Source organism: Flavobacteriales bacterium (assembly GCA_030584065.1).
GTDB lineage: Bacteria > Bacteroidota > Bacteroidia > Flavobacteriales_F > PHOS-HE28 > PHOS-HE28.
The window spans coordinates 2180110-2237780 of record CP129489.1; the positions used below are offsets into that span (position 1 = coordinate 2180110).

A 57671-nucleotide genomic window follows, 5' to 3' on the forward strand; every position below is an offset into this window, starting at 1 on the left:
CCATCGTGTTCAACGGCAGCCCGCTCTTCACGGGCGATGCGGGCAGCGGCGAAAGCGAGATCCGCCGCTGGATCATTGAGAACGACTGGCTGGAAGGCATCGTGGCGCTGCCGGACCAGCTCTTCTACAACACCGGCATCAGCACCTACATCTGGGTGCTCACCAACCGCAAGGCGAAGGAGCGCAAGGGCCGGGTGCAGCTGCTGGACGCGCGGCCCTTCTTTGTAAAAATGCGCAAAAGCCTTGGCAACAAGCGCAACCGCATCGGCGACGGCACCGAGAACACGCCGGACCAGATCGCCACCATCACCAAGCTCTACGGGGAGTTCCGCGATGGGGCCACGCACTCCTTCACGGTGGATGGCCAAGCGCTGGAGCGGGTGGTGAGCAAGGTGTTCCCCAACGCACACTTCGGCTACCGCAAGATCGCCGTGGAGCGGCCGCTGCAACTGAACTTCCAGGCCAGCCCCGAGCGCATCGCACGGCTGGACGAGGTGAAGGCCTTCGCGAACCTGGCCACGAGCAAGAAGGTGAAGAACGATGCCGCCCGCCTGCAGGAGATCGAGGCCGGGCGCCAGCGCCAGCAGGCTATCAAGGCGATGCTGGAGGGCATGGGCGATGCGCACTACAAGGACCGCAAGGCCTTCCTTGCCGATCTGAAGAAGGCGGCCAAAGCAGCGGGCCTCACCTTGGATGCTGCGGAAACGAAGGCCATCCTCACCGCCCTGGGCGAGCGCGACCCCCGGGCCGCCGTGTGCACCGATGCGAAGGGACGCCCTGAGCCCGACAGCGAGCTGCGCGATACCGAGAGCGTGCCGCTGAGCGAGCCCATTGAGGCCTACTTCCAGCGCGAGGTGCTGCCCCATGTGCCCACGGCCTGGGTGGATGCCGACAAGACCAAGGTGGGCTACGAGATCCCGCTGACGCGTGAGTTCTATGTGTACACGCCGCCCCGCCCGCTGGAGGCCATCGAGGCCGAGATCGAGGGGCTGGAGAAGGAGATCGTGGAGATGCTGAAAGGGATCACCGCGTGAACGAACTTTGAGGCATGTTGACCGACGAGCAACTGGTCGAGCTCTGGAAGGGTGGCGAATCGGAATTCGTGGAGTTCAAACCCTCCACCTCCGACAAGGCCGACATCTACCACGATATCTGTGCGTTCAGCAACGACGTGAACGACAGCGGAAGGACCGGAGTGATCTTCATCGGGCTGAATGATGACGGAACGGTAACCGGCATCAACATCACTGACCGGCTGATCAGGGAACTTGCGCTGATCCGTATGCAGCCGCATGTGCAACCCATGCCCGACATGGCGGTGAACAAGCATGTGCTGAACGGAGCTGAATTGGCGGTGATCCAAGTGCGCCCATCTGATCTGGCACCGGTGAAGTATGCCGGGAGAACGTGCATACGGGTGGGTACGGTGCGCCATACCGCCAGTCCGGAACAAGATGATCGCTTGAGCGAACGCAGACGGGCCAAGAACCTGCCGTTCGATGTGCAGCCCGCATCGGGGGTCACACTGGCGGATCTGGACCTGCAGTACTTTGAACAGGTCTATCTGCCCATGGCTTTCGCGCCTGACGTGATAGAAGCGAACAAGCGAACGATCGAGCAGAAGCTGGCATCGCTCCGGTTCGTTGTTGGCCCTTCGGATCCACAGCCTACTGTGCTGGGCGCCTTGGTGCTCGGGCTGGACCCCACCTTTGCTGTGCCCGGGGCCCGCATCGAGCTGTTGCGCATCGATGGGTCCAGGCTTTCCGACCCGGTCGTGGCCTCGCTGAAGATCACCGGCCGGTTGCAAGATCTGTTGCAACGCCTGGATGAAGTGCTCAAATTGAATATCCGTACGAGCGTGGACATCCGTTCCGGTGCGCGCGAAGTGAGCAAGCCGGACTATCCGCTGGTCGCCTTGCAGCAGCTTACGCGTAATGCGGTCATGCACCGCAACTACCGGGGCACACACGCACCGATCCGGATCCTCTGGTTCGCTGACCGGGTGGAGATCCACAGCCCGGGTGGCCCGTTCGGTCGGGTGAACGTGGCGAACTATGGCCAACCCGGCGTAACCGACTACCGCAACCCGAGCCTGGCGGATGCCATGGTCACTTTGGGCTTTGCACGGGCCTACGGGCTCGGCCTGGAAACTGCCCGTGATGCGTTGGCCCAGAACGGGAATGCCCCCATGGAAGTGACCGCTACGCCGGACAACATCCTCACCATTCTTCAACCAGCATGAGCGTACCCGTCATCACCTTCTTCAACAACAAGGGCGGTGTGGGCAAAACCTCGCTGGTGTACCATGTGGCCTGGATGCTCAACAACCTGGGCGTGCGCACACTGGCCGTGGACCTGGATCCGCAGGCCAACCTCACGGCTGCGTTCATGACGGATGAGGTGTTGGAGGAGATGTGGGCCGACCCACCATCCAACAGTACCATTTACGGGTGCATTGAACCACTCTCCAGCGGTACGGCCGATGTGCAGACACCCGAATTGACAGAGATCGCCGAGAACCTCTGGCTGCTCAATGGCGATATGCGGTTGAGTGCTTTGGAGGATGAGCTCAGCAGCCAATGGCCCGATTGCATGGACAGGAAGGTGCGTGCCTTTCGGGTGGTCAGCGCGATCTCGCGCGTGATCCAAGCCGGCGCCAAGGATGTCCGCGCAGAGGTCATCGTGGCTGATGTCGGCCCTTACCTGGGTGCCTTGAACCGGGCCGCCATGGTGGCCACCGACCATGTAGTGGTGCCGCTGGCGGCCGACCTGTTCAGCATGAAAGGGCTCGAGAACCTGGGACGCACCCTTCGTGCGTGGCGCGAGCAATGGCAGGAGCGCTTGCCACGCAATCCGGAGGCGAGCATCCCCTTGCCACAAGGGAACATGCAGCCCGCAGGCTATGTGTTGATGCAGCACGCCGTACGCTTGGACAGGCCCGTGCAAGCCTACCAGAAGTGGGTGGACAAGGCGCCGGGGATCTATGCACGGTATGTGCTGGGTACTCCGGAACCCGTTCCGGGAAACGACCCGAACCGGATCGACATGATCAAGCATTACCGCAGCTTGATGCCCATGGCACAGGAAGCGCGCAAGCCCATGTTCCACCTGAAGCCTGCGGATGGGGCCATCGGGGGCCATGTGGCCGCTGTGCAAGCCTGCTACCGGGACTTCGATCGGCTTACCCGGGAGATCCTGAAACGCACCGGGCTTCCGGAGCCGGCCATCCCCGCCTTGTGAACCATGCTCAACGCATCTGCACCCCGCCCGCTGGAAGCCATCGAGGCCGAGATCGAGGGGCTGGAGAAGGAGATCGTGGAGATGCTTAAAGGGATCACGACATGAGCATGGACGTGGGGGCGAGCCTCACCTGGCTTGACGAGTTCGCTCAAGCATTGCCGGCACTGCCTGCCCGCCGGAAGACCTTGTTCGACATCATGGGGAATGGCGCCAGTGAGCTCACCATGAGCGCACTGCTCGCCTTCTACCTGGACCAGCATGAAGAGCATGGATTCGGCGACCTGTTCCTGCGCAGCCTGCTGGACGCGCTGGAGGAGAAGGGCTTGCTGGCGGACGAGGTGTGGCGCAGCGTTCGGGCGGATGCGATGGACTTTGAGGTGGTGCAGGAGTGGGCCACCAAAGGGCGCAACAAGAAGTACATCGATCTGGTGATCACCGGACCCGCGCGTGAAGGGGGCGATGGCTATGCTTGGGCCATCCTCATCGAGCACAAGATCAACGCGGCGGTATACAATCGTCTGGACATCTATGCCGAAGCCGTTACGGCCGATCCGAAAGTGTGCGTGGTGCTCGCACCCGTGGCGCATGTGGTGAATGAGCCGGGCTGGCACCCCTTGACGCATGCTGAACTGCTGCACCACGTGAAGCGGAACCTGGCAACCGCCCTGCCAGGGGCCGATGACCGGCACCTGCTCTTTCTGCGCGACTTCCTTTCCAACCTGGACACCACCATGAAGCAGAACGAGGACTTGGCGCACCGGCACCGCATGACCGTGTTGAACAGCTATGCGGACCGGGTGGAGGAACTGACCCGGCTGCGCGACCAGCTGCAACGGCACTTCATCGCCGCGCTCGATGCCGCCATGCTCCAACGCGGCTTCAAGCAGGAGCAATCCACCGCGAACACCATCACACGGATGTACTATGCGGTGCCGAAGAAGTACCATGCACAGGATGCCGTGGCCTGGGCGTTCCGCATCTGGGTGCCCGTGCACCAGATCGTGGACAAAGGCACCTTCGTCCTCAACTTCGAGCTGAACGAGCCGAAGAACACCGTGCACGGTGGGGCCGTGAAAAATGCTTTGCGCCTGGCGGGCTGGTTCGCAACGCCACAGATGACCGAGGGGGTGGGTGGCGCCGAGGGACAGGCCTTCTGCCACATCGCCGTGGTGAAGGCACCGTTGGACAAGGCCTTGACCATTCGCCAGGGGATAGAGGCTGTACTGGACACCACGCTCTTCCGCGACCAGGGGCGGTTGATCCACGAGGCCATTACAGCCTTGGTAACAGCCCAAGCAGCCAAGCAGGAATGAGCGCCACCAAACCCTCCGGCATCCCCTGGCTCGGCGAGGTGCCCGCCCATTGGGAGGTGAAGCGTATCAAATCCGTTGTGGTCAGATCGGAGAATGGCGCTTGGGGTGAGGATGAGGCAGGTGACGAGAATGATGTGTTCTGCTACAGAGCGGCTGACTTCGATACTGATCGAATGTTGGTCACCGCAGAGAAGCTTGTTCGCCGCAATGTGCCTCCGGAGGTATTTCGACGGAAGGCGGTCCGGCCAGAACACCTCTTGATCGAGAAGTCCGGTGGCGGAGAGAATGTGCCCGTAGGGCGGGTCGTTCGTTCATTGCTGCATGAGCCCGCGGTTTTCTCCAACTTCCTTGGGCTGATCGAAGTTGATGAGGCACAGGCGGACAGCAACTACATGCGGTACACCTTCTGGCACCTGTACAGTGGGAAGGTGCCTTGGCGCTCGATCAAGCAGACGACCGGCCTCCAGAACCTGGACACTTCATCGTACTTCGACGAGAGGATCGCCCTCCCCCCCCTCCCCGAGCAACGCGCCATCGCGGCCTTTTTGGACGAGCGCACGGCGCGGATCGATGCCCTGGTGGCGCGCAAGCGGCGGCTGGTGCAGCTGCTGAAGGAGAAGCGCCAGGCTTTGATCACCCGCGCGGTAACGCGGGGGCTGGACCCCAAGGTGAAGATGAAGGAGAGCGGGGTGCCGTGGCTGGGGGAGGTGCCGGAACATTGGTCCCTTCCAGCGTTGAACAGCCGATACGAGATCCTTCTCGGGAAGATGCTAGACGAAAAGCGTCTGACCAAAACAGACCTTGTACCCTACTTGCGGAACATCGACGTGCAATGGGATCGGGTGAACACCGAGGATCTGCATGAGATGGACATAGCGCCGAGTGAGTATGAGCGGTTCACACTCAGGCCAGGCGATCTGCTTGTATGCGAGGGCGGTGACATCGGCCGTACGGCAACATGGAGAGGTGAATTGGCCCTATGTGCATTCCAGAAGGCTGTGCATCGTGTTCGGCCTCGTAGTGCATCTGAGCATCCGCGATATCTTTTCTATACGATGGTGGCTGTCCATGGTCGTGGAGTTTTCCTTGCTGAAGGGAACCCGAACACGATACCACACCTTACCGGAGAGAAGTTCCGTCGTTATCGCTTCCCACAGCCACCTCATGAAGAGCAAGTGGCAATAGCTGAACACTTAGACCAGATGACCACCCGCATCGACGCGCTGGTGACGAAGGTGGAGGCTGCGGTGGAGCGGTTGCAGGAGTACCGTACGGCGCTGATCAGCGCGGCGGTGACGGGGAAGGTTCAGATACCGATCAGATGATCGGGCGATCAGAAGATCAGACCATTCGAGTGCCCTAACTTTGGGTCATGTTCACCGGCGGCCCCAGCATCGAAAGCCCCATTCTGCCCTACCGGGAGTGGGCCGTGGAGCGGGGTAACCCGTTGCAGCGGGCCAGCAAGGCCTACATGGAGCACTTGCTCGCCGTGCTGCAAAGCCGCAAGCAGTTGCCCAAGGCGGTGGCCGCCTTAAGGAACGAGCAGTTCGCGTTGCGGATCAAGGCCTTGGAATGGCTGGCCCAGGATGGCTTCGACCTGGAGGAGTGGCAGCAACGCAAGGAGCGGGAATTGAAGGCGCATGAGCACGCACCCGGCCTGGAGCTGTTGGTGCTGAACATGCGGTTCGCCTTGCAAGCCGGTGCGGATGTGTTTCGCGGTCTGAAGGCGAAGGGCGTGGATCTGGAGAACATGGACAAGGGCCAGGTGGCGGCCATGGACGGCATCACGTTCGAGCAGTTCGAGGCGGTGATCAATCTGGCCGTGCCGCACGGTGAGGCCGCGCACATGATCCTCACTTGGTTGTATGCCAGCATGGATATGGAAGCCGGTCTGCTGATGGGGGAGGCCGTGCTGGAGGAGGATGTGCGCGTGAGCGCCGCCCGCGTGGAGGACCTGAACGCCTTTCTGGTACCCGCCGCGCAGACCTACGCGGCCTGCGCCCGCCTGATGCGCCTGGTGCCGGTGAACGAGGTGCCTGCGGCCAGCTTGGTGCAGCAGCCAGCGCCCAAGGGCTACATCCGCCAGCAACAGCAGTTGGCGGAGCTGGGCATTGCGGACTGGTTCAAGCAGTGGGCCTGATGGCGGACCTGGCACCGGGCACCATTGTGGATGTGGATCTGGGCGAGCCCCCGGCCACCAAAGGACACGAGCAGCAGAAGCGCAGGCCCTGCGTAGTGGTGGTGCACCTGACGAAACTGGGCCTGTTGGTAGTGATCCCGATCAGCGGCAACCGGCCAACGCACGTCGCCTTCACCTCGCTGGCGCTTGCAGCCAGTGCGGCCAATGGGCTCGCAAAGGATTCTTACGCGCTATGCCACCAGGTACGGTCCGTTTCGCCCGAGCGCATGAAAAAGGTGCGCGGCCAACTGGGTGCGCTTGACCTGGAGCGGGTGCGTGGGGTGCTGAAGGGGATGATGCAGTTGTGAGGTGGGCGATCATGCCGTGCATGTGGCTGGCGTTGGCCCGGTCTACCACGCTCTGGGGGTCAACGATTTAACACGGGGTCGCATCGCCAGCGGTCGCGTGATCCTAACTTGGCGCTCGGTGAGCACCTTGGTTAAACCCGGTCTTGGTCTCGGCGCCTTCTCGGTTCCGGACATTGCCGTTATCCTGCAACTGCCGCAGGGTAAGGTGAGGCGGTTATTGAACCAGGTCTGGGACCACCGACTGGGCCAGGAGCTGTTCGGCGACACCTTTTCCACGAGCATCGGCGCCCACAAGTACGTGAACTTCCATGTGCTCATTGAGTTCTACGTCTATTTTGAGCTGAGGCAGCTCGGTGTTACCGCACAGCAGATCGTGAAGGCACGCAATGCCATGCGCAAGGACCTGGGCACCGAACACCCATTCGCCACGGCACACGTGCTGAGCCATGGCAAGAAGATCTGGTACAACTACATGGACAGTGTGGTGAACGCGGATGGCAGCCGCCAGACCAACTTCGTGAACATGGTGCAGGACTACGCCAGGAAGATCGACTTCAACCTGGACTTCATGGCGGAACGGTTCTGGCCCTTGGGCAAGCAACGGAGCGTGGTGGTGGACCCGAAGCATCAGTTCGGTGCGCCTACCGTGCCCGGCACCAACATCAACGCGCAAGTGCTCTTTCAGATGAGCAAGAGCGGCGAACGGGTCGAGTCGCTCGCGGCGTTGTACGACCTGGATGTGAAGGACGTGCGGGACGCGATCCTGCTCTACGAACGAGCAGCGTGAACCGCATGAAGATCTATTTCGACGAGAACCTCTCGCCCCATCTTGCCCGCGGGTTGCACCACCTGAGCCAAGGACACCTGAGGGGTGCGGACATCATTTCCGCGTTCGATGACCCAGGCAAGGGAACCAAGGACGAGGACCTCCTGAAGTTTCTGGCATCGAAGAAGGCCATCCTGATCACGAAGGATATCAATATCCATCGTGACCGGATGGTCGCGGAGGAGTGCAGGAAACTCGGCTTGGGCATGTTCTTCTTGAAGCTTCCCCAGAATGAGGGCAAGTACTGGGATATTGTACGAGCGGTGATCAAGCATTGGGAGCCCATCGTGGAGATCATCAACACGAAGAAGGCGCCCTTTGCCTACGAGGTGACTCCGAAGGCGGGCCCGCGTCCGTTGAAGTAGGGCCTGGAGGCTTTTTCTGTTCGCGTTCTAACTTGCTCGCATGTCCAAGGTGACGAGCGAAGCCACCTTCGAGGCCTACCTCGAAGAGATCCTGCACGAAAAGAGCGGTTGGCACTCCCTGCCCAAGAGCGGCTGGGACAAGGCCAATGCCTATTTCTCGGCGGAGGTGCTGGGCTTCATCCAGCGGACGCAGGAGAAGCTGTGGCAGCAGATGGCCAAGCTGCACGGCGCCGACCTGGAACCCAAGTTGCTGGACGCCCTGCTGAAGGAACTGGAGCTGAAGGGCACGCTGCATGTGCTGCGCCACGGCTTCAAGTTCTATGGCAAGCTGTTCCGCATGGCCTACTTCAAGCCCGCCCACGGCCTGAACCCGGAGGTGCTGGCGCTGTATGCCGAGAACCGCCTTGGCGTGAGCCGCCAGATCCCCTGCCACCCGAACGACGGCAGCGAGATGGACCTGACCTTCTGCCTGAACGGCCTGCCCGTGGCCACCTGCGAGCTGAAGAACCCCGCCACGCATCAGACCTGGCGCGATGCGGTGAAGCAGTACCAGCACGACCGCGACCCCAACGCCCCGCTGTTCCGTTACCAGAAGCGCGCCTTGGTCCACTTCGCCGCCGATGTTGAAGAGGTACACATGTGTACCCGGCTGGCTCGGGAGAAGAGCGTGTTCCTGCCCTTCAACCGGGGCAGCCACCCCGGCGAGGTGCAATGCGGCGCAGGCAATCCGCAGCACCCCAGCGGCTACCGCACCGGCTATTTCTGGGAGGAAGTGCTGCAACGCGACAGCTTCCTGGACATCCTGGGGCACTTCATCTTCACCGAGCACAAGGAGGAGCAGGTGAACGAGGCGGGCGGGGCCAGCCGCATGGTGAAGATGGAGACCACGGTGTTCCCCCGCTACCACCAGCTGGACGCGGTGCGCAAGCTGATCGCGGCAGCGCGGGAGGGCGGACCGGGCAGCAACTACCTGATCCAGCACAGCGCGGGCAGCGGCAAGACCAACAGCATCAGCTGGCTGGCGCACCGGCTGGCCAGCTTGCACGATGCGCAGGACCGCAAGGTGTACGACTGCGTGGTGGTGATCACCGACCGGCGTGTGCTGGACCAGCAGTTGCAGGACGCCATCTACCAAATAGAGCACGCGCAGGGCGTGGTGAAGGCCATCGACGACAACAGCCGTCAATTAGCGGAGGCACTGGTGGACGGCACCAGCATTGTGATCACCACGCTGCAGAAGTTCCCGCATGTGCTGCGCGGCCTGCTGAACATCGCCGCCGGGGGCAGCTACGAGGAGCTGAGCGAGGTGGAGCGGCAGATGGCCGCGGAACAGGCCGCGCTGTATGAAAGCAAGATCGGGGGCAGGCGCTACGCCATCATCGTGGACGAGGCCCACAGCAGCCAGACCGGTGAGGCGGCCAAGGACCTGAAGGCGATACTTGGTGCCGGACAGGAAGGCGAAGAGGACGAGGAACTGAGCAGCGAGGACATGCTGACGCGCGTGATGAGCGCGCGGGGCAAGCAGAAGAACCTGAGCTTCTTCGCCTTCACGGCCACGCCCAAGCCCAAGACGCTGCAGCTCTTTGGTGCGCCCTTCCACCTGTACAGCATGCGGCAGGCGATCGAGGAGCGCTTCATCCTGGACGTGGTGCAGCACTACACCACCTACGCCACCTACTACAAGCTGGTGAAGGCCGTGGAGGACGACCCGAACCTGCCCAAGAAGAAAGCCACGCGGCAGCTGGCCAAGTTCATGAGCCTGCACCCGCACAACATCGAGCAGAAGACCGAGGTGATGGTGGAGCACTTCCGCCTGCACGTGCGGCACCTGCTGGACGGCAAGGCCAAGGCCATGGTGGTGTGCAGCAGCCGCCTGCATGCCGTGCGCTATTTCCAGGCCTTCCAGCGCTACATCAAGGCCCATGGCTATGCGGACGTGAACCCGCTGGTGGCCTTCAGCGGCAAGGTGAAGGACGAGGACATGACCTTCACGGAGCCCTCGCTGAACATCGATGTGGCGAACGGCCGGCCCATCAGCGAAGCCCAGTTACCGGAGCGCTTCGACAGTCCGGATCACAACGTGCTGCTGGTGGCCAACAAATACCAGACAGGCTTCGACCAGCCCAAGCTCCACACCATGTACGTGGACAAGCGCTTGGACGGCGTGCAGGCCGTGCAGACGCTGAGCCGCCTGAACCGTCGCTACACCGGCAAGGAAAAGCCCTTCGTGCTGGACTTCGTGAACAGTGCGGAGGACATCTACACGGCCTTCAAGCCCTACTACGATGCCACCAGCCTGAAGGAGCCCGCGGACCCGGCCCAACTGGAAGCGCTGAAGCATGAGCTGGATGCCATGCAGGTGTACCACAGCCATGAAGTGGAGGCCTTCGCTGCCATCTTCTACCAGCCCGCCACCAAGCACAAGAAGGCCGATCACGGCCGCCTGGAGAAGCACGTGCAACCCGCCGTGGACCGCTTCAAGGCCTTGGAGAACGAGGATGCGCGTCAGGCTTTCCGTGACAAGCTGAAGGCCTACGTGAACCTCTACGCCTTCCTGAGCCAGATCCGCCCCTGGGCCGATGCCGACCAGGAGAAGCTGTACAGCTACGCCCGCTTCCTGTTGCCGCACCTGCCCAGCAGCCGCGAGGCCCGCGTGGTGGACCCCAGCGATGATGTGGCCCTCCGCTACTACCGCCTGGAACGCGTGGGCACCGGCACCATCGACCTGAAGACCGGGGATGTGGTGCCGATCGGTGGCCCGGTGGCCGTGGGCACCGGCAAGCCCGAGGATCCCGAGGTGCCGCTATCCACCATCGTAGGCGTGCTGAACGAGCGCTTCAGCACGGAGTTCACCGAAGCGGACCAGCTCTTCTTCGATCAGATCCAGGCCGAAGCTGCCGAGGATCAGCGCGTGATCGATACGGCGCTTGCGAACCCGGAGGATAAGTTCATCCTCGGCATCCGCGAGCTGGTGGACCACCTGATGGTGCAGCGCATGGGCAAGAACGACAAGCTGGTGACGCGCTACCTGGATGACGGTGCGTTCAAGGAGATCGCACTGGCGCTGATGGGGAGGGCGTTGTACAAGCGGATCACCGCAGGTGAGGATCGAGCAGTGTGAGCGCGGTCCTGAATAGGAATTGTCGATAGGCTACCACTTCTCGCCCTGCGGCGGATGGATGGTGTAGATCACCGATGGGTCCCCGGGAAGTGGCCCACCCCGACGGTCCGCGATCAGTTCTACGAATTCATCGAGTCCCGGCTCGTAGAAGGCTTGGATGCCATAGGGTCCATACTCGTACAGGACGGCAGTAGTGCCATTGAGCCCTTCCGCCAGGGCCTTTTCCTTTAGCTGGGCACGGCGGTGCTTGAAGTCGGTTATGATGGCGTGAATGAGTTCCATGGCTGGAAGGTACAGGTTACCCCATCCGCAGGGTCTCCGTCTTCGGGACCCTGCGGCGCTGCACAAGGCCGCAGGGTCCCTTCGTTCCTCAGGAGACCCTGCGGAGGTGGAAAGCTCCGCAGCCTGCGTCTACCCAGCCCTGAAGTCCCCGCAGGCTCTCCTCCTCCGTTAGCCGCTGCCTTGCCTTGGATGGATGAAGAGCCCCGCGCTTCAGCACCCCCACCTTGGCGCAAGCGTCCACGCGCTTCCCGTGCAGCAGCGTGGTCCGAGGCACCCGTGCGAAGCCCGCTTGTTCACGTTCGGGGGCCTTGCCCGATGTAGGGCATGGCGCTCCCGATGAGGAAGTGCCTCCGCAGCAGGCGCGGATCATGCCTGCTACCCGATCAGCGCACGAAGCCCCCTTGCACATGACGAAGCATACTGCCCTCCTCCTCACCAGCATGGCCACGGCCTGCTGTGCCCAGGCCCAGCAATGGGAAGTGCTGCCCACGGGCGTTAGCACCGCGTTGCGCGATGTGTTCTTCATCTCCACCGCCAAGGGTTGGGCGGTGGGCGACGGGAACGTGATCCTCACCACGAATGATGGTGGCGACAGCTGGACGCCCCAGGTATCCGGCATGGGCGGCAGCACCAACCTGCGCGCGGTGTACTTCACCTCAGCCACGAAGGGCTGGGTGGTGGGCAGCAACGAGACGCTGCTGACCACCGATGACGGGGGCGCCACCTGGACCGGCACCTCCTCCACGCCCGGCACGGACTACAACGACCTGATCTTCACATCGCCCGACACGGGCTACATCGTGGGCGGTGGGGGCCTTACCGGCGTGATCAAGCGGACCACCAACGGCGGTCAGACCTGGAGCAGCACCACGGTGGACCGCATCCTGAACGCGGTCCACTTCATATCGGGCACGAAAGGCTGGGCCTGCGGATCGCGCGGGGTGATCCACCATACCGCCGATGGCATCAACTGGACGCAACAGGTGGCCGCCGGTTCCAGCCAGACCTTGAACCTCGTCGCGATCCACATGCTCTCGGAGCAGGAGGGCTGGGCTGGCGGCAATCCGGCCAACCTGAAGCGGACGGTGGATGGCGGGGCCACGTGGACCAACGCGCCATCGGGCACCAATGCGGGGAAGACCGGCATCTACTTCAGCGACAGCCAGAACGGCTGGGCCAGCACCACCACCCCCTTGGGCGGCGGTCCGTGCCCCAGCGGATGCCCCTTGCGCTACACCACGGACGGTGGCCTCACTTGGTCGTCGGACTCCCTGCAGGTGGTCACCATCAACAGGCTGCGCTTCCGCGACCCCGCGCTGGGCGCTGCCGCTGCGAACAACGGGCTGGTGCTGCGCTTCTTCTCGCCCAGCACCGGAGTGGAAGCGCCGGCGGAGGCGGCGAACAACATCCTGCTGAGCCCGAACCCGGTCCCCGAATGGCTCACCATCACCAGTGCGGAGCCGCTGCGCACGGTGGAGGTCTTCGATGCCCTGGGTGCCCTGGTGCTGCGCGCGCAAGGCGATGTGAAGAGCATCGATGTGCGTGCCATGCCGCCGGGCAGCTATGCCCTCCGCTCCACTTCCGTGGCGGGGCAGCAGGTGCAGCGCTTCGTGAAGGAGTAGCAGCCAGCACCGGCACGGGGGGCACGGCTTCCGCTTGGCGATTACCCCCCCGCAGGGTCTCCGTCTTCGGGACCCTTGAACCGCCGCAGGGTCCTTTGCCGCCGCAGGGTCTCCGCCACGGGACCCTGCGCTCTGGTTGAGAACTACTCCGTAGGCCCACCATCCACCACACCTCGACCGTCGCCTAAACCTCGGTCGGCGCCAGCGAAAGGAAGTCCATCCAGCTATGGCATATCTTCGGTTCAATGCCCGATCGTCAAGAACCGCAAGCACCGGCGAACAGGAGCACTGGCTGGTGGCTCTTACGAGCACGAACCGTTCTAAGAGTTCTTGCTGTCAAGTGCATTGAGACCATGCGCAAGCGCCGACGCTTCTTCGTCCAAGCAGCAAGCCTGGCCTGCGTTGCTCTCTTGCTCTTCGGCTATGTAGCGCTCATCGCGGTCGCCTTGGGCAGGGTGGCGCATTTCGTGGAACCGCATACCAACCTTGACGAGAATTTCGACCTGTATGACTACTACTTCAGGGCACGCACAGAAAGGATCAGGATGCTCCACGGTGACATCCTCATCGTGAACGTTGACTCCTCGACCCGCACCATGCGTGCAGATGCGATCGAACGCATACTCGCGGGCGCACCGGAATGTGTAGTGCTGGACTTTTACATGCGGCCCAGTGATACCACGGACCTCAAGGGTATGCAGCGCATCAATTCCCAAATACGAACGAACCCGAACGTGGTAGCGGCCTACCCCTTGGATACGGTCAATGGCCGGCTACAGCCCGCGCCGGGTTATTTGGCCCAGTACCCCCACCCGGAACGCTTCGGGTTCTGGGATCTGCAGTACCAGCCTGCTCGCTATACCATCAGAAAGGTCCTGATGTGGGTGGAGCACGGCAATGCCGATACTGCATTCAGCCTCACCGCTCAGGTACTGCGTGCTGTGGATCGCTCCGTGTTCAAGGAAGTAACCCAAAGGTCTTCGGCGGTGCGCGTGAACTACCGCCAAATGCACGAAGGGCATCCCTTTGTGACCGTTCCGATCGGCGAACTGCTGAGCTTGGAGCCTTTGGAATTCAATAAGCGCACGCATGGGAAGATCGTTTTTCTCGCGAAGATGGGCGAGAGAGGTGGGAATGACTGGCACTACACTCCGTTGAACGAGAATTCGTTCGGTCATGCTGAACGAGATATGCCAGGTGTGCTGGTGCATGCCCAAACGCTCGCCATGTTCCTGAACCACGACACCCTGCATGAATTAGCGCTGGTGCCATCTCTGATCTTGGCCTGGCTCATTGCTTTCCTTGTAGGAATGCTATTGATGGAAATACATCGTCGATCGATCGTGGCCTATGCGGTTCTAAAGATCCCTATCTTCATCGTGTCGTCATTGGTCGTGCTATTCGCAGGAATGTGGCTTTTCGAGCGCTCCATCATGCTACCCTTCAGCGTCCTCTTGGTCCCCATGTGGCTGAGCGGTGAAGCGCGAGAGATCATCGACGACCTTGGTAAACGAAAAACCAAAGGACCATGAACATCAAAAACCTATTGGCTTCTGATGGTGCCCTCATCGCTTTTGTGCTAGTGCCATCTATCGCAACAGCTCAAATGTCTTTCACTGCGTACGATGTGTACGGCGAAGTGACCGAGCTGGAGTTGGGTGGTGCCACCATAACCGTGAGTAGTGGTTCCATTATCGAGTCGACCTCCCGCCTGTACGTCAGCCAGCACAGTTGGGTGAGGTTGAAATCGAAGTCCATGACCGAGGATTGTCTCATAGTGGGGCCTGATATCATCGATGTTGGCAAGAACATGGAGTCGCTCCTGGAACCTGGAATGAAGAGGTTCGAGCGCGGACTCTTCCACAAGGAAGAACCGAAGCATGCAATTGGTGGGGCTTACTTGCATTTAAAGGACCAACGGTTAAATCCCTTCTCCGATGAGTCGTCAAAGCCAGAGAAGATCCGCAGGCCTTGAAGGGAACGTAGGCCTGAGGACTCAGGTCTAGCCCCCCCGCAGGGTCTCCGTCTTCGGGACCCTGCGGCGCTTAACCCCCCGCAGGGTCTCCGCTTCGGGACCCTGCGGTTCTGCACAAGGCCGCAGGGTCCCTTCGTTCCTCAGGAGACCCTGCGGAGGTTGAGGGTCTCCGTCTTCGGGACCCTGCGGCGCTACCCCCCGCAGGGTCTTTGCTGCGCTGGCGTTCAGCGAGTGATGCATCATTGCGTGCCACCACCCGGTGCGCACCCCTTGCCGGGCAACCGCCGGTCACCCGAACGCACGTTCTGTCCTGGCCGGGGCAGCGAACGCAGTATGGCCGGCGTCACGGTAGCGGATGATGTCGGTCCGGAGTATCGCCACGCTCATGGGCGTGTGCCTGGCGGTGACGCTGAGCGCACAGCCGCAGCACCGCAACTGGTTCTTCGGCCACCATGCCGGGCTGGACATGTCCGCTGGCATGCCCCAGGCCATCGGCGGATCGCCCATGCAGACCGATGAGGGGGTGGCCAGCATCTCCGATGCGAACGGCCAGCTGCTGTTCTACACCAATGGCGAAACGGTGTGGAATGCGCAGCACCAGGCGATGCCCAACGGTACCGGGCTGGCCGGGCACTTCAGTTCGTCGCAGAGCGCGTTGATCGTGCCGGATCCCGCGAACGGCAGCCGCTACTACGTCTTCACCACGCCCGCCCAGGTGCTCATCTCCGGGGGGGTGTACGATGGGCTCTCCTGGTCCATGGTGGACATGACCTTGGATGGTGGCTGGGGGGATGTGAGCGTGAAGAACGTGGAGCTCGCGGGGCCCGTGGTGGAGAAGTTGAGCGCCACGCGCCATGCGAACGGGGTGGATGCCTGGGTGGTGGCGCACGGCTGGCAGAACGCCACCTACTACGCCTACCTGGTCACCTGCACCGGTGTGGAGGGGCCGGTGATCAGCGAGGCGGGACGGGCCATGATGAACGACCCGGGTGATGGGCGCAGCTCCGCCATGGGCTGCATGCAATTCTCCGCGCAGGGCGATCGCCTGGCCAGTGTATGGGTGCATTACGCTGCGGACCTCACGCACGAGGTCCGCATGGATGTGCTGGATTTCGACAAGGCCACGGGAACGCTCACGGATGCCTTCGCGGACACACGCGTACCGGGCCCGCAGGATGTGATCCGTCCTTATGGGGTCTGCTTCTCGCCCAACGGGCGGCTGCTCTATCGATCGGACCATGGGCTGCTGGGCGGCATCGCCTACAGCGCGATCCTGCAATACGACCTGGGCGCGGCGGACCCCATGGCCAGCGAACAGGAGGTGGCCACGGTGAACAGCCCCGCCATCGGCACGCTGCAGCGCCACGAGGGAAGGATCTATGCGGCGCGGCTGGATGGCGCCCAGTACATCACGCGCATCGCGCAGCCGGACGTGGTGGGCACCGGTTGCACGGTGGAGCATGCCTTCGCCTCGATCGCACCGGGCATCGGCACCTGGGGCCTGCCGAACCACTGGGACAACTACCCGGCACCCGCCCCCCTGGACCCGATCGCGCTCACCGACACCATGCTGTGCGGTGCGGCCTCCATGACCCTCCAAGCCGTATGGCAGCATCCGTTCCATGCGGCGCAATACCTGTGGAGCACCGGCGCCACCGGCCCCTCCATCGTGGTCGATACCAGCGGCCTGTACGCGGTGCAGGTGATCCTGCCCTGCACCACCTTGTTCGATACGGTGCGGGTGACGATCGATGCGCGCACCATCGAACTCGGTCCGGACCTGGCGCTCTGTGAGGGCGACAGCGTGCGGCTGCGGATCGACGCCGCGGATGCCGTTTCCGTCCGCTGGCAGGATGGCTCACAGGACAGCAGCCATACCGCCAGCCGGGATGGGCTCGTCCGCGTGGATGTGCAATGGACCAACGGCTGCCTGGCGAGCGATTCACTCCTGGTCCAGACGCGCGATTGCCGGTGCCCCTTCTTCATCCCCAACGCCTTCACCCCGAATGACGACGGCATCAACGACCAGTGGGGACCGGCCTTTGAATGCGCGCTGCTGGACTACCAGCTCGTGGTGTACGACCGCTGGGGAAGCCCCCTGCTTCACCTTGCCGATCCCGACTCGGTCTGGGACGGCACCGTGCAGGGAGTGCCCCTGCCATCCACGGTGCTGGCCTACGACCTCAACTACGCGTGGCATGATGGCAAGGCTGTGCAGCATCGCGCACGCACCGGGCACGTGACCCTGGTGCGTTGAGCGCGGACGGAGCGGTGCACCGCGTGGCGATGGACCCCACAAGGATCTTCCTCAAGCCTCGGCAGGGGCTCTCGAGGCGGCCCCTCCCCTCCCACCCTGCAGGTCTTGGACTTCTAGACTTCCGCAGGGTCTCCGTCTTCGGGACCCTGTGGCGCCGCACAAGGCCGCAGGGTCCCATCGTTCCTCAGGAGACCCTGCGGAGGTTTAGGGGTTGAACAGGCCTACCGGAACCGCAGGGGCGTGAACCCCTGCCCATCGCTGCGGCTGATGGCGGTGCCATCGGTGATGACCCAATGGCCGCCGCCCTGTGCCTTGGCCATCATCCAGATGGAATTGCCGGGCAGGCCATGCGCGGTGGTGTGCTGCACCAGCTCCTCACCGGCCAGCGTCCACAGGCCGGCATCGATGGTGCCGACCCAGAGCTGGCCTGCGGCATCGTCGCTCAGGGTCCACACCCGCGCCAGGGAGACGGGATCGTCCGCCACCCGGTGCTCCTTCAGGAAGGCGGGGTTGCCCAGGCCGCGGGCCTCGGTGAGGTTGGTGAGGGTGTGCCCATCGTAGCGGAAGAGCCCCGCGCCGTTGTTGCCGAACCAGAGGTGGCCCGCGCGGTCCTGGAAGATGCAGCGCACCGCGGCATCGCTGAGGCCTGCTTCGGTGAACCAGGTGGTGCTGCGCCCATCGAAGCGGCACACCCCTTTCTGTTCGGTGCCGAACCACACGTTGCCCGCGCGGTCCTGCAGCCAGCAGTACACGCTGTAGGGCCGTGAGGCGTTGTTGGCCTCGGGCCGATAGTCCGGCGGGGTGATGGTGAAGTTGACGAAGGAGCGGCCGTTGTACTGGCAGATGCCGCCCTCATGCGCGAAGTACAGGTCGCCCGGGGCGGGGCGCACCGGCACCCGCGGCGCGTTGCGGATGATGGGGGTGAGGTCCGCGAAGCCCCGTTCGTCCAGGCGGCAGAAGCCCTTGGGCGTGGTGAACCACAGGGCCCCGTTCGCATCCTGCTCGATCTTCCACACGTGATCGCTGCACAGGCCGTGCTTGGTGGTGATGTGCCGGAGGCTGCTGTCGGTGCAGTGGTACACGCCCTGCCCGTTGCTGGCGATCCAGAGGTCGCCGCGGCTGTCCTGGAAGACCCAGTCCAGCTTGGTGCCCAGGGTCCTTGCGGGTTCGCCCAGGGGCGCGGCGGCCGCTGGTGCCATGGTGCCGGCCGCAGGCGGGGCCTCCTGCGCGTTGCAGGCGGCGAGCAGCCCCAGGAGGGCAAAGGGTGGAAGGGTGCGAGGGAACATGGGCAGCGATGCGGAGCGCGCAGGGAAAGTACGCTCGCCCCGCAGGGTCCTCTTCAAGAGACCAAAAACCTCCCCCGCAGATTACTCCTTCCGCAGGGTCTCCGTCTTCGGCCCCCTGCGGCGCTGCGCCGCCCGGCTGCATCCGTCATCGGAATCCCTGTCCGTCACCATCGGCGGAAGGCCCATGCCCCACCGGCCTAGCTTTGAGTGGAGGCCATGGCACGCTGCCCCTATTGCGAAAGCACGCGCTCGCTGCTGGTGGGCCAGGTGTTCTGCTCGCGCCACGCCGATGCCGACATGCGGGCGCTGCAGAGCGGCACGCTCTACATCCGCACGCGGCGGCTGGAGGAATGCGCCGACCATGTGTCGCGCCTCTCGGTGCGGCTGATGCTGAACGGACGGCAGTGGTACAGGGTGGGCGGCGCCGACCGCGTGGTGCATGCGGAGAATTTCCTGGTGCTCGACCAGGGCCAGCACTACCGCACGGCCTTCAGCGGCGAGCACGAGCAGGAGATGCTGATGGTGGGCTTCAAGCCCGGCCTGGCCGCCGAGGCGCTGCGCACCCGCACCGCCACGGCCGAGCAACTCCTCGACGACCCCTGGCAGTGCGGCCCCGACCCCCTGTTCGGCGACGCGCTGCACCGGATGAACGACACCGTGAGCCGGCTGTTCGCGCGGCTGCACGCCCTGGTGCATGCGCCGGCACAGGCGGTGGAGCCCACCGAAGCGGAGGAGCTGCACGACCGCCTGCTCGAGCACCTGCTGGACCTGCGGGCCGGTGAGCGCGCCGCAGCGGACCGGCTGCCGGCCTTGCGCGCCGCCACGCGCCGCGAGCTGTGGAGGCGCCTCACCATCGCGCGCGACCATGCCCATGCGCACGTACACGATCCGCTCACCGTTGCGCAGCTGGCCCGCGTAGCCTGCCTCAGCGAGCACCACTTCAAGCGCCTCTTCCGGCAGGCCTTCGGGCGGCCGCCGCACGCCTACCTGCATGCGCTGCGGATGGACCGGGCGCGCCAGCTGCTGCTCGGCACCGACCTGCCCGTGCATGCCGTGACGGCGGCCGTGGGCCTGGTGGACACCAGTTCCTTCGTGCGAAGCTACCGGCAGTACCACGGGCGCACCCCGGGCATGGAACGCCACGGCGCCCACCACCTTGATCGGCATGAAGCAGGGCGGGAATAGCCCGACCCGCACACGGGCTGCGCAGCACCGGCGCAGACCTTGCCGCAGCCAACCGATGGGACGATGAACCACCGAACGATCCGCCTTCCCCAATTCGCCGCCGCGGGGCTGCTCGCGCTGGCAACCGGCTCCGCAACGGCGCAATCGCCCGTGATCGGAACGGACGCCTTCTTCCAGGTCGGGGCCGCCTACCTCCGCGATGTGCACGACGTGACCCCGGCCCTGGAACAGGCCCTGCAAGCCGCCGTAGGCCCCGACTACCTGCTGGACCTTGCGCCCTTGAGCAGTGCCTTCCTGTACACGACCGATTCGCTCTCCTGCATCAGCGCACCCGGCAACTACATCTTCTTCCCGGACTACTTCGACACGGCCAACGTGGCGCTGCAGCTCTTCGACGCGCTGGGCAATGATGCCCTCTACCTCTTCCTGCACCAGGCCGACCGCATCCAGTACGTGGGTGGCGCGCCGAACGGCTCCTTCAACGAGATCGTGTGGCAGCAATTCCCCGACCTGCGCTTCACGCTCGAACTGGAGGAGGGCATCGCCTATGGCCATGCCCATACCGACACGGTGCAGGGCTACTTCCTGGACGCCTCGGGCAGTGACGGCCATTACGTGCGCGGATACCGCAGCACGGTGGCGGACGGCTATGGCAGCATCCTCATGCCCGATGGAACGGTTGTGCCCCAAACGCTCCGCATGCGCAGCGTGATCACCGCCACGGACTCCAACGGCTTCTTCGGGGTCAACCCCATCCAGGACACCTTGTACACCTGGTATGCCGAAGGGGTGGACGGACCCTTGATGACCTGGGGCCACAACAGCGCACTCTATGCCGGCTACATCGGTTCCGCGCGGGAACTGCTCGCCGTGTACCGGCGATCGCCCGGCACCGGGCTGTCCGTTCCCGTCGCGGGCATGGCTGCCGCGTCCGTCGTTCCCGACCCCACCACCGGGCCGGTGCTCATCCGCATGGGCGCCGCCGACCGGCCGTGCACCGTGCGCCTGCTGGACGCTTCGGGCCGCGAACTGCAGCGGTGGACCGGGGCCACCGGATCCGTGCAGGCCGACCTGTCCGGACACGCGCCGGGCCTGTACGTGGTGCTGATCGAGCGGGACGGCTACCGCTGGCTGCGCACCGTGCGGATCATCCCCTGAGGGCATGCGCGGCCATCAGGCAGGGGCCGGCCATTGCCCCGAACAACCGTTGCCCGTTCCATCATTGCGGATAGCACGTTCTGCACATGCCGCGCCCTGCGGCCCACGGCACATTGGCCCCGCGTCGCCCACAAGCGCCGCACCAACGCCATGAAGAATGCATACGCGCTGCTCCTCTCGGCCTGCCTCTCGCCCGTGCTCCGCGCACAGGTGCTCACCTACCAGGACCTGATGCCTGCCGTGGGCGACACCTTCTACCTGCACGGCGTGGAGGGCGATGAAGACTTCGACCCCGGGCCGGCCGGCTTCGGCGTGGTGTGGGACCACAGCGCCCTGGCCATCGTCACAACCGCTTACACCGCCATCGCCAGCATCGCGCCCGAAGACGCGCCGCACCAAAGCCTCTTCCCCGAATCGGACCATGTGCGCAAGCAATGGCTGAGCTTCGACCCCGCCTGGATCACCTACCGCTACTACGACCGGCGCGAGGAGGGCCTCTATGAACTGAGTTCCATGGGTCCGGTGATCGAGTACGTGTACGACAACGACGAGCTCGTGCAGTCCATCCCGCACCTCTATCCGGACACCATCGCCGACAACTACTGCTACGAATCCACGGGGCTCGGCGCCACCTACCACACCTGCGGCACCACCACGCAATGGATCGATGGCAGCGGCACCCTGCTGATGCCCTACGGCACCTTCACCGATGTGGTGCGCAGCCAGGTGCTCACCACCGGCATCGCCGACGGCTCGCCCGAGGACACCACCCTTGCCCGCTTCACGCGCTGGTGGGCGCCGGGCCTCGGGGCGCCGCTGATGGAGCTCTATGCCTTCACCGGATCGAACGGCTCGGTGCTGCGCACGGTAACGGTGCTCGACCCCTCCACCGCACTGGCCATCCCCTTCCGTGGGCAGGCCCCGGCGCGGGTGGCACCCAACCCGGCCCGGGGCTGGGCCACCCTCAGCACCCCGGCCCTCGCCACCGGCGGCACCCTGCGCATCCATGCCGCCGACGGCCGCCTGCTGCAGGAGCAAGCGATTCCCCGCGGCGCCGACACCCACCGCATCGACCTTTCCGCCCTGCCGCACGGCACGCTCTTCCTCGTGCTCAGCACCCCCGCGGGCAGCACCACCCACCGCATCGTGCACACCCCTTGAATCATGCGCCACCGCTCCCTGCCCTTCCTCCTGCCGGCCCTGCTCATGCTACTCGGCGCCAACGCCTGCACCGGGCAGCAGCTGCCGCGCCGCGTCTTCCTCGGCATCCGCATGGAGCGGGTGACGGACGACCTGCGCCGCATCATGGGCGTAGGCGCCACGCCCGGCGTGCTGGTGGCCGAGGTGCTGCCCGGCGGTTCGGGCGAGGCCGCCGGCTGGCAGCGCGGCGACCTGCTGACGGAGCTGGGCGGACAGCCGGTGGCCAGTCCCGATGAAGTGCTCGTGGCCCTGGCGCAGCACCAGAGCGGCAGCACCCTCGCCTACCGCCTGCTGCGGGACCGGAAGCCCCTCGCCGGCAGCATGACGCTGCGCGGATGGCCCGAGGAGCGCTACCCCGACCTGCGCGTGGAATACACCGCGCACGCCACCGTGAACGGCGTGCAGCGCGCCATCCTCACCCGGCCGCGCACGCGCCAGCCGGACAAGGCCCCGCTGGTGGCCTTCATCGGCGGCATCGGGTGCTATTCCCTCGACTCCCCGCTGGATACCGCACGGAGCGAGGTGCAGCTGCTCAACGCGCTCAGCCGCATGGGCTACGCCTGCGCCCGGCTGGAGAAGCCCGGCATGGGCGATGCCGCGCGCTCCAGCACCGCCTGCGGCGAGGTGAGCTTCATGCATGAGATGACGGGCTACGCCGAGATGATCGCCCAGCTGAAGCGGCGCGCCGACATCGACAGCAGCAGCGTCACCATCATCGGCCACAGCATGGGCGGGGTCTTCGCACCGCTGGTGGCGCAGCGCACGCCGGTGCAGCGCATCGTGGCCTACGGCACCATCGGCAGCAACTTCCTGGAGCACCTGCTGAAGACGCGGCGCACCATCGGCGAGGCCTACGGATGGGATGCCGAGCGCACCGATGCCTTCATCAAGGACTTCGGCGAATGCGCCGCCTGGTACTTCGCCGACCGCCTCAGCTCCGCGCAGGCCGCCGCCCGGAAGCCGGTATGCGCCGAATACGCCGGCATCTTCGATGTCCGTGCCCGCGCTTACAACGACGAGCTCTATGCGCTGAGCATCCCGGCGGCATGGAAGGGCTTCCGGGGCAGGACCCTGCTCCTCTGGGGCGAGGCCGACTACATCGCCGCCCGGCACGACCACGAACTGCTGCGCGGCCTCATCGAGGCCGCGCACCCCGGCAGCGTCACCTTCCAGGTGGTGCCCGATGCCGACCACGGCATGCACCAGGCCGACGACTTCAAGGCCGCCGTGGCGGGCAGCGGGCCGTACCAGCAGCTGGTGGGCCGCGCGGTAACGGAATGGATGCCGCGCGTGCGATGAGAGCGATGCTCGCCCTGGCGATCGGAGTGTGCGCGGCGCAGGTGGGCCGTGCCCAAGGCGGCACCGCGCTGCACGCGCTGCTGCAGGACTTCACCGCCGGCTATGCCGCATGGGCGCCCGAGCCCTTCGCGCTCGATCTGCGGGAGCGCCTGGCATCCGTGCCGCCCGATAGCGTGCTGGCGGCACAGCAACGCTTCTTCAGCGAGCAACAGCGCCTGCTGCTCGGTGCGCACGCGGAAGGGGCCACCGCCGAGGAGCGCCTGCTGCTCGCCACGGCGCGCTTCGAGGTGGCGCACCAGCTGCACCGCATCACCGTGGAGCGCCGCTGGCTGCAGGCCGGGCGGCCCATGCCCGCGCACGGCGTGCACGGCCTCCCCGACCACCAGGAGTGGTACCGGCTGCTGGTGCGGCGCTTCACCGGCTATGAGCGCACGCCGCAGGAGCTGGTGGCCTTCGGCGCGGCGGAGGCGGAGCGCTGCCACCAGGCGATCGGGCGCCTGCGCGCGCTGCTCGGTGCCGCGCCCCAAGGCGGCTGGATCACGGACAAGGCCGAGGTGCTGCAGCGCTTCGCCGCGCTGGACAGCACGGTGCGCACGCGGCTTTCCGGATTCGTGGGCGCCGTGGAGCTGCCGCCCATCCACCCCATGGAATGGCCCGACGCCGGCCCGCACACCCCGCCCGGCATCTACCTCTCGCGCGCGCACAACGCCTATGGCGCGGATGTGTTCCAATTCAACTTCCACAACGGCCGCTTCGATGCCCGCGCGCTGGACTGGCTCTACCTGCACGAGGCCATCCCCGGCCATCACCTGCAAGCAAGCCTGCGCCAGGCCGCCGCGGCGACCGACCTGCGCGCCCACCTGCTCTATCCGGGCAACTTCGAGGGCTGGGCCTGTTATGTGGAGGACTACGGCCAGGAACTCGGCGCCTACGCAGACCCCTTGCAGGAGCTCGGCAAATGGGAGTGGGACCTGGTGCGCTCGGTGCGCGTGGCGCTCGATGCGGGCATCCACGGCCTCGGCTGGTCGCGCCAGGAGGCGCTGACCTATTGGGAGGAGCACATCCCCGGGGTGCCCGAACTGGCCGACCGCGAGGTGACGCGCGTGACCAACTGGGCCGCCCAAGCGCTGAGCTACAAGGTGGGCGCCGACGCCATCCAGCGGCTGCGCGAGCGGCTTGCCGCCGAGCTCGGTCCGCGCTTCGATGCGGCACGCTTCCACCGCGCCTTCCTGGAGATGGGGATGCTGCCCCTGCCCGTGATCGAGGAGCAGCTGGCGGCGCACCTGCACAAAGGACCATGAAGCGCCAGACGATCACCGCCGGCCTCTGCCTGATCCTGCAAGCGCTGCACGCGCAGCACGCGCGGATCGATTCCCTGATGCGCGTGATCGCGGACCGCACCGAATTCAGCGGCACCGTGCTCGTGGCCGACCGGGGCGAGGTCATCTACCACAAGGCCTTCGGCCTGGCCAGCCGCGAGTGGAACGTGCCCAATACCGTCGAATCCCGGTACAAGCTCGCCTCGCTCAGCAAGCAGTTCACCGCGCTGCTCATCCTGCAGCTCGCGCATGAAGGCAAGCTCTCGCTCGATGATCCGCTGGTGAAGCACATCCCCGCGTACCGGGTGCAGCACGCGGAGAGGATCACCCTCCGCCATGTGCTGTCGCACACCTCCGGCATCCCCAATTACCATGTGATCCCCGGTTTCGACAGCGTGGTGGCCAAACAGCCGCGCACCCTGGAACGCTTCGTGGACCTCTTCCTGGACAAGCCCCTGCTGTTCGAGCCCGGGAGCGCATCGCACTACTCCAACCTCGGGTACTCCGCGCTCGCGCTGGTCGTGGAGCGCGTGACCGGGAAGCCCTTCAGCGAGCAGCTGCGGACCCGGGTCTTCGAGCCAGCGGGCATGGTGGACAGCTTCACGGAGGACGATCCGCGTGTGATGCCGCGCATGGCGCAGGGCTACGTGAACACCTGGACCAGCTACGACCGTGAAGCCTACCGCGATCCCTCCTCCGTGATCGGTTCCGGCCATGTGTCCAGCACGACGATGGACCTCTTCCGGTACGACCGTGCCTTGCGCAACGGCACCTTGCTGCCCACCCACCTGCAGGCCGCGTGGATCAGGCCGGTGCGCGGCGACTTCGGCCTTGGCTGGATGGTGATGCGCTACTTCGTGCCCGGCCGGGACAGCGTCACGGTGGCCTACCACGATGGCGGCAACCGGGGCTTCACCACGGTGATGTACCGATTCATCGAGAACGACCGCTGCATCGTGGTGCTGTCCAATACGAGCATGTACGACATCTACGGCGTGGCCGGGCGCATCGCGCGGATCCTCCACGGACGGGAGGTCCCTCCCGTGAAGCGGCCCTTGGTACAGGCGATCGCGCGGATCCTGAAGAACGAGGGCCGCGAACAGGCCTTGGCATTCTTCCGGCGGCACCGCAGCGACCCGGAGTACACCTTGGACGGTGCAGCGGCCAACTCGCTCGGCTACCTGCTGATGGGCCAGGGACGGCTGGAGGATGCCGTGTGCGTGTTCGAATTGAACGTGGAGGCATTCCCGGAGGTGGCCGATCCGTATGACAGCCTTGCCGAGGGCTACATGAAACAAGGTCGGCGCGAACTGGCGATCGCGAACTACAAGCATTCGCTGGAGCTCGATCCGCATAACGAGAACGCCAAGGTGATGCTGAAGAAACTCGGTGCCCCATGATGAACACCCCGCTTCCGCTCGTCTTCTGCCTGCTCGGCGCAGCGTGCCAGAGCGTGCCGCCGCCGCCGGAACCCTCCATCGCGCAGCACGCGATGGCAACGGACACCCTGCTGCTCCACGAGCCCGGCGTGGAGAACGCCTATCCCCGGCTCTCCGCCGATGGGAGGCGCATCCTGTACCAGAGCAACCGCACGGGCACCTGGCAGCTCTTCATCATGGACCTCGCCACCGGTGCGCAGCAGCGCGTCACGCACGACGCCCACAACAACAACTTCGTGGACTGGAGCGCGGACAACGAATGGATCGCCTTCGTCAGCGACCGCGACGGCAACGAGGAGGTCTACCGCATGCGCACGGACGGCTCCGGGCTCGAGCGGCTGACCAGTGATCCCGCACGCGACATCCACCCCTACTTCAGCCCCGATGGCCGCTACCTGCTCTTCAACAGCACGCGCGGCAACGGCTCGCTGGATGTGTACCGCCTCGACCTGGGCACCCGCCAGGTGATGCGCCTCACCGACACGCCGATGGAGGAGACCTGCGCCCGCTATGCGCCCGGCATGGAGCGCATCGTGCTGCTGCGCAACGACGCGACCAGCGACGACGTCGTGATCCTCGACCTCAGCACCGGGCTGGTGGACAACCTCACACGCACCCCCACGGTGATCGATGGCTGGCCCATGTACAGCGTCGATGGGCGCTGGATCTACTACAGCACCATGGCCAGCGGGCAGCACAGCATCCACCGCGTGCATCCCGATGGCTCCGGCGATGAGACGATCACGCAGGCCGGGCCGGGCGAGGAGGACGGCCGCGCCTTCATCGGCCGCGATGGGCGAACGCTGATCTACAACAAGCGGCACCACGGCGCGATCGACATCCGCCGCCTGGCACTGCCATGAATCCACGCACCATGACCGCACGCACATCCTCCGGCTGCTTCCTCGGCGGCATCGCCAACCTCCTCATGCCCATCGCCCTGCACGCCCAGCCGCTGCACTTCAACGACAGCTCCGCCTGGTCGGAGGAGCACTGGCGCTTCGAGGGCCTGGAGGCGCAGCACTTGCTCTTCACCATCACCGTGCAAGGCGATACCGCCATCCAGGGGCAGCTGTACAAGCGGTTGCGGCGGCAGGGCACGGCCACCATCGCACCGCTGCTCGGCGACCCGCCGCCGCCGCCGGTCACCCTGGCGATCGATGCCTATGCCGGTGCCCTCCGGGCCGACAGCGCTGAAGGCCGTTGGTGGGTGGTGCTGCCCGGCGAGGGTGATCCCCGCCTGCTCTACGACTTCAACCTCGCGGTTGGCGATACGTTATCCGGCACGTATGGCGACTGCGCTGCCGCGCCCATCGTCACGAGCATCGATGCCAGCTGGTTCAACGGCCGCGCGCACCGGCGCTTCGTGCTCTCGGGCGGGCGCTACCTCATCGAAGGCATCGGTGCAAGCTCCGGCCTTTTCGGCTACCTCTGCCAGCTATTCGAAGAGTACGGCTGTCTGCAAGCCTACACCCAAGGGGATGCGCATTGGGCGGTGCTCGGCTGCGGGCCGCTCACCACGGCGATGCCGGATGATCCCCGTGATGGGAAGGCCGCACGCGCATTCCCCAACCCCACCGCGGGCAGCGTCACCGTACCTGGGCTGCGACCCGGCCAACGGGCCGCGGTGCACGACATCGCAGGGCGCTGCCTGGCCACGGTCCGCGTCGATGGCCACGGCTCCATCGATCTCGGCATGCTGCCCGCCGGCACCTACTTGCTCTTGCCGCTCACCGCATCGGGCCGGCAGGCTCCGCTTCGGGTGGTGAAGCAATAGCCGCGCGCGGGCCGGCCGAAGGGCTCGACCGCAGCGCCCTCACCGCAAGGGCGCCATCGCAGTAGCGTTCCCCCGGCCCTGGGCGACGGCTCACTCGTAGCGCAGGGCCTTCACGGGATCGGCCATCGCGGCCTTGTAAGCCTGCACCGATACCGTGAGCACCGTGACGAGCAGGGTGATGAGCAAGGCCGCCGCGTAGAGCAGCGGCGAGATGCGGGTGTGGTAGGCAAAGGTCTCCAGCCAACGGCCGATGGCGTAGAAGGCCAGCGGGAAGGCCACCAGGAGCGCCAGGCCCAGCAGCACCACGAACTCGGTGTTGAGGCGCCGGACGATATCGAACAGCGGTGCGCCCATCACGCGCCGGATGCCGATCTCGCGCGTGCGCTGCCGCGCGGTGAAGTAGGCCAGGCCGTAAAGGCCCATCACCGTGAGCAGGATGGTGAGCACGGCGAAGGCGGCGAAGACGCGGTAGAGCCTGTCCTCGGCCTGGTAGAGCTGCGCGATGCTGTCGGTGAGGAAGGTGGCCTCCCACTCGGCATCGGGGAAGAGCCGCTTCCACTCCCCTTGCAGCGTGGCGAGCTGCTGCCCCACATCGCCGGGCTGCAGGCGCAGCACCAGGTGCTGCGCGCCGTACCGCTGGCTGCTCTGGAAGAGCACGAGCGGCTCGATCGGCGTGTGCAAGCTGGTGTAGTGGAAATCCTTGAGCACCCCGATGACGGTGAGCTCCTGGTCGGCGCTGTCGCCCGGTATGAAGATCTTCTCAGCCAGCGGATCACGCCAGCCGAAGGCCTTCACGGCGCTCTCGTTCACCATCACGGCGTTGTCGCGGTCGCTGGGGATGGCAGGGTCGAAGTAGCGCCCGGCCACCAGCTCCACGCCGAGCAGCGCGGGGAGATCGGCATCGGTGCTCATGGTGGGCATGGGCTTGTCGATGCGACCTTCTGGCGTGTTGGCCTTCAGCACCCAGCGGCCGCTGCCCTGGCCGGGCAGGTGCTGCGTGAAGGAGGCGGCCGTGACGAAGCTCTGCCGCAGGTGCTCGTCCTTCACCGGCCGCAGCCTGTCCCACGCCAGCGTATCCGGCCCGGGCGGCAGCGGCATGGCGATGCTGAGCAGGTTCTCCTTGCGGAAGCCCATGTCCGTGCTGCGCAGCCAGTGCAACTGGGCGAACACGGCCAGGGTGCCCACCACCATGAAGAGGGCGATGGCGAACTGCGCGCCCATGAGCACCTTGCGCACGCGGTTGCGGCCGGCCCCGCCGGCCACGCCCTCTTTCAGCAGGAGCTGCGGCGCGAAGCGCGAGAGGAAGAAGGCCGGGTAGCTGCCCGCCACCACGCCGATGGCGATGAGGATGAGCGCCAGCGCGCCCACGAAGCTCCCGCGCAGCACCACCTCCATGCCGATGGCCTTCCCAGTGATGCTGTTGAACGCCGGCAGCGCCAGCCAGAGCAGCCCCAGGGCCACCGCGATGCCGATGAGCGCGATCAGCACGCTGCCGCCGATGAACTGGGCCACGAGCTGGCCGCGCTGCGCGCCGCACACCTTGCGCAACGCCACCTCCTTGGCGCGCCGGGTGGCGTCAGCGGTGCTCATGTTGATGTAATTGATGCAGGCGATGGCAAGGATGAGCACGGCCACGATGGCGAAGAGGGTGACGTAGGCCTTGTTGCCCTTCTTCGGCGTGTCATAGATGAGCGCGTTGTTGAAGTGCACCTCGCGCAGTGGCTCCAGGTTGAAGCGGATGCTGCCCTGGAACTCCTCGCCGCCCCATTGCGGGATGATGTACTTGTCGACGAAGGCGTCCATCTTGGCCTGGAACGCGTGCTCGTCCACACCGGGTGCGAGCACGAGGTAGTTGAAGCAACTGTTGTTGCCCCAGCTCTGCGCCAGCTGCTCCTTCGCCTGCGGCGGCATGCCGAGCCGGCTCATGAACACGCCCATGGGGATGTGGGTGTTCTCCGCCTGCCCGTCGATGACGCCGGCCACCTTCAGGGTGCGTCCATTGCGCGTCACCAGCTTGCCGATGGGGTCCTCCGCGCCGAACATGCGCGTGGCCATCTCCTGCATGATGACGATGTTGTCCGGCTCATCGAGCGCATCGGGCCCGCCGTGCGTGAAGGTGAAGTCGAAGGTGCGGAAGGTGCTGGTGTCGGCATTGTGTCCGTCGGCTGCCACGAACTTCCGGCCCTCGTATTCGAGCGTGGTCTGCCCCAGCTGATAGAGCGAGACGCCCGCCTCGATGTCGGGGTACTCGCGCAGCAGGGCCTCCATGATGGGGAAGGGCGTGATGCCGAAGTCGTCCTTCACATCGCCGAACTGGTAGTGGGCCTGGATGCGGTAGATGCGGTCGGCCTTGCGGTGGTGCGCGTCGAAGCTGAGCTCGTCCTGCACGTAGATGTGGATGAGCAGGCAGGCCGCCACGCCGATGGCAAGGCCGATGATGTTGAGCGCGGCAAAGAGGGTGTCGCGCTTCAGGGTGCGCCAGGCGATGAGGAGGTAGTTGCGCCACATGGCCCCAAGGTGGAACGGGACCAGGGTGCTGCGAGGTCTGTTGTGCGCTGAAGTTGGCCGCGTGACGGGCGGTTGGCGGACCGGCCCTCATGCATGACCCGGGTGCAGGGTGCGGATGACCGCCGTCAATTCAAGCGGCGCCCCTCGTGCCTAAGTTTCCATGAAACTCGCGAACACCCACACCCCAATGGCCACCAAGAAGACCGCCAAGGCCCCTGTCCGGAAGACGAGCGCCAAGGCCGCGGCGAAAGCCGTGAAGCCTGTCGCAAAAGCCACGAAGCCCCGCCTGGGCCTTGTGGGCAAGCCGAAGCCCAAGACCGCCGATGCGCGCATGCCCGGTGAACAGCATCCCGGCCAGACGGGCATGACGGCGCGCATGCATGAGCAGCCCGGGTCGCAGATCGAACGTGAACGCCATGTGTATGGCGGCAGCACCCGACCGAAGAGCGGAGCGGGGCGCACGAACAAAAAGGCGGTGGCCAAGTCGCGTCGCGGAACGAAAAAGTAGGCTTCGACAGCACGCCATGGGTGACTCTCCAGCCCGCGTGAGCGCTCCACCATTCAGTAGGTCACTGTCACCCCCACGCCCCAGCCCATGTCGCTGTCGTAGTGCGTGCTCAGCGCCCAGCTCTTGTCCAGCACATAACGCAGTCGCTCCATGTGCTCCAGGTCGCTGTTGCCCATCAGGTCGAGCCGCAGGCGCGGGGTGAGCGGGATGTCCTCGCGCATCAGCTGGGCGCGTAGCTGTCCGTCGGTGTCGATGCGCGCATCGAACACCAGGAGCATGGGCAGGGTGTATTGGAACCCGGCATGCAGCACGCTCCGGCTGTTCTTGGTGTTACGCTGCCCGAAGAGGTTCTCCTCCGCATCATCGCCGTGGCCTTCGCGCGTGCGCCAGTCGATGCCGATGTTCGGGAACCACCACTGCATCTTGCCGAGGAATCGGCCGAAGTGCATCTCCACTTCCTGCCCGTGCATGGGGGTATAGCCGAGGCGCCATTCCGCCTGCAGGTTCCAGCGCTTGTTCATCAGCATGGCCTCCCCGTCGTTGCCGTTGGTGGCGAAGTCGTTCTGGGCCATGAAGTGCCAGGCCTTGTCCTCGCGCAGGAACAGGCGCTCCGCCTTGCGGGCATCGGGCAGCACGGGGTTGGGCCGCGGCGCGGGGTTCACGAACACCCGGCCCATGCCGCTCATCATGTGGTAGAGGATGTGGCAGTGGAAGAACCAATCGCCCTCCTCGGTGGCGGCGAACTCGATGGTGTCCGTTTCCATGGGCATGATGTCGAGCACATTCTTCAACGGGGCATGCTCGCCCTGGCCGTTCACCACCCGGAAGAAGTGCCCGTGCAGGTGCATGGGGTGGCGCATCATGCTGTTGTTGGTCAGGATGATGCGCACGTTCTCGCCCTTGCGGATGAGGATGCGGTCGGTCTCGCTCACCGTACGGTTGTCGATGGCCCACAGGTAGCGGTTCATGTTCCCCGTGAGGGTGAACATCAGCTCCTTCACCGAACCGTGCGGCAGGGTCGTGGGCGTGGGTGATCGCAGCATGGCATAGTTCAACGTCACGATGTCGGAGAGCGCATTGCTGTTGTAGCGGTCGGCACCCTCGTCGGTATGCGACAGCTCTTTCGGACCGGTGATCTCTGGATACATCACCACGTTCATGTCCATCTGCTGCAGGCTCATGTGCATGCCCATGTCATCCAGGTCCCCATTCATCTTCATCATGTCGTTCATCATCTTCATGCCCTCGAAGTACTTCAGGGGCTGGAGCGGAGCGGCGAGCTGGCGGATGCCGGAGCCGAGCCACACCGAGGCGGAGCGCACGCGGTCCTCGCTCGTGGCCAGCAGTTCATAGGCCGTGCTGTCGGCGGGGATGGTGACGATGATGTCGTAGGTCTCGGCCACGCCCATGATGAAGCGGTCCACCTCAACGGGCTCCACGTCCATGCCGTCGCTGGCCACCACGGTCATCTTCCCGCCGGCATAGGTGATCCAGAAGTAGCTGCTCGCCCCGCCGTTGATCAGGCGGATGCGCACCCGGTCGCCCGCCTTCAACCGGGGCGCTTCGTCCACCGGCCGGCCGTTCGCGAGGATGCGGTCGTAATACACATCGCTCACGTCCATGGCGTTCATCCGCTTCCACTCGTTGGTGAGCTTGATGCCGAACGCACCATCCTTGATGGCATCGCTGTAGCTCTGCACGGTTCCTGGCCGAGACTGGTGTTTCTTGATCGCGCTCCAGTCGTTGGCGGCATGCAGCCTACGGTGCACCTCCTTCGGCTTCATGTCGGTCCACTCGCTGAGGATCACCACGTGCTCTGGCATGGGCGCGGCATTCCGCTTGTGGATGATGAGCGCACCGTGCATGCCGTTCTGTTCCTGCAAGCCCGTGTGCGAATGGTACCAATACGTGCCGCTTTGCACCAGCGGGAACTTGTACACCTGCGTTTCACCCGCCTTGATGGGCGCGGTGGTGAGGTGGGGCACGCCATCAAGGTGGTAAGGCAGGATCAGGCCATGCCAATGCAGGGAGGTCTCCTCCTTTGCCATTGCGTTGCGTACCACGATCATCGCCGTATCACCTTCCGTGAAGGTGAGCGTCGGCATGGGGATGCTCCCGTTCACCGCGTAGGCCTTGCGGGGCTTGCCGGTGTAGTCGACGATGGTGTCCGTGATGACGAGGTCGTACCGCGTGACCTTGGGTGTGAAGTCCCCGAGCGGACCGGAGGTGCCCAAGGCTGGATGACCGACATGCTGGGCCTGCACGTGCATCATCCCCGGCAGCCCGTGCAGGAGCACCAGCAGCAGTACCGATCGGATGTTGGAGGAAAACTGCATGACACGATCAGCGGCTGATGGTCTCCTTCACACTACCGCAGGTCATCATCTGTGACCCGTAGAAGGGGTTCTTGATGGCCTTATCCCGGCTGAGCCAGTCGGCGCCGCCCTCGTACATGGGGCAGTGATCCCGATAGATCGGCGTGGTGGCAGGCGCTGCCTTTGCGAGCTCGGTCATCGGAGCAGTCAGCTCCGCGAAAGCCTTGCGCTGCTTGGCAAGATCCGCAGTGCCTACGATAACACCACTGGTGTTCGCCAGTCGCTCCATCACCTTCATCCAAACCAGGTGAGCGGTGTGTTCCATAGCATCCATTTCCACATTTCGCAAAGCGGCGTCGAAGGCTTTGGCGCGGGCTTGCGCGTCGGTGGCATTTGATGCCACCAGGGCATCCTTCAGTGCGAAGTAGGTATCGAAGACCGGGGCCAGTGGGTCCGTGGTCCCTTGTTCGATCGCAGCCTCCGCCGTGTCAGAATGGTGACCAGCGTGCTCCGAATGCGCGTTTGTTCCTGGGCTTGCAGCAAATGGAGCGCGTTTGAAGCTGCGCTCGTACTGGCAACATCCGGGCAGCGCGGCATAGGCGGCATCGGGAGCCAGGTACTGCTCGCTGTCGTACCCGGCCTGTGCGATGCGCTGCAATACCGCATCCAGCGAAGTGCGCGTGCTGTCGTAGGTGATGCGTGCGGTCTTCGCGTCAACATCCCAGTCGACTTCGGCTTCACCCTTCACGTAGGCGGCCTTCTCGATGGTCTTCTCGCACATGGGGCAGTCGCCGTCCACCCGGACGGTCACCGTGCGCGCATTCTTCAGTTGTGCGTTGCAACCCGGCAGCAGCAGCAGGGTAGCGATCAATAGACCGATGGTTTTCATGGTCGTTCGTTTGGAGGTTCGTTCGATGTTTCACTTGTCCAGTTTCGCCCAGCGTAGTCTGAGGCTGTTGCTCACCACGCTCACGCTGCTCAGCGCCATCGCCGCACCGGCGATCATGGGGTCCAGCAGGAAACCGTTGATGGGGTAAAGCACACCAGCCGCGATGGGGATGCCGATGATGTTGTAGATGAAGGCCCAGAAGAGGTTCTGGCGGATGAGCGCCACGGTGCGGCGGGAGAGTTGGATGGCGCGCGGGATGGCGTTGAGGTCCGTGGCGATCAGGGTCAGGCGCGCCACGTCCAAGGCGATGTCGCTGCCCTTGCCCATGGCGATGCCCACATCGGCCTTCGCCAGCGCCTCGCTGTCGTTGATGCCGTCGCCCACCATGGCCACCACGTGGCCCTGCTGCTGCAGGCCGGTCACGAAGGCGCCCTTGTCCTTGGGCAGCACCTCGCTGCGAAAGTCGTCGATGCCCACGGCCTGGGCCACGGCCTGCGCGGTGCGGCGCGCATCACCGGTCTGCATGTACACCTTGATGCCGGCGCGCTTCAGGCGTGCGATGGCCGAGGCGGCCGAAGGCTTGATGCGGTCGGCGATGGCCACGGCGGCGCGCACCTGCGTGCCCTCCGCCACCCACACCACCGTGTGCGCTGCCTCCTGCCAGCGCTTCTCGTGCGTGCGCCACTCGCCGGTGACGACGATGCCGTTCTCCTCCAGCAACCGGCGATTACCCACGAGCCAGCCCGACCCGTTCACCGTGGCCTTGACGCCCTTACCGGTGAGGCTGTCGAACGCGCCCACCGCAGCGGCCTGGTGCACGCCGGCGGCATGCAGGTGCCGAACGACCGCCTCGGCCAGGGGATGCTCGGACCGCGCTTCGATCGCGAGCACCGCGGCGCCGACGGGCTGTTCGGTCAACCCCACGGCCTCCACCACCTCAGGCTTGCCTTCGGTGATGGTGCCGGTCTTGTCGAGCACGATGGCGGTGATGTTGCGTGCGCGCTCCAGGCTGTCGGCGTCCTTGATGAGGATGCCGTTCTCGGCCCCCTTGCCCATGCCGGCCATGATGGCCGTGGGCGTGGCGAGGCCGAGGGCGCAGGGGCAGGCGATCACCAGCACGGTGACCAGCGCGAGCAGGCCCTGGGTGAAGGCATGCTCACCGCCGAGCACCCACCAGGCGATGGCGCTCAGCAGCGCGATGCCGATGACGATGGGCACGAAGACCGCGGCCACCTTGTCCACCAGCTTCTGCACCGGGGCCTTGCTGCCCTGGGCCTCTTGCACGGTGCGCACGATCTGGGCGAGCAGCGTGGCCGAGCCCACCTTCTCGGCACGCATGCGCAGGCTGCCTTTCTGGTTGATGGTGCCGGCCAGCAGCTTTGCACCGGCCGTCTTCGCCACCGGCACAGGCTCACCGCTCAGCATGCTCTCATTCACGTAGCTCTCCCCGCTTACCACTTCGCCGTCCACCGCGATGCTCTCGCCGGGACGCACCACGAGGATGTCGTCCACGTTCACGTCGGCGATGGGTACCTCGCGCGTGCTGCCATCGGCGGCCTCGCGCAGCACCGTGTTCGGGCGTAGGCCCATCAGCTTCTTGATGGCACTGCTGGTGCCGGCCTTGGCGCGCTCCTCCAGGAACTTGCCCAGCAGGATGAAGGTGATGACCACCGCGGCGGCCTCGAAGTACACATGCGGCATCAGTCCGCGGTCGGTCCAGAACTGCGGATAGGCAGTGTTGAAGACGCTGAAGACGTAGGCCACGCCGGTGCTCAGGGCCACCAGGGTGTCCATGTTGGCGCTGCGGTGCTTCGCCTGCTTCCAGGCGTTGATGAAGAACTGCCGGCCGAAGACGAGCACCACGGGCGTGCTGAGGGCCCACATCACCACGTTGGCCCAGGGTTCATGCATCATGAACATGCCGATCACCACCAGCGGGATGCTGAGGGCCATGGAGGCCCACAGGCGCTTCTTCAGCGAGGCCATGCGCTCACGCGCGATCGCCTCCATGTCGGCGGTGGCCTCGCGCTCCTCCCCGATGATGAGGTCGTAGCCGATGCTTTGGATCGCGGCGCGCATGCGGCGCTCATCGATCACACCGGGCACATAGCGCACCTGCACCGTGTTGGTGGCCAGGTTCACCGCGGCCTCGAGCACCCCCGGCTGGGCCTGCAGCATGCTCTCCACGCTGGCCACGCAGCTGGCGCAGGTCATGCCGGTCACCGGGAAGGTGCGCTTCACCGTGGGCACGTCGTAGCCGTTGTCGCGGATCGCCTTCACGGCATCGCGCACGGCCTCCACGGGCGTGATGCTCTGCACCACCGCGCTGCGGTTGTTCAGCTCCACATGGTGGGTGGCGATGCTGGGCACGGTGCCCAGGGCCTTGTCCACGATCAGCGCGCAATGCTCGCTGTCCATGTTCTCCACGGGGATCACCAGGGTGCTCGTCTCGGTCTTCATGGCTGTGGGGGTGTTCAGGCGGCCACCGGCAGCAGGCCATAGCCCGCCGGGCGCAGCGCGTTGAGGAGGTCCTCTTGGGTGAGGGTGCCCTGCACCACTTCCACGTCGGCGGTGCGGGTCACGTGGTCGGCGGTGGCGCTCACCACGCCGGGCAGCTTGTTGAGGATGTCGCCGGCCTTGTTGGCGCATCCGGCGCAGGTGATGCCGGTGGTGCTGAAGCGGTGCCGCTCGGTGGCGACGTTGTAGCCGGCCTTGCGGATGGCGGCGACGGCCTCGCGCACGGCCTGGGCCGAGGTGGCCGACCGCAACGTGGCCAGGTGGCGGTCGAGGTCCACACGGGCCTCCTCCAGCGTGGGCACGCCATGCAGGGCCTTCTCCACGCGCAGGGCGCAATGCGCGCTGTTCACGTCGAGCAGGGGGAGGGCGATGTTCGTGTTGTCCATGGTCGTTGGTGTTGATTGACGATGCAAAGCACCGACGACCGGGAGCGTTCCGCGTTACATCCTCATCGGGAAGGTTTACATCAACCCACCTGGTCCAGCGGGGTGCGGCCCATGCCCATGGCCTTGAAGGCGGAGGGCGTCATGCCGGTGAGCTTCTTGAACTGGGCGCTCAGGTGCGCCACGCTGCTGAAGCCCGTGCGGTCGGCGATCTCGCTCAGGGTGAGCTCGTCGTACCGGATGAGCTCCTTCACCCGCTCCAGGCGTTGAAGCAGGAAGTACTGCTCGATGGTGATGCCCTCCACCTGCGAGAAGAGCGCGGAGAGCCCAGAGTAATCGCGGTGCAGCACATCCGGCAGGTGCTCGCCCAGCTTCACGCGCCCATTGAGCTGCTCGTTGTGGTGCACCAGCTTCACGATGGCGGCCTTGATGCGCGCGATGGTGGCGGCCTCGCGGCTGTCCACCAGCTCGAAGCCCTCGGTCATCAGCGCGGCGCGCGTGGCCTCGAGCTCGGCATCGGAGGGTTCCTGCTCCAGCTCCACTTCGCCGAGGTCCACCTGCAGCACGCGCAGGCCCTGCTCTCCCAGCACGCGCCGCACCACCGCCTTGCAGCGGTCGCACACCATGTTGCGCACCACGAGCTTCATGAGAGGCGAAGCTAGCGGAGGAGAGCGTTCACAGCAGCGCCTGCGCCGGCACGTTGCCCTCCACCACCCTTCCGTCGAGCAGCTTGATGGTGCGCTGGGCGTAGCCCGCATCGCGGAGGCTGTGCGTGACGATGATGACGGTGGTGCCGGCCCTGTTCAGCTCGGTGAGCAGCCCCATCACCTCCTCGCCCATCGCGCTGTCCAGGTTACCGGTGGGCTCGTCGGCCAGGATGAGCCTGGGGCTGTTCACCACGGCGCGGGCGATCGCCACGCGCTGCTGCTGGCCGCCGCTGAGCTGCTGCGGGAAATGCCCGGCCCGGTGCCCGATACTCATGCGCTCCATGGCCTCCTGCACGCGCTGCCGACGATCGGCCCTGCCCATGCGCGTGTAGATCAGCGGCAGCTCTATGTTCTCGGCCACGGTGAGCTCATCGATCAGGTTGAAGCTCTGGAAGACGAAGCCGATGGTGCTCTTGCGCACCTCGGCGCGCCGCCGCTCGTTGTAGCCGCTCACATCCTCACCGCCCACGAGGTACTGCCCGCTGGTGGGCGAGTCGAGCAGCCCCAGGATGTTCAGCAGCGTGGACTTGCCGCAGCCGCTGGGGCCCATGATGGCCGCGAACTCGCCCTGGCCGATGGCGATGCTCACGTCGTTGAGCGCGGTGGTCTCCACGGTATCCGTGCGGTAGACCTTCGAAAGGTCATGGGTTCTCAGGAGGCTCATATCCGGTTGCGTGTTGGGAGGTTGGGGGTTGCATGTTGGCGGAACCCGCAACACGCAACGCGTAACACGCGACGTGCGCAGGTCTGTGGCTGCTATTCGATAACGAGCTCATCGGCGTTGTTGAACGCGGCGTAGCGACTGGTCACCACCCGGTCTCCGGGCTGGAGCCCTTCGAGCACCTCGTACAGGTCGGGGTTCTGGCGGCCCAGCTTCACTTCGCGCTTGGTGGCGGTGCCTTCGGCATCGAGCACGTACACCCACTGCCCGCCGGTGTCCTGGAAGAAGGGCCCGCGCGGCAGCATTACCGCCTCCATATCCTCGCTCAGCTGCAGCCTCACCTGGAAGGTCTGACCGCGGCGCACCTCCGGCTTCGCCCCCAGGAAGCGCAGGTCCACGTCGAATTCCCCGTTGCTCACCTCCGGATACACCTTGAAGACCTCGATGACGTGCTCCCTTCCGGCGTGCACGAAGGTGCCCTGCAGGCCGATGCCGATCCGGCTCACGTAGTGCTCCGGTATGCGCGCCCGCACCTTGAAGCTCTCCAGCACATCGATCTGCGCGATGCGCTCGCCGCGCTGCTTGGTCTGCCCGAGCTCCGCACTGAGGCCGCTCAACTGCCCGTCGATGGGCGCCTTGACCACCAGGCTCTGCAGGTTCTCGCGCAGGAAGCGCAGGTTCTGCTGGATGAGCTCGAGGTTGCCGGTGATGGAGCCGAGCTGGCTGAGGCGGAAGAGCGAATCGCTGCGCACGTTGGCGGCCAGCAGCTTGCGCTTCTCGCGCATGTAGTCCAGGTGCTCCCTGTTGCTCATGTACGTATTGCGCGCGAGCAGGGAGTCCTTCACCAGCCGGTCATCCACCCGCTGGTCGCGCTCCAGCCGCTTCAGCTCCTTGTCGAGGCTCAGCAGCTCATCGCGCAGGCGCACGGTCTGCTGGTCCATGGCGAGCCGCGTGTTGCGCAGGTTGTTCTGCTGGTCCAGGAGCTGCGCCTCGCGGTTGATGGCATCCATGTGCAGCTGCGGGTTGCTCAGCTCAAGGATGGGCTCGCCGGCCTTCACGTGCGTGCCGTCCTCCACGAAGCGGTGCTTCACGGTGCCACCCTCCAGCGCATCGAGGAAGACCGTCTGGATGGGCTGCACCGTGCCCGTCACCGGGATGAACTCGCGGAAGAGGCCCTTCTCCACCGTGCCGATGGTGACCTTGGCCGCCTCCACCCGCACCCGCGATCGGCCCAGCCCGCTGGCCAGCGCCACCAGCGCGACCATCACCAATAGTCCACCGCTTGCGGCGTAGAGCAAGCGGCGCCGCCTGGCGGGCCGGGTATCGATCGCACGGTCCATGGTCCTGCACGGCAAGGTTCATCCGGCACCGGGCCACGGCCTAGCAGTTTGTGCGGACCGGAAGGCCGCGTGACGGACGGTTGGGCGCTACCAGATGAGGGGCAGCAGCCGCTTCACCCCCTGCATGCGCTCGGGGTAGTCCGGGTGGCGCGCGGTGAGCAGCGCCTCCTCTTGGCGGATCTTCAGCACGAGCACCACGGCGCAGGCGGCGAGCGCCACCCAGCGCACCCGGCTCGGTGCGCCGAAGGCCACGGCCGAGCCGCAGAGCAGCACGGCCGTGTACATGGGGTGGCGGATGAAGCGGTAGATGCCGCGCACGCTGAGCGTGCTCGAGCTGCGGGGTGCGGGCATCACCGTGAGGTTGCCGGCACCGAGGGAGAGCCCGGCCCACACCAGGATCAGCAGGCCGATGCCCAGCACGGCCCAGGCAACGCCCGGCAGCGACCAGCCGCCGCCCAGCACAAGGGCGATGATGCAGCTGAACTGGGCCACCACGAGCAGCACGCCGTACATGGCTGCAAGTAAGCCCATCGGCAGGCATGGCCTTCGCACAGCGATGATGTACCTTGAACCGTGGCCTACCTGCTCGCCGCTCATGCTCACCGGCTCATCGAACGGCTCCGGGTGGATCTGGCGCGTGCGGCCGAGTCCCCCTCCGAGCCGCGCATCCATGCCTTACGGGTGAGCCTGAAGAAGCTGGCGACACAGCTCCGTCTGGCACGCTACGCTGCGCCGCACGCCGCCTTCCCGGATGGGCCCATGCGTCGCGTGAAAGCGCTCTTCAAGGCTGCGGGGCGCGAGCGTGAGGCACAGGTGTCGAGAGCCCTGCTCGCCGAACTCCCCCGGTCGCTCTGTGCGGCGCGGATGGCCCATGAAGCACGATTGCACCGGCAGGAGCGCAAGGCCCGGCAGGCCCTGCTGCGCCGCCTGCAGGATTGGAGGCCGAAGGACATCGACCGGATCGCGGAGCAGCTGGCACGCGCCACCGCATCGCTCACCCACGCCCAGGAACTGGACCTTGCGGCGCGGTATGCCGAGGACGAATTGCAGGCGGCATCGCGGCTGCTGGCCGCAGAGGCACCGGGTGCTCAACTGCATGCGGTGCGCAAGCACGTGAAGAACGCGTGGTACACCCTGCGGCTCCTGCCCGCACGGCGCAAGGACGAAGCCCGGACCGCACGGCTCGCTCAGGCCCAGCAGCGGCTGGGGCTTTGGCACGACTGGCAGACGCTCCGCTCGGACCTCACCGACTGGAAGGGCGGCGGGGAAGCGCGAGCTGCGATAGCCGCGGAAGCAGCCCGGCGGCTGGCGCGCATGGAGGCGGCACTGCTGCGCTACCTGCCCAAAGCCCTGCGCAGAGGCGGGCCGGTAGCCGCTGATGCCCGGTCGCGCTGATGGTCCCCGGCATGCGCAGCCGTGCGAACGGCCACGGCGCATGGAACATCCTGGCCTGCTCACGGCCCGCCATTCCCCGCTTGGTCCGATTCCTGCCGCGCCAGGCGGGCAACGCACCCGCCCGGCAGCGCGTACTCAGATCGCGCCCACCCCCAGCAGCAGCGCCGGTTCCTCCAGCAACTGCTTGAAGGCATTGAGGAAGGCCGCGCCCGTGGCGCCGTCCACCACGCGGTGGTCGCAGCTCAAGGTGACCTTCATGGTGTGGCCCGGCACGATCTGGCCTCCGCGCACCACGGGTTTCTCCACGATACCGCCCACCGCCAGGATGCACGCATCGGGCGGGTTGATGATGGCGGTGAACTCCTCGATGCCGAACATGCCCAGGTTGGAGATGGTGAAGGTGTTGCCTTCCCAGTCCTGCGGCTGGAGCTTCTTCTCCTTGGCCTTCTTGGCGTAGTCGCGCACCTCGGCGCCGATTGCGCGCAGGGGCTTGCCATCGGCGAAGCGCACCACGGGCACCAGCAGCCCCTCCTCCACGGCCACGGCCACGCCGATGTGCACATGCTGGTTGAACCGGATCCGGTCGCCGAGCCAGCTGCTGTTCACCTTGGGGTGCTGCTTCAGGGCCACGGCCGCCGCCTTGATCACGAGGTCGTTGAAGGAGATCTTGTCGGGCGCGATGAACTTGTTGATGGCCTCTCGCGCAGCCATGGCGCGCTCCATGTCCACCTCGAGCGTGAGGTAGAAGTGCGGCGCGCTGAACTTGCTCTCGGCCAGGCGGCGCGCGATGGTCTTGCGCATCTGGCTCACCGCCACCTCGGTGAAGCCCTCCACCTGCGGGGCTGCCGCGAAGCCGCCGCCACCGCGATGGTTCTCGATGTCCTGTTTCGTCACCCTGCCGTCGGGGCCACTGCCGCGCACGCGGCTGATGTCGATGCCGCGCTCCTCGGCAAGGTGCTTCGCGAGCGGGCTGGCCTTCACGCGGCCGTTGGATGCGGCCACCGCGGCAGGCGCCGCCATCGGTGCCGCCACCGGGGCAGGCGCAGGGGCCGGGGCCGCCACCGGAGCCGGTGCGGGCGCAGGCGCAGGTGCGGCCTTCGCTGGGGCCGGCGCCGGAGCCGGCACCGCCGCGGCGGCTTCGGCCAGCAGCTTGCTGAAGTCCTCCCCTTCCTTGCCCAGTACGGCGAGCACGCTGTCCACCGGCGCGGCCTTGCCCTTCTCCACGCCGATGTGCAGCAGCACGCCGTCGGTGAAGCTCTCGAACTCCATGGTGGCCTTGTCGGTCTCGATCTCGGCAAGCACCTCGCCGCTCTTCACCTTGTCTCCGACCTTCTTGTGCCAGGCGCTCACCACCCCTTCGGTCATGGTGTCGCTGAGCTTCGGCATGCGTACGATCTCGGCCATGGTGCGGTGGATGCGTTACTCGATCCGGGTGCCCCGGAACGACGTGTTCATGGAATATTGCGTGTAGAGGTAGCTGGACTGATTGAAGACCAGCGAATCCGGCGCTGCGCCCAGCACGAAGCGCCCGGTGAGGTTGAATCCCGAGCCCGGCGAGTAGTACGCGTTGTGGAAGCCGCCCCCGCCATCCACCTCCACATGCGCGTACACCGCGCTGCCCTCCAAGCACACCTGGGCGGGATAGGCATCGCAGAGGCTGACGCGCACCGTGTCGCTGTAAGTGGTGTCCACCAGCGTGGTATCGGCCCCGGCCACCCAGCCGTGCTTGTGCAGCGCACCAGCGTATTCCCCGGCATAGGCCGTGCGCGGATCGGCAGGCGGCGGCGCTTCCTCCTCCTTGTGCGCGCAACCCGCTGCGAGCAGGCAGCAGCAAACGATGGCCGGCTGGGCTCGCATCACCTAGTCCTTCAGGAAGGGGTAGTCGGCCTGGTGGTAGACGTCCGTGTAGAGCTCGCTCTCGGCGGGTACCGGGCTCTCCTCGGCGAACTTCACGGCCTCCTCCACCTCCTGCTTGGCGGCTTCGTCCATGGCCTCCAGCTCATTCTCGGAGGCCCACTTCTTCTCCAGCAGGGTGGCCCTCACCTGCTCGATGGGATCCTGCTTCTTGTAATCCTCCACTTCCTCCTTGGTGCGGTACTTCTGGGGGTCGCTCATGCTGTGCCCCTTGTAGCGGTAGGTCTTGATGTCGAGCAGCATGGGGCCGTTGCCGGCGCGCACGTGGGCGCAGGCCCGCTCGATGGCATCGTGCACGTCGGCGCAGCGCATGCCGTTGACGCCCTCTGCGGGCATCTCGTAGCTCAGGCCCAGCTTGCTCAGGTCGTGCACGTTGCTGGTGCGCTCCACGCTGGTGCCCATCGCGTAGTTGTTGTTCTCGATGATGAAGATGACCGGCAGCTTCCAGGTCATCGCCATGTTGAAGGTCTCGTGCAGCAGGCCCTGGCGTACGGCGCCATCGCCCATCATGCAGAGGGTCGCATGGTCCTCCCCGCGGTACTTGTCGGCGAAGGCGATGCCCGCCCCCAGGCCGATCTGCCCGCCCACGATGCCGTGGCCGCCGAACAGGTTGCGCGCCTTGTCGAAGTAGTGCATGCTGCCGCCCTTGCCCTTGCTGGTGCCGGTGGTCTTCCCGTAGAGCTCGGCCATCACGTTCTTGGCCGAGGCGCCCAGCACCAAGGGGTGGCAGTGGTCGCGGTAGCCGGTGATGATGCGGTCGGTGGGGCGGATGGCGGTGACCATGCCCGCGAGCACGGCCTCCTGGCCGATGTAAAGGTGGCAGAAGCCGCCGAACTTCTGCATGGTGTAGAGCTGCCCGCACTTCTCCTCGAAGCGGCGCATGAGGATCATGTCCTTGAACCAGCGCAGATGGGTCTCCTTTCCAGGTGCCGCCGAGGCGGGGGGGGCGGTCTTGGCCTTGGCTCCGCGGGCGTGGCCGGGGGTCGCGGTCTTCGTGGTCATGGCGTGCTTGCCGCCTTGCAAGGCGGGGGGCAAATATAGCCCGGCCCCTCCACCCTGCCCGGCGGGATCAGGGCTTCAGGAAGGAGCCATCGAACTGCAGCGGAAGCAGGTCCGACGCCCTCTCCAGCTCGATCACCCAGCCGCTGGCGGTCCCCAGCAGCACCCGCACCGGGGCGCGCTGGCGGGACTCCTGCTCCAGCAGCGCCTGCCGGCAGATGCCGCAGGGCGATACCGGGTCGTCGCCGGCCACCTGCGGCACCACCACGGCGATGGCCTCCACCCGCGCGCCGGGCTGCTGGGCCATGGCGTAGTGCAGCACCGAGCGCTCCGCGCAGGTGCCCGCGGGGAAGGATGCGTTCTCCTGGTTGCTCCCTTCCAGCACGGTGCCGTCTGCAAGGCGGAGCGCAGCGCCCACGCGGAACGCCGAATACGGCGCGTAGGCCCGCGCCGCAGCCTCCTGCGCCCGCTGCAACAGGCCGGCATCGGCGGCAGGGAGCTGCTCGCGGCGCATCCGCCGGTAGGTGAAGGTGTGCTGGTGGCGCTCGGCCATGGCTTCTTCGAAAGGAGGGCGAAGGTACTTGAACCCGGCGCCGGGCAAGGGGCCCGAACACGGGCAGTCCGTAGTTTTGCCACCCTTGCACCCGAACGTGGATACCGCAGCGCTCATCGACCGGTTCGAGCCCATCACCTTGAAGGAGATGGATTCGGTGAAGCTGCAGAACCGCGTGGACACCAAGTATGTCCTCTCCGAGCGACAGCTGCCAGCGCTGCTGCAGGCGCTCTCCGCCCACTACCGCGTGCTGGAGGTCGACGGCAAGCGGGGCACCCGGTACCGCAGCCTCTATTTCGACACGGCCGACCTGAAGCACTACCGCGACCACCACAACAAGCGCACCTTCCGCAGCAAGGTCCGGTTCCGCGAATACCTGGGCAGCGGACTGGTGTACCTGGAGGTGAAGCGCAAGACCGGCACCGGCCGCACCGACAAGGCCCGGCAGCGCGTGGACCGCATCCCGGATGCCCTGACGCCCGAGCAGCAGCGCTTCGTGCAGGAGGCCAGCCACAGCGAAGCAGCGCTCCAACCCGCGCTCTGGAACCACTTCACGCGCTACACCTTCGTGGCCAAGGCGGGCACCGAACGCCTCACCTTGGACATTGACCTGCGCTATTCCGACCCGCACGGAGCGGGCGCACTGGGAGGCATCGTGGTGGCCGAGCTCAAGCAGCCGCGCGCCGACCGCCAGTCGCCCTTCGTGCAGCAGATGCGGCGCATGGGCATCAGGCCCAGCGGCATGAGCAAGTATTGCGTGGGCATGCTCACCCTCGGCCGGCGGGTGAAGCACAACGCCTTCAAGGAGGTGCTGCTGAAGCTGGAGCGCATCCGTCAAGCCGCCTGAACCCTGCCATCCGCATGAAGAGCATCGAGATCCTGGGCTGGAAGCTGTTCCACACCGACTTCTGGGAACTGCTGTTCAAGTTCTCCATCGACCTGGCGGTGGTGTACATCCTCATCCGGCTCATCTACTACCCCATCCACCGGAAGAAGGACTTCCTCTTCACCTACTTCCTCTTCAACGTCCTCATCTTCTTCCTCTGCGGCCTGCTCAACAGCGTGAAGCTGAGCACCGGCTTCGCCTTCGGGCTCTTCGCCATCTTCAGCATCCTGCGCTACCGCACCGAGCAGATCAGCATCAAGGACATGACCTACCTGCTGGCGGTGATCGCCGTGGCGGTGGTCAACGCCCTCTTCGGCAAGAAGGTGAGCCTGCTCGAGCTCCTCTTCACGAACGTGCTCATCCTCACCACCACCTACGTGCTCGAGCACCTGTGGCTCACCCGCCACGAGGCCATGCGCCAGGTGATCTACGAGCGCATCGATCTCATCAAGCCCGAGAACCGGCAGCTGCTGCACGACGACCTGCACCAGCGGCTCGGCGTGAAGGTCTCGCGCGTGGAGATCGGCCGCATCGACCTGCTGCGCGACACCGTGCAGCTGCGCGTCTTCTACTACGACGATGAGCAGGGCGACCGGTCCTTCACGGAGCTGCGCGCCGACGATGGCGACGATTGATCAGGGCGCGGTGCGCCGCAGCAATTGCTGCCCGATGCCGCAGGCCAGGCATCGCCGCGGCTGGCAGTAGGACGTGCGGAGCTCGATGAGCGCTTGCCCGCGGCCGGCCGAATCCGCCGGCAGGCCCAGCCCCGCCCACTCCGTCAGCACCGCGTTGCGCTCGGCCGGCAATTGCTCCAGCAGGTGCAGGGCGCGGTCGCACTGGGCGGGCCGGCCGGTGAGGCGCCCCAAGGCGAAGAGCGCGGGCACGATGGCATTGATGATCAGGTGGTCGGCGCCGGCCCTGCCCAGGCGCTTCGGCTGCAGCGCGCTGGGCCTGTCGAACACGTAGCGCTCCCTCCAGTAGCCGCCGGCCTCAACATCCAGCAGCGCGCGCATCTGCACGGCATCGTCGGTGCCGAGGAGCTCCCCGAACGATCCCTCGCAGCGCATGAGCAGCTGCGCGAACTGGGCGATCCGCACCGTGGGGAGGTTCACCGGCCGCATGCGCGCGAACTTCCATGCGGCAACGGGCGCCGGTCGCAGCCCGTGCAGGGCCGCCAGCACGCGGTGCTCCTGCTGCAGCAAGCGCGGGTAGTCATCCACGAAATCGACCTGCAGCAGGCCGGCCTGCCCGAACAGCAGGGCCTCGGTGCGCAGGGCATCGTCGCGGTGCTTGAGCACCACCCGCAGCGGGAGGGCGTGCGCCAGCATGCCGAAGGGCTCGGCATTCACCTTCAGGCCGAAGGCACGCGCCAGCATGTGGTACACGGTCTCCGCCGCATCATGGCGCAGGTCCCGGTATAGGGCCTCCACCGCGGCGGTCTTGCGCTCCAGCCGCTCCACCAGCACGCGTTCCAGCCATGGGCCGATGCGGGCCGGGTCCAGCGCTGCCAGCCGGCCGGCACAGGGCACCGCGCCCTGCCCGCGCATCAGGGAGCGGTACACGGCGATGCTCTCGGTGGAGATGCGCGGGAAGAGCTCCACGGTGGGCAACGCCGCGCCCGACCGCGTGCGCACCTCGGCATCGTGCTCATACACCACGTGCAGCACCACGTTCTCATAGGCCGGATCGCGCTGGTGGCCGTGCGCGTTCCACTCGCTGGAGCGCAGGTGCACCTCCACCGTGCCGGCCCAGTGCTGGCCATCGATGCGCAGCTGCGCATCCACCAGGTCGGGGCCGCTGTCGCGCTGGATACGGCCCGGCTTCACCACCTCCACCGCGCGGCCGTCCGTAGTGCGCAGCGCATGCCGATCATAGAGGCCCTGCTCCCAGATGAACTGGAGCAGGTCCTCGCCATACGGGAAGGCCGGGTCGAGGAGCACGAGGGGGCCGGCACCGCCATCCGCCATGGTGGTGAAGGTATCGGAACGCGGCTGTCCGTTTCAGGCCAGGCGGCGCTCATGACCAGGAATCAGGGCGTAGCCATCCTGACCATGGCGTTCAGCGCCCCATGAGAAGGGGGCCGCGCAATCGCACGGCCCCCTTCCAACCGGATTCTTGGGGCCCAACCCGCTGAAAGCTACCGCCCAACCTTCACCGCCCGCTTCACCACAGGCTCCCCGTCGAGGAGCAGGGTCACATAGTACATGCCGGGCGCCAGGTGGGCGGTGCTCCACTCCAGCTGGAATTCACCGGCTTCACGCTGGCCTTCCGCCAGCACCCGCAGGTCGCGGCCATCGGCGCTGTTGGCCAGCAGCTGCATGCGGCCCGCGCGCTCCAGGGTGCAATAGAGCGTGGTGCGGTCGGCGAAGGGGTTGGGCGCGATGCGCAGCAGGCGCTCCTGGGCGGGGCTCAGCCGCTCATCCGCAGCGCCTGAGCGCTGATCCGCGTCCGTGGGGCCGGCTGCGCAGCAGGCGGCCAACTGGGCCGCAAGCTGCGCGAGCTGGGCCGATTGAGCGGCCACCTGCTCCTCCAGCGCCTGCATGCGCTGGCTGCTGGCCTGATAACCTGCCACAAGGTGGGGCACCAGGCCCGTTAGGTTGACCGCCTTGAAGGAGCGGGCCGGCCTCACCACGCCGCCTGTGGAGTCCAGCTCAGCCGGAACCGTGGCATTCGTCACCAGCTCCGGGAACAACTGCTCCATCTCATGCGCCAGCACGCCTGTGTGCTGGCCGCCGGGCAGGCCCAGCTCAGGGAATTGCTCCTGGTTGTACGCGTACGTGTGCACTGGCAAGGCTGCCAGAGCGTCGGAGACCGCCGTCACATCCGCATCGGCCACGCCCGTCTTCACCGCCTGGTCCGATAGCCCGTAGGTGGCTTGCGCGAACACCCGGCCATTGAACCAGCCCGCCCATTGCACCCCCGGGTGCAGCACACTGGCATAGAACGCATAGACGGTGGTGTCGGCGTAAGGCGCATCCAATGTGGCCCGCACGCCGAAGAGCTGGGTGGCCGCATCGCCCGTGCCCACGTCCAGCTTGGCGCCGTAGGTTTCAGCGCTGGTGGACCCGTTCTCCACGATGATGTCCGCCTTCATTCCGTAATTGAACAGGTTGGCGGTGGATTCCTTGATGCGGTTATGAGCGAAGTAGCAGGCGTTCTCGCCGGTTGCATTCCAAGCGAGCGAATACACCCCGTGATTGCCCTGGCTGCCGCCGATGACCACGGCCTCCACGCCCCGCAGGATGGCGTTCCCGGGCAAGGTGCCCTGTATATCGAACTTGGCCGCCGTGGTGATGCCGGAGCCAACCGGATCATGGTGCTGCACCAGGAGCTTCTCCGTATTCGCACCGGCGCCGATGCCCACCGTGTTGTGGTCGCCAGGGCAGCCCAGCGGATTGAACTGCGAAGCGATGTACATGTTGAGCGCCCCAGGGCCGCTACCGTAGCCCCACGTGCAACCGGAGCCGCCGGTGGTGACCGGGAAGGTGGAGATGCGGCGCCAGTGGATCCGGCCGGTGGTATCCACCACCAGCACACGCGTGATCGTGTCGTTGTTGTAATCGGGTATCAGCCTCCGGAGGCGGATCGTGCGGTTGAGCACCTCCAGCCGCTCCTCCGGCTCGGTGATGGCGCCCCCGCTGAGCAGGTTGCCCGCATAGTAATCACCGATGCCCACGAAGGCCTGGTCCGACCGGGCCGGGAAGATCCGCATGGCCTCCAGGCCCTCCTGGCTCTGTGCCCCATAGGGAAGCACGCCCGTGTACGCGCTGGTGAAGATGAACCGCAAGCGGTCCTTGAAGTTCACCCCCGGGTTGTCGCTCCAATGCAGCACCATGTCCGTATTGTCAGCCCCGTTCGCCTTCTGCCCCAGGTAGCCGTGATCGCGGTTGCCCGTGAGGGTGATCCCGTTGCGCATCCATGGCCGGTGGCTGCCCTGCTGCGGCGTGGTGCCATCGCTCAAATGCAGGCGGCTGAAGGGGCCCGGATTGCCATTCCAGATCGTACCCGTGGGGCAGAGGCCCAGGTAGCCGCTCGCATCCTGTGGGGGGAAGGCACCGATGGTTGTGTTCCACGAGGGATTCAAGCGCATCCGCCGAATGGCATCCGTGTACCAATCGATCGGCTGGTTCGCATCGTTCCTTACCTCCAGGATCTGGTTCGCACCGGCGTTCCAGCCCAAGAATGCGCCACCTAGCCCGTTGTTGTTGGGTACGGTCACTTGTGGATAAGCCTGTTGACTCACAAGCCCGAGCACACCCCAAGCCAGGTGCCTCGTCCAGTTCTTCGTTCTCATGTCCTTTCGTGTTGTTGGTTCACTGAAAGGACCGGAACGATGCTCCTATTCGGCCAATACGAACTTCACGACCTGCACACTTCGTGCTCCATGCACCTGCAATACGTACGCACCGCGCGCCCAGGCCCCCACATCCAACCCGAATCGATCATGCTGCGTCCTGCCGCTCCATACCCGTTTCCCCAGCATGTCCAGCACCACCGCATCGCGCCCGGCAGCGTTACTAATCACCAGTACATCACTGGCCGGATTCGGATACACGAAAGGGACTCCTGCGCCCAACTCCTCCATGCCCTGGCTTCGCTCGCATCCATCCGGATCGGGTGAAACACACACCGCATCCACCAGCGTGTAACTAAACCTCCCCCACTCGGGTACGTTCGGAGCAAGATGAAGCGTATCGGTGAGTGCATTGCTGAAGAAGTTGCCGAGCATCAGGTAGGAGTAAGCGCTGTCAGCCACGAAGCTGCCGCTCACCAGGGTCCATCCCACCGTATCGCTCAGTATCTGCGGATACAGGATGTGCGCCTGGTTCAAGGCCGCAGGATAGGGATCGCCCCAGAGCCAGCGCCGATCGTAGGTGGTGAAGAGCATGCCCGGATTATTGCTGGCCAGCCAGTTTACCGGGTTCCATCCATTCCCGCCGTATGCCGCATTCGCTCGGAAGCTGCAGTAGTAGGTCTGTCCTTGAACCAAGGTGCTCAGCAAGGGCACCATCAGCCATTCGCGCTGCTCTTGTCCGGTATGCCCATCGTAGGTGATGATCCCTCCGCAGGAATTCCCCTCAAACGGTTGCTGAAAGGTGAGGATGTTGAGGGGTAAGCCATTGGCAACACCATAAGGTTGGCAACTTTGCAGGTGGTCCGGCGTCAAGTAGGCACTGTACCAGTGGTGAAGGGCACCCAAGCCCAGCCCGAAGGTGCAGCTATCGGTCTCCTCGAACCCAGGGTTGGGTACAAGGTTCTGGGCGTGCGTGCTGGAAGGTGTGCAGAACACCGCCAATGCCAAGGCCGGAAGGAGCTTGATGCGCCTGGAATGACCATGTGTGCTAGCGGAGTTCATCGTGTTCCTGTTCGTATCGGCCGGGAGTATCGTCCCGGTCCTCTTCCGCTCGTTTCAAGTCCTTGTCCGTCGCGGGATGCGGCAAGGCTCCGCCAAGAGACCGTGTATGCACGGCCCGGTGCTGCCGGGGTGGCTCAGCGGTGGCACCTTATCTTCGCGCTGCTCTGTTTCGTTTGCCTTTTTAGCGAGGGTTAGGTGGGACATGAGCGGGCTTCGGGGGCCTCAGCTCGCGGAGTTCGGCCCTCGGTGTTCGCGCACCGGGGGCTTTCTCGTGGAGGCCTTTGCAGGCCGTGTCATTGTAGAGAGAGAGAGAGAGAGAGAGAGAGAGAGAGAGAGAGAGAGAGCTGTCGGGGTGACAGCCCGATTCCTGCCAGGCGGCAAATGCCCGTACAGCAGCTTCATTGCCCTCCGGACTTGGGCCGCCCATGCGAGCGAAGCATGCATCCGATGGGCACCGAAGGAATCTCATGATGAACGAATATAGGTGATGGATTCAGATATGCCAGCGCACCGTCGATTGTTTCTTGTGGAATTCATATTCGATAGACGTTGCACGAACAGCCGATCAGAACGGTTGCGGCACTGAGGTGCAGAGTCCTCTACGAGAGACACGGCCCAGGCTGAAGTTCACCCCCGGTTTGTCGCTCCAATGCAGCACCATGTCCGTATTGTCAGCCCCGTTCGCCTTCTGCCCCAGGTAGCCGTGGTCGCGGTTGCCCGTGAAGGTGACCCCGTTGCGCATCCATGGCCGATGGCTGCCCTGCTGCGGCGTGGTGCCATCGCTCAAATGCAGGCGGCTGAAGGGGCCCGGATTGCCGTTCCAGATCGTACCCGTGGGGCAGAGGCCCAGGTAGCCGCTCGCATCCTGCGGGGGGAAGGCACCGATGGTTGTGGTCCACGAGGGATTCAGGCGCATCCGGTGGATGGCGCTGGTGTAGAAGTCGATCGGCTGGTCCCCATTGTGCCGAATATCCAGCGGGAAGCCCTGGAGATTGTTCCAACCTAAGTAATTCCCCGGCGCGCCAGTATGCCCAAGCACAGACGCCTGTCCAAACCCATGGCCAGAAGCCATTATGCACGCACCCAGAACAAGGTGCTTCAACCAATTCGTCGTTCTCATGTCTTTTCGAGTTCTCGGTTCATCGAAAAGACCGGAACGATGCATTCACTCGGTCAATACGAACTTGTGCACCTCCCTTCTGCCCTTGTGGATCATGTGCAGCACATACCCACCACGCGCCCATCCGCCGACCTCGAACTCCCAGCGATCATTAGGCACCATTCCTTCCCAAACCGACCGACCCACCGCATCCAGCACACGGACTTCAGCATGTGACCGGCCGACTAGGACCAACCAATCCGTTGCGGGATTTGGGAAGATAACAGTCGTGTTCTCACTGGTCACATGCACGGCTTGGCCAATATCACAACCTTCTGCGCTGGGCGAGACGCACACCGCGTCGATCATGGTATAGCCCCATGGGTACCAGGGGAAGACCGAATTCGGATCGGCGAAATGAAGCGTGTCCGTCAAGGCGTTGCTGAAGAAGTTGCCGATCATCAAGTAGCTGTAGGCACTATCCGCTACGAAGCTGCCACTCACCAAGGTCCACCCCACGGTATCAACCAAGACCTGGGGGTAATGGACGTGAGCCGTGTTCAACGGTGAGGGGTAAGGGTCACCCCAGGTCCACTCCCGGTCGTAAGTGGTGAACAGCATGCCTACATGGCTGCTGGCAAGCCAGATCTGCGGATAGGGTCCTGTGCCGCCGAAAGCCGCGTTCGCCCGGAAGCTGCAGTGATAGGTCTGTCCAGGCACCATCGGTGTCAGCAATGGGACCATCAGCCATTCACGTTGCTCGGTCGATCCGTCGGTATGGTACGTGATCAGGCCCGCACAATTCGCTCCCTCGTAAGGATACTGAAAGGTGAGGAAGTTGAATGGTAGGCTGTTGATCCCTCCATACGGCAAGCAGCTCATGAAGTGATCCGGGGTGACGTTGGCGCTGTACCAGTGGGTCGGGCCAGCCCCTTGTGGGAAGATCCCGATCCCCAACCAACAGCTATCGGTCTCCTCGAACCCCGGGTTGGGCACCAGGTTCTGCGCTTCGCAGCGCGGGGCAGCAACGAACAACAGGCAGTGCACGCCAAGCACCAGTGCCAAGCGGCACCACCTGTTGTTCATCGCGTTGGAGGTCATCGATCGTTGTTCGTATCGGCCGGGAGCACCCTTCGCCCTTCGACATGCTCAGGGCTCAGGGTGGCATCGTCCCGGTCCGTCTTCCGCTCCTTTCAAGTCCTTGTCCGTCGCGGGATGCGGCAAGGCTCCGCCAAGAGACCGTGTATGCACGGCCCGGTGCTGCCGGGGTGGCTCAGCGGTGGCACCTTATCTTCGCGCTGCTCTGTTTCGTTTGCCTTTTTAGCGAGGGTTAGGTGGGACATGAGCGGGCTTCGAGGGCCTCAGCCCGCGGAGTTCGGCCCTCGGTGTTCGCGCACCGGGGGCTTTTTCGTGGCGGCCTTTGCAGGCCGTTTCATTGTAGAGAGAGAGAGAGAGAGAGAGAGAGAGAGCTTCCACCGTCGCGGTGAGCATCCGCCTTTCGCGCTGCAGGGCACACGCAAGCAATCCCTCTGGATCGCACCGCCCTTGGGCCGCTGGTGCGGGTGAAGCACGCATCCGATGGGCACCGAAGGAATCTCATAATGAACGAATATAGGTGATGGATTCAGATATGCCAGCGCACCGTCGATTGTTCCTTGTGGAATTCATATTCGATAGACGTTGCACGAACAGCCGATCAGGACGGTTGCGGCACTGAGGTGCAGAGTCCTCTACGAGAGACACGGCCCAGGCTGAAGTTCACCCCCGGGTTGTCGCTCCAATGCAGCACCATGTCCGTATTGTCAGCCCCGTTCGCCTTCTGCCCCAGGTAGCCGTGGTCGCGGTTGCCCGTGAGGGTGACCCCGTTGCGCATCCATGGCCGGTGGCTGCCCTGCTGCGGCGTGGTGCCATCGCTCAAATGCAGGCGGCTGAAGGGGCCCGGATTGCCGTTCCAGATCGTACCCGTGGGGCAGAGGCCCAGGTAGCCGCTCGCATCCTGCGGGGGGAAGGCACCGATGGTTGTGGTCCACGAGGGATTCAAGCGCATCCGGTGGATGGCGCTGGTGTAGAAGTCGATCGGCTGGTTCAGATTATGCGGCACCCGCAGCGGGAAGTTATTGGCCCCGTTGTTATTCCATCCCAGGAAATCGGTTCCGGCGCCAGCCACATTGCCGGGTGTGGTGGATTGCCCGACCACCTTGCCGGTCGTTAGCAACAGCGCACCGAGGATAAGGTGCTGCAAGAAACTCTTCGCTCTCATGTCCTTTCGTGTTAGGTGTTCACTGAAAAGGACCGGAACGATGCGCCCTATTCGGCCAATACGAACTTGAACGACTCCATCTTGCCCTGATACACCATGCGCAGCCCATACGCGCCGCGCGCCCAACTCCCCACCTCCAGCACCCAGTGATTGCCGGTGATACGGCCCTGCCACAGCACGCGCCCCACCGCATCCAGCACCTGCGCTTCAGCCCCTGCCCGTTGCCCCACGATCACTTGATCTTGCGCAGGATTCGGGAACAGTATCGGTCCCGCTGCCGCGCCGTCGCCCACCCCTTGCCCCAGATCGCAACCCTCCGGGCTGGCCGAAACACAGACCGCATCCACCAGAGTGTAGGCGCGAGGCAACCAATACCAGGGAACCCCTTGCGGTGAGAAATGCAGCGTATCCGTCAAGGCATTGCTGAAGAACTGCCCGATCATCAGGTACTGGTAGGCACTGTCCGCCACAAAGCTGCCGCTCACCAGGGTCCAGCCCACCGTATCGCTAAGGATCTGCGGATACAGGATGTGCGCCTGATTAGGCGGCACCGGATAGGGATTGGGGGCATTCCATGCAGGCATGGCCGTGGTGGTGAAGCGCATGCCCACCTTATCATTGGCCAGCCAATGTTGGGGATAGGTGTGATTGCCTCCAAACGCCGCATTCACCCGGAAGCTGCCGTAGTAGGTCTGCCCAATCACCAAGGGTTCCAGTAAAGGAGCCATGATCCATTCCCGGTACTCCGTCTGGCCATTCTGCAAGTAGGTGTACACTCCCGCGCAAGACTCGCCCTCGAACGGCTCCTGATAGGTGAAGAAATTCATGGGCAGCCCTCGGAAATCCCCGTAAGGCAAACAGCTACGCAGATGATCCGGGCTTCCGTTCACGCTGTACCAATCATGGATGCCTGCGAAGGGAGGCAGCTGATCAGAGCAGCTATCCGCCTCCTCGAACCCCGGGTTGGGCACCAGGTTCTGCGCTTCGCAGCGCGGGGCAGCAACGAACAACAGGCAGTGCACGCCAAGCACCAGTGCCAAGCGGCACCACCTGTTGTTCATCGCGTTGGAGGTCATCGTCGTTTCTCGTATCGGCCGGGAGCATCGCCCCGGTCCTCTTCCGCTCCTTTCAAGTCCTTGCCCGTCGCGGGTTGCGGCAAGGCTCCGCTGAAAGACCGTGTATGCACGGCCCGGCGCTGCCTGGAGGGCTCAGCGGTGGCACCTTATCTTCGCGCTGCTCTGTTTCGTTTGCCTTTTAGCGAGGGTTAGGTGTGACATGAGCGGGCTTCGAGGGCCTCAGCCCGCGGAGTTCGGCCCTCGGTGTTCGCGCACCGGGGGCTTTTTCGTGGCGGCCTTTGCAGGCCGTGTCATTGTAGAGAGAGAGAGAGAGAGAGAGAGAGAGAGAGAGAGAGAGAGAGAGAGAGAGAGAGAGAGAGAGAGAGAGAGCTTCCACCGTCGCGGTGAGCATCCGCCTTTCGCGCTGCAGGGCACACGTAAGCAATCCCTCTGGAGCGCATCGCCCTTGGGCCGCTGGTGCGGGTGAAGCACGCATCCGATGGGCACCGAAGGAATCTCATGATGAACGAATATAGGTGATGGAACCAGATATGCCAGCGCACCGTCGATTGCTCCTTGTGGAATTCATATTCGATACACGTTGCAGGAACAGCCGATCAGGACGGTTGCGGCACTGAGGTGCAGAGTCCTCTACGAGAGACACGGCCCAGGCTGAAGTTCACCCCCGGGTTGTCGCTCCAATGCAGCACCATGTCCGTATTGTCAGCCCCGTTCGCCTTCTGCCCCAGGTAGCCGTGATCGCGGTTGCCCGTGAGGGTGACCCCGTTGCGCATCCATGGCCGGTGGCTGCCCTGCTGCGGCGTGGTGCCATCGCTCAAATGCAGGCGGCTGAAGGGGCCCGGATTGCCGTTCCAGATCGTACCCGTGGGGCAGAGGCCCAGGTAGCCGCTCGCATCCTGCGGGGGGAAGGCACCGATGGTTGTGGTCCACGAGGGATTCAAGCGCATCCGGTGGATGGCGCTGGTGTAGAAGTCGATCGGCTGGTTCGCGTCGTTCCTTACCTCCAGGATCTGGTTCGCACCGGCGTTCCAGCCTACGAAAAAACCTGGCCCACCATTGTTGTTCGGTACAGATACTTGTGAGAAGACTTGTTGGCTAACAAGCCCGAGCACACCCCAAGCCAGGTGTCTCGTCCAGTTCTTCGTGTTCATGTCCGTTCGTGTTGTTGGTTCACTGAAAGGACCGGAACAATGCGCCTATTCGGCCAATACGAACTTCACGACCTGCACACTTCGTACACCATGCACCTGGATCACGTATGCACCGCGCGCCCACGCTCCCACATCCAACGCGAAGCGATCATGCTGCACCCTGCCGCTCCACACCCGCTTGCCCAGCATGTCCAGCACCACCGCATCGCGCCCGGCCGCATTACCGATCACCAGCATAGCGCTGGCCGGGTTCGGATACACGAAGGGGACTGCCGTGCCCAACTCCTCCATGCCCTGGCTGCGCTCACAACCGTCCGGATCGGGTGACACGCACACCGCATCCACCAGTGTGTAACTGAACCTCCCCCACTCGGGTACGTTCGGAGCAAGATGAAGTGTATCAGTGAGCGCATTGCTGAAGAAGTTGCCGATCATCAGGTAGGTGTAAGCACTGTCAGCCACGAAGCTGCCGCTCACCTGGGTCCAGCCCACCGTATCGCTCAGGATCTGCGGATACAGGATGTGCGCCTGGTTCAAGGCCGCAGGATAGGGATCACCATAGTTCCATGGCCGATCATAGGTGGTGAAGAGCATGCCCAGTTCACTGCTGGCCAGCCAATTCTGTGGGTTCTGACCATTACCTGCGAATGCCGCATTCGCCCGGAAGCTGCAGTAGTAGGTCTGGCCTGGCACCAGGGTGTTCAGCAAGGGCACCATCAGCCATTCGCGCTGCTCTTGTCCGGTATGCCCATCGTAGGTGAAGATACCTGCGCAGGAATTCCCCTCGAAGGAATGCTGGAAGGTGAAGATGTTCAAGGGCAAGCCGTTGGCAGTACCGTAAGGCTGGCAACTTTGCAAGTGGTCCGGGGTGAGGTAGGCGCTGTACCAGTGGTGCAGGGCACCCAAGCCCAGTCCGAAGGTGCAGCTATCGGTCTCCTCGAATCCCGGGTTGGGAACCAGGTTCTGCGCTTCGCAGCGTAGAGCAGCAACAAACCCCAAGCAG

The 57671-nt window shown here is 64.9% G+C and carries 50 protein-coding genes (2 of these 50 only partly in view); 26 read left to right on the forward strand and 24 right to left on the reverse strand.

Annotated elements, in window-relative coordinates; all coding sequences use genetic code 11:
- The 10 genes from QY325_09285 to QY325_09330 all read left to right on the forward strand — a co-directional run.
- Positions 1 to 1034, forward strand: partial view of a class I SAM-dependent DNA methyltransferase gene (locus QY325_09285; GenBank protein ID WKZ64954.1) — the final stretch only. The gene continues 1045 nt to the left of window position 1, outside the view; 1034 of the gene's 2079 nt are visible here — the last part of the coding sequence; its start codon lies off the left edge, out of view; the stop codon is at positions 1032 to 1034.
- Between the two features lie 14 nt (positions 1035 to 1048).
- Positions 1049 to 2242: a putative DNA binding domain-containing protein gene (locus QY325_09290; protein WKZ64955.1), complete on the forward strand. Its 1194-nt coding sequence runs from the start codon at positions 1049 to 1051 to the stop codon at positions 2240 to 2242.
- The gene (locus tag QY325_09295) at positions 2239 to 3240 is read left to right on the forward strand and encodes an AAA family ATPase (GenBank protein ID WKZ64956.1); all 1002 of its coding nucleotides are present in this window, start codon (positions 2239 to 2241) and stop codon (positions 3238 to 3240) included. Before QY325_09290 ends, QY325_09295 begins: the two co-directional genes overlap by 4 nt.
- A 101-nt stretch (positions 3241 to 3341) precedes the next feature.
- A complete protein-coding gene (locus QY325_09300; GenBank protein ID WKZ64957.1) occupies positions 3342 to 4553 on the forward strand; it encodes a PD-(D/E)XK nuclease family protein in 1212 nt (403 codons plus the stop codon).
- Entirely contained in the window at positions 4550 to 5878 is a 1329-nt protein-coding gene (locus QY325_09305; GenBank protein ID WKZ64958.1) for a restriction endonuclease subunit S, read from the forward strand. The genes QY325_09300 and QY325_09305 overlap by 4 nt, the downstream gene beginning before the upstream one ends.
- A 47-nt stretch (positions 5879 to 5925) precedes the next feature.
- On the forward strand, positions 5926 to 6693 hold the full coding sequence (locus tag QY325_09310) for a hypothetical protein (GenBank protein ID WKZ64959.1): 768 nt from the start codon (positions 5926 to 5928) through the stop codon (positions 6691 to 6693).
- On the forward strand, positions 6693 to 7040 hold the full coding sequence (locus QY325_09315) for a type II toxin-antitoxin system PemK/MazF family toxin (protein WKZ64960.1): 348 nt from the start codon (positions 6693 to 6695) through the stop codon (positions 7038 to 7040). The genes QY325_09310 and QY325_09315 overlap by 1 nt, the downstream gene beginning before the upstream one ends.
- Positions 7041 to 7158: 118 nt before the next feature.
- Positions 7159 to 7827, forward strand: coding sequence for a DUF433 domain-containing protein (locus tag QY325_09320; protein ID WKZ64961.1), 669 nt, complete (start codon positions 7159 to 7161; stop codon positions 7825 to 7827).
- Between the two features lie 5 nt (positions 7828 to 7832).
- Positions 7833 to 8231: a DUF5615 family PIN-like protein gene (locus QY325_09325; protein WKZ64962.1), complete on the forward strand. Its 399-nt coding sequence runs from the start codon at positions 7833 to 7835 to the stop codon at positions 8229 to 8231.
- A 40-nt stretch (positions 8232 to 8271) separates the two neighbouring features.
- Positions 8272 to 11352: a type I restriction endonuclease gene (locus QY325_09330; protein WKZ64963.1), complete on the forward strand. Its 3081-nt coding sequence runs from the start codon at positions 8272 to 8274 to the stop codon at positions 11350 to 11352.
- Between the two features lie 30 nt (positions 11353 to 11382).
- Here the strand turns inward: QY325_09330 and QY325_09335 are convergent, their stop codons facing one another.
- Complete coding sequence (locus QY325_09335; GenBank protein WKZ64964.1) at positions 11383 to 11634, reverse strand: hypothetical protein; 252 nt, start codon at positions 11632 to 11634, stop codon at positions 11383 to 11385.
- A gap of 407 nt (positions 11635 to 12041) precedes the next feature.
- Between QY325_09335 and QY325_09340 the strand changes: the two genes are divergently transcribed.
- The 4 genes from QY325_09340 to QY325_09355 all read left to right on the forward strand — a co-directional run bounded on the left by QY325_09340 (position 12042) and on the right by QY325_09355 (position 17488).
- On the forward strand, positions 12042 to 13256 hold the full coding sequence (locus QY325_09340; protein ID WKZ64965.1) for a YCF48-related protein: 1215 nt from the start codon (positions 12042 to 12044) through the stop codon (positions 13254 to 13256).
- Positions 13257 to 13609: 353 nt separating this feature from the next.
- Positions 13610 to 14788: a CHASE2 domain-containing protein gene (locus QY325_09345; protein WKZ64966.1), complete on the forward strand. Its 1179-nt coding sequence runs from the start codon at positions 13610 to 13612 to the stop codon at positions 14786 to 14788.
- Complete coding sequence (locus tag QY325_09350; protein WKZ64967.1) at positions 14785 to 15231, forward strand: hypothetical protein; 447 nt, start codon at positions 14785 to 14787, stop codon at positions 15229 to 15231. The genes QY325_09345 and QY325_09350 overlap by 4 nt, the downstream gene beginning before the upstream one ends.
- 355 nt (positions 15232 to 15586) lie before the next feature.
- Complete coding sequence (locus QY325_09355) at positions 15587 to 17488, forward strand: T9SS type B sorting domain-containing protein (protein ID WKZ64968.1); 1902 nt, start codon at positions 15587 to 15589, stop codon at positions 17486 to 17488.
- Positions 17489 to 17709: 221 nt separating this feature from the next.
- Here QY325_09355 and QY325_09360 read toward each other — a convergent pair whose 3' ends face one another.
- Positions 17710 to 18774 carry a two-component regulator propeller domain-containing protein gene (locus QY325_09360; GenBank protein WKZ64969.1) on the reverse strand — a complete coding sequence of 355 codons (1065 nt, stop codon included), beginning with the start codon at positions 18772 to 18774 and terminating at the stop codon, positions 17710 to 17712.
- A gap of 216 nt (positions 18775 to 18990) precedes the next feature.
- Between QY325_09360 and QY325_09365 the strand changes: the two genes are divergently transcribed.
- From QY325_09365 to QY325_09400, 8 genes are all read left to right on the forward strand, one after another.
- Positions 18991 to 19959 (forward strand): AraC family transcriptional regulator, encoded by a 969-nt coding sequence (locus QY325_09365; GenBank protein WKZ64970.1) that lies wholly within the window; start codon positions 18991 to 18993, stop codon positions 19957 to 19959.
- Positions 19960 to 20022: 63 nt separating this feature from the next.
- Positions 20023 to 21117, forward strand: coding sequence for a T9SS type A sorting domain-containing protein (locus QY325_09370; protein ID WKZ64971.1), 1095 nt, complete (start codon positions 20023 to 20025; stop codon positions 21115 to 21117).
- Between the two features lie 150 nt (positions 21118 to 21267).
- A complete protein-coding gene (locus QY325_09375; protein WKZ64972.1) occupies positions 21268 to 22278 on the forward strand; it encodes a T9SS type A sorting domain-containing protein in 1011 nt (336 codons plus the stop codon).
- A gap of 3 nt (positions 22279 to 22281) precedes the next feature.
- Complete coding sequence (locus QY325_09380) at positions 22282 to 23616, forward strand: alpha/beta fold hydrolase (protein ID WKZ64973.1); 1335 nt, start codon at positions 22282 to 22284, stop codon at positions 23614 to 23616.
- Entirely contained in the window at positions 23613 to 24917 is a 1305-nt protein-coding gene (locus QY325_09385; protein ID WKZ64974.1) for a DUF885 family protein, read from the forward strand. Before QY325_09380 ends, QY325_09385 begins: the two co-directional genes overlap by 4 nt.
- The gene (locus QY325_09390) at positions 24914 to 26335 is read left to right on the forward strand and encodes a serine hydrolase (GenBank protein WKZ64975.1); all 1422 of its coding nucleotides are present in this window, start codon (positions 24914 to 24916) and stop codon (positions 26333 to 26335) included. Before QY325_09385 ends, QY325_09390 begins: the two co-directional genes overlap by 4 nt.
- Complete coding sequence (locus tag QY325_09395; protein ID WKZ64976.1) at positions 26332 to 27237, forward strand: hypothetical protein; 906 nt, start codon at positions 26332 to 26334, stop codon at positions 27235 to 27237. The genes QY325_09390 and QY325_09395 overlap by 4 nt, the downstream gene beginning before the upstream one ends.
- Before the next feature lie 11 nt (positions 27238 to 27248).
- Complete coding sequence (locus tag QY325_09400; protein WKZ64977.1) at positions 27249 to 28151, forward strand: T9SS type A sorting domain-containing protein; 903 nt, start codon at positions 27249 to 27251, stop codon at positions 28149 to 28151.
- 90 nt (positions 28152 to 28241) lie between these two features.
- Here the strand turns inward: QY325_09400 and QY325_09405 are convergent, their stop codons facing one another.
- A complete protein-coding gene (locus QY325_09405) occupies positions 28242 to 30659 on the reverse strand; it encodes an ABC transporter permease (protein ID WKZ64978.1) in 2418 nt (805 codons plus the stop codon).
- A 160-nt stretch (positions 30660 to 30819) separates the two neighbouring features.
- Here QY325_09405 and QY325_09410 point away from each other — a divergent pair, with 160 nt between their 5' ends.
- Positions 30820 to 31167: a hypothetical protein gene (locus tag QY325_09410; GenBank protein WKZ64979.1), complete on the forward strand. Its 348-nt coding sequence runs from the start codon at positions 30820 to 30822 to the stop codon at positions 31165 to 31167.
- Between the two features lie 53 nt (positions 31168 to 31220).
- Here QY325_09410 and QY325_09415 read toward each other — a convergent pair whose 3' ends face one another.
- The 8 genes from QY325_09415 to QY325_09450 all read right to left on the reverse strand — a co-directional run bounded on the left by QY325_09415 (position 31221) and on the right by QY325_09450 (position 40492).
- Positions 31221 to 33503 carry a multicopper oxidase domain-containing protein gene (locus QY325_09415; GenBank protein WKZ64980.1) on the reverse strand — a complete coding sequence of 761 codons (2283 nt, stop codon included), beginning with the start codon at positions 33501 to 33503 and terminating at the stop codon, positions 31221 to 31223.
- 7 nt (positions 33504 to 33510) lie between these two features.
- Positions 33511 to 34371, reverse strand: a complete 861-nt coding sequence (locus QY325_09420; GenBank protein ID WKZ64981.1) for a DUF3347 domain-containing protein — start codon at positions 34369 to 34371, stop codon at positions 33511 to 33513.
- Positions 34372 to 34401: 30 nt separating this feature from the next.
- Complete coding sequence (locus QY325_09425; protein WKZ64982.1) at positions 34402 to 36831, reverse strand: heavy metal translocating P-type ATPase; 2430 nt, start codon at positions 36829 to 36831, stop codon at positions 34402 to 34404.
- A 14-nt stretch (positions 36832 to 36845) separates the two neighbouring features.
- Positions 36846 to 37274: a cation transporter gene (locus tag QY325_09430; protein WKZ64983.1), complete on the reverse strand. Its 429-nt coding sequence runs from the start codon at positions 37272 to 37274 to the stop codon at positions 36846 to 36848.
- 80 nt (positions 37275 to 37354) lie between these two features.
- Entirely contained in the window at positions 37355 to 37918 is a 564-nt protein-coding gene (locus QY325_09435; GenBank protein ID WKZ64984.1) for a helix-turn-helix transcriptional regulator, read from the reverse strand.
- A 28-nt stretch (positions 37919 to 37946) separates the two neighbouring features.
- Positions 37947 to 38642, reverse strand: a complete 696-nt coding sequence (locus tag QY325_09440) for an ABC transporter ATP-binding protein (GenBank protein ID WKZ64985.1) — start codon at positions 38640 to 38642, stop codon at positions 37947 to 37949.
- 92 nt (positions 38643 to 38734) lie between these two features.
- Entirely contained in the window at positions 38735 to 39979 is a 1245-nt protein-coding gene (locus tag QY325_09445) for an HlyD family efflux transporter periplasmic adaptor subunit (protein ID WKZ64986.1), read from the reverse strand.
- A gap of 87 nt (positions 39980 to 40066) precedes the next feature.
- Positions 40067 to 40492 (reverse strand): isoprenylcysteine carboxylmethyltransferase family protein, encoded by a 426-nt coding sequence (locus QY325_09450; protein WKZ64987.1) that lies wholly within the window; start codon positions 40490 to 40492, stop codon positions 40067 to 40069.
- Positions 40493 to 40552: 60 nt separating this feature from the next.
- On the opposite strand from QY325_09450, the gene QY325_09455 reads away from it, so the two are divergent.
- Positions 40553 to 41374, forward strand: coding sequence for a CHAD domain-containing protein (locus tag QY325_09455; protein WKZ64988.1), 822 nt, complete (start codon positions 40553 to 40555; stop codon positions 41372 to 41374).
- A 135-nt stretch (positions 41375 to 41509) separates the two neighbouring features.
- Here the strand turns inward: QY325_09455 and QY325_09460 are convergent, their stop codons facing one another.
- The 4 genes from QY325_09460 to QY325_09475 all read right to left on the reverse strand — a co-directional run bounded on the left by QY325_09460 (position 41510) and on the right by QY325_09475 (position 44840).
- A complete protein-coding gene (locus QY325_09460; protein ID WKZ64989.1) occupies positions 41510 to 42778 on the reverse strand; it encodes a pyruvate dehydrogenase complex dihydrolipoamide acetyltransferase in 1269 nt (422 codons plus the stop codon).
- Positions 42779 to 42793: 15 nt separating this feature from the next.
- Positions 42794 to 43231: a hypothetical protein gene (locus tag QY325_09465; GenBank protein WKZ64990.1), complete on the reverse strand. Its 438-nt coding sequence runs from the start codon at positions 43229 to 43231 to the stop codon at positions 42794 to 42796.
- A gap of 3 nt (positions 43232 to 43234) precedes the next feature.
- Positions 43235 to 44290, reverse strand: coding sequence for a pyruvate dehydrogenase (acetyl-transferring) E1 component subunit alpha (gene pdhA, locus QY325_09470; protein WKZ64991.1), 1056 nt, complete (start codon positions 44288 to 44290; stop codon positions 43235 to 43237).
- 67 nt (positions 44291 to 44357) lie between these two features.
- Positions 44358 to 44840 (reverse strand): cytidine deaminase, encoded by a 483-nt coding sequence (locus QY325_09475; GenBank protein WKZ64992.1) that lies wholly within the window; start codon positions 44838 to 44840, stop codon positions 44358 to 44360.
- A gap of 85 nt (positions 44841 to 44925) precedes the next feature.
- Here QY325_09475 and QY325_09480 point away from each other — a divergent pair, with 85 nt between their 5' ends.
- Positions 44926 to 45687: a polyphosphate polymerase domain-containing protein gene (locus QY325_09480; protein WKZ64993.1), complete on the forward strand. Its 762-nt coding sequence runs from the start codon at positions 44926 to 44928 to the stop codon at positions 45685 to 45687.
- 14 nt (positions 45688 to 45701) lie between these two features.
- Entirely contained in the window at positions 45702 to 46361 is a 660-nt protein-coding gene (locus QY325_09485; GenBank protein WKZ64994.1) for a DUF4956 domain-containing protein, read from the forward strand.
- Here the strand turns inward: QY325_09485 and QY325_09490 are convergent, their stop codons facing one another.
- The 9 genes from QY325_09490 to QY325_09530 form a co-directional block, all read right to left on the reverse strand.
- The gene (locus QY325_09490) at positions 46362 to 47693 is read right to left on the reverse strand and encodes a DUF2851 family protein (GenBank protein ID WKZ64995.1); all 1332 of its coding nucleotides are present in this window, start codon (positions 47691 to 47693) and stop codon (positions 46362 to 46364) included. It lies immediately after the preceding gene.
- A gap of 170 nt (positions 47694 to 47863) precedes the next feature.
- Positions 47864 to 50020, reverse strand: coding sequence for a tail fiber domain-containing protein (locus QY325_09495; protein WKZ64996.1), 2157 nt, complete (start codon positions 50018 to 50020; stop codon positions 47864 to 47866).
- A 45-nt stretch (positions 50021 to 50065) separates the two neighbouring features.
- Positions 50066 to 51082: a T9SS type A sorting domain-containing protein gene (locus tag QY325_09500; GenBank protein ID WKZ64997.1), complete on the reverse strand. Its 1017-nt coding sequence runs from the start codon at positions 51080 to 51082 to the stop codon at positions 50066 to 50068.
- Between the two features lie 565 nt (positions 51083 to 51647).
- Positions 51648 to 52121, reverse strand: a complete 474-nt coding sequence (locus QY325_09505; protein WKZ64998.1) for a hypothetical protein — start codon at positions 52119 to 52121, stop codon at positions 51648 to 51650.
- A 126-nt stretch (positions 52122 to 52247) separates the two neighbouring features.
- Positions 52248 to 53282 (reverse strand): T9SS type A sorting domain-containing protein, encoded by a 1035-nt coding sequence (locus QY325_09510; protein ID WKZ64999.1) that lies wholly within the window; start codon positions 53280 to 53282, stop codon positions 52248 to 52250.
- Between the two features lie 595 nt (positions 53283 to 53877).
- Positions 53878 to 54441, reverse strand: a complete 564-nt coding sequence (locus tag QY325_09515) for a hypothetical protein (protein WKZ65000.1) — start codon at positions 54439 to 54441, stop codon at positions 53878 to 53880.
- 47 nt (positions 54442 to 54488) lie between these two features.
- On the reverse strand, positions 54489 to 55517 hold the full coding sequence (locus QY325_09520) for a T9SS type A sorting domain-containing protein (GenBank protein WKZ65001.1): 1029 nt from the start codon (positions 55515 to 55517) through the stop codon (positions 54489 to 54491).
- 596 nt (positions 55518 to 56113) lie between these two features.
- The gene (locus QY325_09525) at positions 56114 to 56668 is read right to left on the reverse strand and encodes a hypothetical protein (protein WKZ65002.1); all 555 of its coding nucleotides are present in this window, start codon (positions 56666 to 56668) and stop codon (positions 56114 to 56116) included.
- Positions 56669 to 56713: 45 nt separating this feature from the next.
- Positions 56714 to 57671, reverse strand: partial view of a T9SS type A sorting domain-containing protein gene (locus QY325_09530; protein WKZ65003.1) — the 3' portion only. Its footprint extends 59 nt past the window's final position; 958 of the gene's 1017 nt are visible here — the last part of the coding sequence; the start codon falls outside the window, past its right edge — the gene reads right to left on this strand; it ends in the stop codon at positions 56714 to 56716.

What these genes read in the sequence shown, in the direction of transcription:
- QY325_09410 (WKZ64979.1), top strand. Translation starts at nt 30,820, where the DNA reads ATGAAACTCGCGAACACCCACACCCCAATGGCCACCAAGAAGACCGCC.
- QY325_09395 (WKZ64976.1), top strand. Translation starts at nt 26,332, where the DNA reads ATGATGAACACCCCGCTTCCGCTCGTCTTCTGCCTGCTCGGCGCAGCG.
- QY325_09520 (WKZ65001.1), bottom strand. Translation starts at nt 55,517, where the DNA reads ATGACCTCCAACGCGATGAACAACAGGTGGTGCCGCTTGGCACTGGTG.
- QY325_09335 (WKZ64964.1), bottom strand. Translation starts at nt 11,634, where the DNA reads ATGGAACTCATTCACGCCATCATAACCGACTTCAAGCACCGCCGTGCC.
- QY325_09370 (WKZ64971.1), top strand. Translation starts at nt 20,023, where the DNA reads ATGAACCACCGAACGATCCGCCTTCCCCAATTCGCCGCCGCGGGGCTG.
- QY325_09315 (WKZ64960.1), top strand. Translation starts at nt 6,693, where the DNA reads ATGGCGGACCTGGCACCGGGCACCATTGTGGATGTGGATCTGGGCGAG.
- QY325_09465 (WKZ64990.1), bottom strand. Translation starts at nt 43,231, where the DNA reads ATGCGAGCCCAGCCGGCCATCGTTTGCTGCTGCCTGCTCGCAGCGGGT.
- QY325_09425 (WKZ64982.1), bottom strand. Translation starts at nt 36,831, where the DNA reads ATGAAGACCGAGACGAGCACCCTGGTGATCCCCGTGGAGAACATGGAC.
- QY325_09365 (WKZ64970.1), top strand. Translation starts at nt 18,991, where the DNA reads ATGGCACGCTGCCCCTATTGCGAAAGCACGCGCTCGCTGCTGGTGGGC.
- QY325_09375 (WKZ64972.1), top strand. Translation starts at nt 21,268, where the DNA reads ATGAAGAATGCATACGCGCTGCTCCTCTCGGCCTGCCTCTCGCCCGTG.
- QY325_09485 (WKZ64994.1), top strand. Translation starts at nt 45,702, where the DNA reads ATGAAGAGCATCGAGATCCTGGGCTGGAAGCTGTTCCACACCGACTTC.
- QY325_09440 (WKZ64985.1), bottom strand. Translation starts at nt 38,642, where the DNA reads ATGAGCCTCCTGAGAACCCATGACCTTTCGAAGGTCTACCGCACGGAT.
- QY325_09500 (WKZ64997.1), bottom strand. Translation starts at nt 51,082, where the DNA reads ATGAACTCCGCTAGCACACATGGTCATTCCAGGCGCATCAAGCTCCTT.
- QY325_09435 (WKZ64984.1), bottom strand. Translation starts at nt 37,918, where the DNA reads ATGAAGCTCGTGGTGCGCAACATGGTGTGCGACCGCTGCAAGGCGGTG.
- QY325_09360 (WKZ64969.1), bottom strand. Translation starts at nt 18,774, where the DNA reads ATGTTCCCTCGCACCCTTCCACCCTTTGCCCTCCTGGGGCTGCTCGCC.
- QY325_09415 (WKZ64980.1), bottom strand. Translation starts at nt 33,503, where the DNA reads ATGCAGTTTTCCTCCAACATCCGATCGGTACTGCTGCTGGTGCTCCTG.
- QY325_09385 (WKZ64974.1), top strand. Translation starts at nt 23,613, where the DNA reads ATGAGAGCGATGCTCGCCCTGGCGATCGGAGTGTGCGCGGCGCAGGTG.
- QY325_09310 (WKZ64959.1), top strand. Translation starts at nt 5,926, where the DNA reads ATGTTCACCGGCGGCCCCAGCATCGAAAGCCCCATTCTGCCCTACCGG.
- QY325_09380 (WKZ64973.1), top strand. Translation starts at nt 22,282, where the DNA reads ATGCGCCACCGCTCCCTGCCCTTCCTCCTGCCGGCCCTGCTCATGCTA.
- QY325_09325 (WKZ64962.1), top strand. Translation starts at nt 7,833, where the DNA reads ATGAAGATCTATTTCGACGAGAACCTCTCGCCCCATCTTGCCCGCGGG.
- QY325_09510 (WKZ64999.1), bottom strand. Translation starts at nt 53,282, where the DNA reads ATGACCTCCAACGCGATGAACAACAGGTGGTGCCGCTTGGCACTGGTG.
- QY325_09400 (WKZ64977.1), top strand. Translation starts at nt 27,249, where the DNA reads ATGACCGCACGCACATCCTCCGGCTGCTTCCTCGGCGGCATCGCCAAC.
- QY325_09305 (WKZ64958.1), top strand. Translation starts at nt 4,550, where the DNA reads ATGAGCGCCACCAAACCCTCCGGCATCCCCTGGCTCGGCGAGGTGCCC.
- QY325_09350 (WKZ64967.1), top strand. Translation starts at nt 14,785, where the DNA reads ATGAACATCAAAAACCTATTGGCTTCTGATGGTGCCCTCATCGCTTTT.
- QY325_09475 (WKZ64992.1), bottom strand. Translation starts at nt 44,840, where the DNA reads ATGGCCGAGCGCCACCAGCACACCTTCACCTACCGGCGGATGCGCCGC.
- QY325_09420 (WKZ64981.1), bottom strand. Translation starts at nt 34,371, where the DNA reads ATGAAAACCATCGGTCTATTGATCGCTACCCTGCTGCTGCTGCCGGGT.
- QY325_09340 (WKZ64965.1), top strand. Translation starts at nt 12,042, where the DNA reads ATGACGAAGCATACTGCCCTCCTCCTCACCAGCATGGCCACGGCCTGC.
- QY325_09355 (WKZ64968.1), top strand. Translation starts at nt 15,587, where the DNA reads ATGATGTCGGTCCGGAGTATCGCCACGCTCATGGGCGTGTGCCTGGCG.
- QY325_09345 (WKZ64966.1), top strand. Translation starts at nt 13,610, where the DNA reads ATGCGCAAGCGCCGACGCTTCTTCGTCCAAGCAGCAAGCCTGGCCTGC.
- QY325_09450 (WKZ64987.1), bottom strand. Translation starts at nt 40,492, where the DNA reads ATGTACGGCGTGCTGCTCGTGGTGGCCCAGTTCAGCTGCATCATCGCC.
- QY325_09295 (WKZ64956.1), top strand. Translation starts at nt 2,239, where the DNA reads ATGAGCGTACCCGTCATCACCTTCTTCAACAACAAGGGCGGTGTGGGC.
- QY325_09390 (WKZ64975.1), top strand. Translation starts at nt 24,914, where the DNA reads ATGAAGCGCCAGACGATCACCGCCGGCCTCTGCCTGATCCTGCAAGCG.
- QY325_09330 (WKZ64963.1), top strand. Translation starts at nt 8,272, where the DNA reads ATGTCCAAGGTGACGAGCGAAGCCACCTTCGAGGCCTACCTCGAAGAG.
- QY325_09460 (WKZ64989.1), bottom strand. Translation starts at nt 42,778, where the DNA reads ATGGCCGAGATCGTACGCATGCCGAAGCTCAGCGACACCATGACCGAA.
- QY325_09290 (WKZ64955.1), top strand. Translation starts at nt 1,049, where the DNA reads ATGTTGACCGACGAGCAACTGGTCGAGCTCTGGAAGGGTGGCGAATCG.
- QY325_09525 (WKZ65002.1), bottom strand. Translation starts at nt 56,668, where the DNA reads ATGAACACGAAGAACTGGACGAGACACCTGGCTTGGGGTGTGCTCGGG.
- QY325_09300 (WKZ64957.1), top strand. Translation starts at nt 3,342, where the DNA reads ATGAGCATGGACGTGGGGGCGAGCCTCACCTGGCTTGACGAGTTCGCT.
- QY325_09495 (WKZ64996.1), bottom strand. Translation starts at nt 50,020, where the DNA reads ATGAGAACGAAGAACTGGACGAGGCACCTGGCTTGGGGTGTGCTCGGG.
- QY325_09405 (WKZ64978.1), bottom strand. Translation starts at nt 30,659, where the DNA reads ATGTGGCGCAACTACCTCCTCATCGCCTGGCGCACCCTGAAGCGCGAC.
- QY325_09430 (WKZ64983.1), bottom strand. Translation starts at nt 37,274, where the DNA reads ATGGACAACACGAACATCGCCCTCCCCCTGCTCGACGTGAACAGCGCG.
- QY325_09490 (WKZ64995.1), bottom strand. Translation starts at nt 47,693, where the DNA reads ATGGCGGATGGCGGTGCCGGCCCCCTCGTGCTCCTCGACCCGGCCTTC.
- QY325_09515 (WKZ65000.1), bottom strand. Translation starts at nt 54,441, where the DNA reads ATGAGAGCGAAGAGTTTCTTGCAGCACCTTATCCTCGGTGCGCTGTTG.
- QY325_09445 (WKZ64986.1), bottom strand. Translation starts at nt 39,979, where the DNA reads ATGGACCGTGCGATCGATACCCGGCCCGCCAGGCGGCGCCGCTTGCTC.
- pdhA (WKZ64991.1), bottom strand. Translation starts at nt 44,290, where the DNA reads ATGACCACGAAGACCGCGACCCCCGGCCACGCCCGCGGAGCCAAGGCC.